This window comes from Pseudomonas sp. p21, from assembly GCF_001642705.1.
In the GTDB taxonomy this organism is placed as follows: domain Bacteria; phylum Pseudomonadota; class Gammaproteobacteria; order Pseudomonadales; family Pseudomonadaceae; genus Aquipseudomonas.
This window is the reverse complement of the sequence record NZ_LWBV01000009.1, coordinates 55991-113661: the sequence shown is the minus strand read 5'-3', so window position 1 is coordinate 113661 and position 57671 is coordinate 55991. Positions and strand designations below refer to the sequence as shown.

Genomic DNA, 57671 nt, shown 5'->3' with positions numbered 1-57671 from the left:
ACTACTCGCGCGTCCGTTCAGGTGTCCATGCCCGGGCGGCATGGTCTGGAGATTCAGGCAAGAAAACCACTCGTTTGATCTACTGATACGCCGTTTTAACCGAGGAAGATGGGCGGCAGGCGAGGTGGCCAGAGTGCTTTGCAGCGACTGCCCCTCGCACCACTTCCATTTCGAGCAGACAGGAAATGTGCATGAAGTCATTGTTCGTTGCGTTTGCCCTGATGGCCAGTTCATTCACTGCGGGAGCCGCCGACATGTCCCATGGGGCCAACAATTTCTACAAGAGTGAGCAGGTATCACTCGAACGCGTTTCCTTCAAGAACCAGTTTCAGTTGAACACGGTCGGAAACCTGTTCGTTCCCAAAAACCTGAACCGCAATACCCGTTATCCCGCCATTATCGTCGGCCACCCGATGGGGGCGGTGAAGGAACAAAGCTCGAATCTCTACGCCCAGAAACTGGCAGAGCAGGGGTTCGTCACCCTGGCTATCGACTTGTCGTTCTGGGGCGAAAGCGAGGGGCGTCCGCGCAACCTGGTATCGCCGGACATCTACGCGGAAGACTTCAGTGCGGCGGTCGACTATCTCGGTGCCCAAGCCTTCGTCGATCGCAACCGTATCGGTGTGCTGGGCATTTGCGGCAGCGGCAGTTTCGCTATCAGCGCAGCCAAGATCGACCCTCGAATGAAAGCCATTGCCACGGTCAGCATGTATGACATGGGCGCCGCCAATCGCAATGGACTCAAGCATGGTGTAACGCTCGAGCAGCGCAAACAGGCTATAGCCGAAGCGGCTGCACAGCGGGATGTGGAGTTTGCCGGCGGGGATACCAAGTACACCAGCGGCACGGTTGATCGGCTGACCGAGCATTCCAACGCCATCGAGCGGGAGTTCTACGATTTTTACCGTACACCTCGGGGTGAGTTCACTCCCAAGGGCCTGCCACCACTACTGACAACGCACCCAACCCTGACCAGCAACGTCAGGTTCATGAACTTCTACCCGTTCAATGATATCGAGACGATTTCGCCACGCCCGATGCTGTTCATCGCGGGAGAGAACGCGCACTCGCGTGAGTTCAGCGAAGAGGCGTATCGCCTTGCCGGCGAACCCAAGGCGCTGGTGATCGTGCCTGGCGCCGGTCATGTCGACCTCTATGATCGCGTCGAATTGATTCCCTTTGGCAAGCTGACCGCTTTCTTCCGCGAAAACCTCAAGTAACCCCTGCTTTCAGCCCGGCAGGCTCGGCTTGGGCATCTGCTTTTCTGTAACTTGCGCCACGAGAACCACCATGACCAGCTCAGCGATACCTCTTCAACATTCAAGCAGACAGGTCTGGGGCGCCGTCCTGGCGATGTCACTCTGTGCCTTTGCCCTGGTGGCGTCCGAATTTCTGCCGGTGAGCTTGCTTACGCCACTTGCCACTGATTTGTCGCTTACTGAAGGCCAGGCCGGTCAAGCCATTTCGATCTCGGGCTTCTTCGCCGTAGTCACCAGTTTGTTGCTGTCCACCCTGACGCAGGGGACTGATCGAAAGCCCGTCCTGATGGGCACCACGGCGTTAATGCTGGTTTCCGGCGCAATGGTGGCGTTTGCCCCTGATTACGTGACCTTGATGATGGGGCGGGCCGTGCTTGGGATCGCCATTGGTGGCTATTGGTCGATGTCCACCGCGGTGATGATGCGTATCGCGCCTGAAGCCCTCGTTCCCAAAGCCATTGCCGTGATGCAGGGCGGTACTGCGCTGGCCACGGCAATCGCGGCCCCGGTCGGCAGTTACCTGGGCGGCCTGATCGGCTGGAGAGGGGCATTCCTCTGTGTCGTACCTTTGGCTGCAATTGCGTTGATCTGGCAAGCCTTTACGCTGCCGGCAATGCCTAGCGAGCGCGGTACGGTTTCGGTGACCGGCCCCCTGCGTTTGCTGGGAGACAGCAAGGTTGCGCTTGGCATGGCTGCAGTCGCATTCCTCTTCATGGGGCAGTTCACGCTGTTTACCTACCTTCGCCCGTTCCTGGAAACCGTGACACACGTGGACGTGCCCACGCTGTCGCTGCTGCTGCTGATCATTGGTGTGGCGGGACTGGTGGGAACGATGATGGTTGGTTCGCTCGTAAGCCGGCATCTGTTCAGAGTGCTGCCAGGTATTCCCCTGCTGATGGCCGTCGTCGCATTCGCTGTGATTTCGACTGGTTCATGGATTGTCCCGACGGCGGTGCTGCTTGGTGGCTGGGGCTTGATTGCCACTTGTGCGCCAGTGGGTTGGTTCACCTGGCTAGCCAGGATGCTGCCCGAGGACGCCGAGGCCGGGGGAGGCCTGATGGTCGCGGTGATACAGCTGGCGATAACGGTAGGTGCGACTTCGGGTGGGGTGCTTTATGACGGTGTTGGGTACCAGGCGACCTTCATCGCCAGTGGAATGATGCTCTTGGTAGCGACTGCCTTGACCATGAGGGTAGGGCGGCATCGATAGAGTACAAATGTGCCCCCTAAGTGAACCAAGGCTCAGTTTTGAATGGACGCTTGTCGCTGCCAGGCCTGCGGCGACATCCCCTCGGCCTTCACGAATGTGCGACAAAAGTGGGACTGATCGCAGAAGCCGCACTCCAGTGCGATTTCGGCGAGCATCATTCCCGAGCTCCCCAGTAGCTCTTTGCTTTTGCGCAACCGTTGCTCACGCATCCACTGCTGCGGGGGCACCTGCAGGGTATCCCTGAACATTCGTGTGAAATGGCTACGCGACAGCGAGCAGGCTTGGGCGAGTTCCGTAACCGTTATGCCGGTGTCCAGGTTCTCCAGTATCAACCACTTGGCAGTCGTGACCTGCCAGGGCTTGAGGAGCCCGGTTGTTTTCAGTGCGACAGTCGCCAGCACAGTGCAGTGATCACTGTTCATACAAATCCATTTATCAATGAAGTGGGCACGCACGTTTCGAGTGGGCAGAGCAGGCCACTGCAGCCTCGGCGCGGGCTACAGACGATAAACACTCGATTTGATGGCCTGGCTCAGCCAGCCGGCGTACCCATCAGCGGGTCAATGAACAGCCCCTGGATGCAGGGGCTGGCAATGGTCAGACAGTAGCAGCAACCGGGGCCAGGGTTGGGCCGTGCTGAACGCGCTCTGGTGCTTTGTGCACCATGGTGTAGGCATAGTCGACACCCATGCCGTAGGCGCCGGAGTGTTCTTTCACCAGCTCCATGACGGCATCGTAGGTGTCGCGGTTTTTCCAGTCGCGCTGCCACTCCAGCAGCACTTGCTGCCAGGTCACCGGAATTACGCCTGCCTGGATCATGCGCTGCATGGCGTAGTCGTGGGCTTCCTTGGTGGTGCCACCGGAGGCGTCAGCAACCATGTAGATTTCATAGCCGGCATCGTTCATCGCCGACAGCGCGAAGGTGGTGTTGCACACCTCCGTCCACAGGCCGGATACGATGACCTTGTTGCGACCGTTTTTCTTCAGCGCGTCTCGCACCTTCTGGTCATCCCAGGAGTTCATGGAGGTTCGCTCCAGCAGCGGTGCGTCGGGGAAGACGGCGAGCAGCTCAGGGTAGGTGTGCCCAGAGAAGCTTTCAGTCTCGACCGTCGTGATGATGGTGGGCACATTGAAGATTCTGGCCGCCTTGGCCAGGCCTACGGTGTTGTTTTTCAGCGTCTGGCGATCAATGCTCTGAACGCCGAAGGCCATCTGTGGCTGCTGATCGATGAAGATCAGTTGGCTGTTGAACGGGGTCAGGACTTCAGTTTTTGGATTGTTCATTTTGGTTCCCTGTCAGCTGGATGATGGTCATCGCACAAGTCACGGCGCCTGCCTTCTGCAGACTGTGCTGAGGCACTGGATGACGTCCTCAGTGATGCCCGTTGCTTGAGTCCGAGCAAAGATAGCGAATCGCAGCGCGAAGTGCTGGCGCACTTATGCGCTCTCAGAAGCGCATTAATGCGCCATACGCTTGTTCATCCTGCTGCTAGGATTCGCACGCAAACGCGGATCTACCTGATCCGGTTTGCGCCAGGAGAAAGCGATGGCAGCTTCACAACTACTCAACAAACAAACCGCCTATTGGGGCGTTCCGTGGGAGAAGGCTTACGGGTATACGCAGGCACGGCGGGTAGGGAACGAGATCTACGTATCGGGCCAGTTCAATCATGACGAAGAAGGGAACCTGGTCGCGCCGGCACCCTTGGATCGTGACGGCAGGCCCTGTGATTTCTCTTCGATGGGGGACCAGATGCGCGCCTGCTACGACAATATCGCCAAGCTGCTCGCGCTGTACGGAGCGACGCTTGAAGATGTTGTGGAAGAGACGCTCTACGTACTGGACATGGACGCGGCCTTTGCCGTGGTCGGCACGGTGCGCAAGGCCGCGTACGGCACAGAGCGGCCTCAATGCGCCAGTAACATCATCGGCGTCTCGAGGCTTGCCCAGCGCCCTCAGCTGATCGAAATCACCTGCAAAGCGGTACTTGGCTCACGCGCTGAGTGACCTGCACTCCCGGTTTCGCTCTACGTGACCGGGAGTACCAATTGGCCCTCGATCAACGGCTTCTGGTTGGCAACGGCAGCTGCACAGAAGGTCATGAATGCCTTGACCCGCCACGATTTGCGGATGTCCTGGTGCGTCAGCAGCCACAGCTCATCCTGCAGCTCCGGTACCACCGGGCCGACCCGTTCAAGCCCAGGCGTGATATCACCCAACATGCAGGGTAAAAACCCCACCCCCAGGCCTGCCGCGATTGCAGCACTCGCCGCCGCAACCGAGTCGGTACGGTACGAGATGCACTCGGCAGCGACCCTGTTTTCGACATAGCTCGTTGCCTTGAGCCCGCGTAGCGCTGCGGAATAGGAAACCCAGGCCTGGCCTTCAGTGAACAGAGGAGCAGGCGTCATGTGGTTGCTGCTGCCGTAGGGAGCCCAGGCGATTGTGGCCAGTTTGCGACCCACCAGGCTTTCGGCGGGTTTCCTGGTCGCTCGAACCGCAATATCCGATTCGTCTCGTGCAAGGCTCAGTGATTCGTTGCCCACCAGCACCTCAATCGTGATGCCTTCATTGAGGGCCTTGAAGTCCGCGATGATGGGGGTGAGGAAGTAAAGAAGCAGTGAGTCGCTGGTGGTGATACGAAGCTTGCCGAGCGGCCCCTGGCCAGCACGTGAGACACGCCGCGTCACGCTGACGATGTCCAGCTCCACGCGCTCGGCGAGCGCACGTAACTCCGCGCCCTCGATGGTGAGCAAATAGCCTGATTTGCGGTGATCGAACAAGGCTACGCCAAGTGTCTTTTCAACCTGGGAGACCCTGCGTGAGACGGTGGACACGTTGATGCCGAGCTTCTTGGCCGTGGCAGCGCGATTGCCACATTCACTGAGCGTTTTGATGATCCGCAGGTCGTCCCATGAGAGCTGGTTGGCAGCCTCATTCGCGTTCCATTTCACGTCCTTGGGGGCAGCGGGGGTAGTTGGGACATTTCCAGGTAACGACTTCACGAAATCCGTTCCAAATCAGATTGCAACGATCATACGAGAAGGGGCTGCGTGAACCAAGCACGAGCATGAAGCGGAATGAGGGGCTTCGGTCGTCCCTTCATGCACACATCAGCACTTGTCGGCGTTATCCTGAATAGTGAGCCCAGCAGCCTTTGGGGAACTACCATGCGCAAGCTGACACTGTTGTTCGCGATCGCTGCATTTGCTGGTTGCCAGGCGCCGATGCCCACTGCCAACCCACAGATGGCTTGGGTCGATCTCTCGATGCCATTCCCGAATGACCGTGTGCTGTTGGCCGAACGCCTGGATAAACAACGCCTGCGCGACGGTCGCTTCTTTGAGGTCAGCCCCGGCAGCCATGAATTGGTCGTCAGGTTCGACTACGAAGTCAATGGTGGTGGTGGCATCAGCCTGATGGGGGGCAGCACGGTAAGGCAATGCTATCTGACCATCGACTACGCGCATTTCAAGGCAGGGCAGCGCTATGTACTCGAGGCCCGCTCCATGGCCATGACGCCAGAGGCGAGGCTCTATGATGCGAAGGGAGAGATTGTGGCGCAGGTCACGGAACTCTATTGCCTGATGTGATGGGGCTGCATACATCAATATCACGCTTCGCGGGCAACCCCACACCTCATGCCGGCCTGGTGGAGTGACGGCGTCCCGGATGACAACTTGTCTCGAAAAATCAGAATTTTTCGCTTTCTTGTAGGGCATTTCCCAAAGATACTGTTGCCGCCTTTTTTCCGTTGCGGGTGCCCTGGCAGGGCTCTAGTCTGGGCCTGTCGCTGCTCATCAGTGACACGGCTTTGACAGGCCGCAACGGTTTAAGCATTCGGCTTTCCTTTTATGGTGGCTGTGCGTGGGGCACGCTTGCGTGCGCCGGAACTTGCTTATTCCGCCGGTCTGTCAACCTACGTACAGCTGCCACCCTTCTGTTTGACAGCAGTCAGGTGGCGCTCTCATAAAGGTAATAAGCAATTGACTACTGACGAATCGAACGAGAAAACCACCGTAGGCAAGACCACGTTCTACCAAGGTGAAAACCAGACCCATCCGCTGTTTCGCATCGAAGCCGGCATTCCTTGCAAGAGCGCTCGGGAGCAGGCTTCGGAATTGATGGGGTACGTGAGGGAACTGACGATTGTCGGGTTGATGGACGAAAAGCCGATGATGATCTGGGCTGCGCATTACCTTAGCGCGTTGGCCAAGGCGCTGATGGACGATGCCGAGCTGGGTATGATGCGCTGAGCTCATTCCACCCGTGGCGGTCCGCGAAACGCGGCCGCCTTCACATTAGCTGCCGCCGTTCAGCTCTTAAAGAGTATTTATTCGCAACGGAAATCCGTACGATTCGAAAAGCTCCCAAACGTCCTCGCGATCGAAGAGCCGCCACCCCAGTGTCGTGAACTGCATCAGGTCATCTTCGCTGGGAAAGGAGTAGTAGGCCCCGGCAGATGGATCTTGAAACGTCCCCGGCATAGGCTCATTGTGCTCCAAGCGCCTGATTGCGTTCATGATGAGACGTGCGCCTGGTTGATAAAGTGAAAGGATGTGCCACAGCAAGGAGCGCTCCTTGTCGACTGCCACCCGGGCAGTCTCGATGATGCGACCAACATCAATGCCGGGACTGTCAATCCAATGGAGAGTACAGCCGATCTCCGGGGCCCCGTTCAGCAGCGCCCGGAAGGTCGCGAGAACACCTCGATACTGAGGCAAGAGGCCAGAGTGAAGATTGAGGACGCCGCGTGACGGAATTGCCAACGCTTCATTCTTCAGGATTTGACCAAAGCGGATTGAGATGAACAGATCCGCTCCCGCATCCTGCAGCATTTGCAGGCCCGCAGGATCCCTCAAGCTGGGCAATACCTGTACAGGAACCCCAAAGCGTTGCTGCAGGTCTGCAAAACCGAATCGAAGCCCGCTGCTGACCTGGTCGCTCGATCTGATTAACCCAGGGGGCAAGGCATTGAAGAAGTCCTGCTCGATCAATGCCAGTTGTCCGAGCATGCGTGGCACCTTGCTGCCCGATCCCACTCTCTCCGAGAGGAAAATTCCCACTGTGCTCTCGTGAATCTCGGGTAACAGGTAATTGAGAGTGAGATTGCTCTCAACGTCCCGGTTCACCAGAAAAGCGATTCGCAACTTTAGACCTCCGGCAGACCTGCCTTGAGATGCTGCAATGGCCAATTCAACACAAGCGGATCAATCCCATTACCATTGTTTTGCCATGACGTATGGACGGAAGGCTCGATCTGCTCGGTCCGTTCGGGTAGCAGACCTAGCATAGTTGCATTTATGCAAAAGGCTTGAGGAAGGCGGCAGATGTCGAGGCTACCGGCAATGGCGGAGTGGGGTGCCTCGATCAGTGTGGTTGAGGTCAACCGTATTTTGTTCTGTGGGCGAGCAGCGAAGGCTGTGATAATGGAGGGGAATCACAAGGGCCATGCCATGCTGACCATCTCTAATAACGTGCACCTGCCAGATGCCGACATCGAACTGACATACATCCGCGCGCAAGGCGCAGGTGGGCAGAATGTCAACAAGGTGTCCAGCGCCGTGCACCTGCGCTTCGACATTCCCGCCTCGTCGCTGCCCGAATTTTACAAGGAGCGGCTGTTGGCGCTGCGTGACAGTCGCATCACCGGCGACGGCGTGTTGATCATCAAGGCACAACAATACCGCACACAGGAGCAGAACCGCGCTGACGCACTGGCGCGTCTTGCCGAGTTGATCATCGCCGCCGGCAAGACCGAGAAGAAACGCCGTCCCACCAAGCCTACCCTTGGCTCGAAGACCCGCCGCCTTGAAGGCAAAGCCAGGCGCAGCACCGTCAAGGCCGGGCGGGGCAAGGTGGAGTTCTAGGCGCTCCGGTTCATTGATCAGGCTTGTACCGCGCTGACCCCACCAGTGGGCATGGATTTTTTGCGCACCGCTTGATAGAGAAGGCTGGACACCATGAAGCCTGCAATGGCCAGTACGCTCATCAGGATGAACACATAGTTGTAGCCCTGTTGACCAGGGAAGTGATCCAGGATCGCGCCATAGATGACGTAGGCAAACATGCCGGGTGCATAGCCGATCAGGCAACCGATGCCGAAGGCCGAACCGGTGATGTGCTGGGGAATGCCGACTTCGCCCATGGGCGCCCAGAACACGCCGCGCATCGAGAACACAATCAGGGCGAAGGAGAGGGTGGCCGCCATCCCCGCATAGATGAAGCCCGGGCTTTTAGGAATCAGCATGATCACGCCCATCAGCGGCAGTAGCGCCAGAAATGCCCACTTCAGGTAACGGCTGGTGCTCTTGAACTGCTTGTCAGCAATGAAACCGCCGGCAGGCCCGCCGAGGATTTTCAGGAAGTATTGGTTGATGATGCCGTAGGCGCCTACCAACGCCACGGGCAACCCGTACATTTCCTTGAGGTAGGGAATGAAATAGGTCAGGCCGCAGTAGACGATGTAGACCATGAACACGTTGAGACTGACCAACCAGATGCCGGGTACCTTGATCGCTTCCATCAGGTTCGCCAGACCGTTTTTCGGCCTGGCGACCGATTGCGCGTTACCGCCCTTGAGCAGGAGCCAGGTCAGGGTGCCGGCCAGAATGTCGATGACCGAGTAGAACAGGATCGCCGACTTCAGGCCGGTTTCCCCTGAGCCCATGGCGACGAACACGCCCAGTGCGGAAAAGGCCACCAGCGTATCGACCACGCCACGTCCGCCTTCCAGCAGGCCGAACAACCGGCCTTGCTCCTGATCGTCACCCAGATTACGGATGGCTTTGAGCAGCGATGGCCAGAACAGGCAGTCGGCACAGACGGCCAGCAGACTGAACACGATCAGCAGGCTGCTGAAGGGCGGAAAGGTTGCCAGGTACAACCCAAGGCTTCCGGTCCCGATCAGGCCGAGGGGGATCAGTTTGCGCGTGTCGTAGCGATCGGCGAGCAGGCCGCCAAGCACAAACAGTGCAGTCGCGATGATCGCGTTGGCACTCAACAGCATGCCGATTTCAGTGTGGTTCAGGCCCATGAACTCCTGCATGGGGACGTAGAAGGCGTCCTTGAGGTTCGCCAACTTGTAAATGGTACCGCCACCGAGGATGAGAATCAGGAATCTGAGCCATTTGGCCTTGTTTTGAGTTGTCATTATTGTTCTCCGAGCGTAATCGGGTCGTCAGGTTCAGGCGTTGGAAGGGGTGGCCAGGGTCAGTTCAGCCAAGGTGCGCAGTTCGCCCAGCACGCGTCGGACATAGGCCACCTGATTGTTTGCCCAGCGGTGTTCGTCGGCCAGCATGCGCTCGAGCGAGTAGCCTTTCGGGAGCGGCGTTTCGCTCATCTCCCGGTAAGCAATGAATGGATCGGCTGCTTCAAAGCGCTGACGGAAGGCCGGGGCCACGTAGTGGTTTTCCTGCTCAAGAATAAACGCGATCACCTGTGGGGTTGCTTCGCCCAGCATCAACAGTTCGAACAGCATGCGGGCGCTGGGCAGATCGTCTTCATCGCTGCCTTGCAATACGCCGTAATGGCCAAAGCCGTTTTGTTCGGGGACGATGCGCACGCCCTTGAGGTGAACCTGGCGGATGTGCGGCGCCAGGTTGTGCAGGGCCTGCAAGGGCTGTTCACAGGCATTGATCATGTTGCCGAAGTCGAACAGGGCATGCAGGCGAGGGTGGTTGAGGCGGTTGAGCAGTTGCGCGATTTCGCTGCTCTTGAGTTCTTCATGCTGCTCGAAGTCAAAGTACAGATCGTTAGCGTCGGCCTGTTGTGCGAGGTAGTGCAGGTCGGTCTCGATCACGTCCATGACCTGCGACAGCGTGCCCTCGTAACGTGAGTAGACACGGATGTTGCGTACCCCCAGGGCCTTGGCGATGGCGATCACCTGGTCGACATCCTTTTTCAGCGTGCTGCTGATTTCCAGGTGCACATCCAGCCCCAGCGCCTTGGCCTTGCTGGCAAACGCCTGGAGCTGCTCTGGCGACATCTGGCTCAGGCTGTTTTCCTCACCGTCGAGCAAGTGCAGGCTCAGACCTTGCAGCTCGTGGCGATAGGCGAAGTCCAGCAGGTCGGCGGGGGTGACACGACCGTGGGTGAGGTTGGTCAGTAGCGGATAGGCGTGGGCAAACAGGCGCAATTGCCCGAGACGCTCAAGCAACCGCTGGGCCAGTGCCTCGGTCAGCACTGGAGCCGCCTCGTGTTCGACCACCTTATGGCTGAGCAAGGCGTTGAATCGTTCCTGGATCTTATTGTTCATTAGCGTCGTTCCTGGTTCAGACACCGGGTCTACCGGCGCAGCCTTTATCGCGCCAGTCAGGAACGCTCGATAGATCCATTATCAATTAATTGATAAGGCCACTTGCCTCGCATCAAGTGGTCGGCGGGAGATAACCCAGCGTGCGCAGGGCCTCGGCCAGCTCCTCGACACGCTCCCGAGCCTGCTTTTCAGGCGTGCCGGCAAAGCCGATCAACAGGGCAGGCGGCAGGTCATGCTTGATGCGGTAGTCGCTCAAGGCATAGGTATGAATGTTGTGTTGGGCCAGTTGCCGGGCGATGTCCGTGTCACTGAGTTCGGGGGGCAGCCAGGCGATCAGGTGCATGCCAGCATCGGTCGGAGTGATCCTGAAAAAGCTGCCGATCTGCTTTTCAAGTTGTTCGATCAATGCCTGCTGGCGCGCCTTGTACAGTGCACGCATGCGGCGGATGTGCCCCAGGAAGTGGCCTTCGCGCATGAAGTCCGCCGTTGTGGCCTGAAGCAGTGTGGGCGGGCTGCGGTCCATGACCGCACGCAGGGTGCAAAAGGGCTCGACCAGAGCCTGCGGCAGGATCACGTAACCCAGCCGCAGCGACGGAAAGAGCACTTTGCTGAACGTGCCGACGTAGATCACCCGGGCCATCTGGTCCAAGGCAAACAATGCCGGGAGCAGTCGACCACTGTAGCGAAACTCGCTGTCGCAATCGTCCTCGATGATCCAGCTCTGATGCTGCGTAGCCCAGGCGATGAGTGCCTGGCGCCGCTCATAACTCAGGGTGACACCCAAAGGATGCTGACGCGAAGGCGTACAAAATACCAGGCGCGCATCAGGGCACTCGGCAAGGCCTTGCTGCACATCGATCCCCTGCTCATCAACCCGCAATGGAATTATCCGAGCCCCCTGGGCTTGCAACGCAATCCGCGCGGCGATGTGCCCAGGGTCTTCCATCCAGGCACTGTCCTGCGGATTGAGCAGCAGCATGGCCAGCAGGTTGAACGCTTGCTGCGCGCCGGAAACGATCACCACTTGCCCGGCGTCGCAGTCGATACCTCGCGCATCGAAGACGTATTCGGCAATCGCGGTGCGAAACGCCTGCAAGCCTTGTAGCTCGCCATAACCCAGAATCGCCTTGGTTGGCTTGAGCAAATGACGGTTCATCAGGCGCCGCCAGATGGCCTGCGGAAATTCTTCATAGGTGCTTTGACTAGGCAGGAAGGAGGTCGGCGTCGCCGGATCCCAGTCGGCATACGACACCCCGCGAAAATGATCGCTGCGCAGCGACAGCATCGACTGGCTCAGTTCGGACAGCCGCGGTGGCTGGCGCGGTGGCTCGTCCTCGATACTCCGGCTTTCCCACTCAGTACCGACATACGTACCTGCACCCGTGCGCGAGGCCAGGAAACCTTCGGCAATCAACTGATCGAAAGCATTGAGAATAGTGATCCGCGACAGCCCCAACTCAATGCTCAAGGTCCGGGTCGACGGCAGGCGCACGCCCCCCTGGATTCTGCCGTTGAGTATCTGTTTGCGAATCTGCAGATACAGCTGGCGGTACAGGGGTATGGCACTGGCACGGTCCAGTTCGATAGCCGACAGCAGCAAACCTGTTGGGGATTTCATGACATGCTCGTCTGGGGGGAATGGGATTTGACCTGGAAACCGTCAGGCGAAGGGGAGGTCAGGGTAGCGAGCGATACCCGATAAGTCATCCGTTCGGCGTTTTGGGGGCTTTGGTCTCCGGTCGTGCAGGCGATCACTCAGGCGGGGCCGCGATTCGGTTTCGCGGTATTTCGTACAGAGCCTAATACTTTAATTCAAGCCTATAGAGTCTCAGCCGATAAAAGGTGCAGACCACAGCGGTAAGGTTGTTACTGCTATGAAAGTTTCCAACTCTCGGGGAATCTACTATGGCCCACGCATGGCAGCTATTCGAGGCGTCGTTGCAAGCGCATAAACCGGCAATTTTGGCCGATCTGAATCCACCTGCGACGAGTAAAACTCTTCAACAGTTGCAAAGTGAGTTGGGCGTCAGCTTGCCTGAAGATTTCCTTGATGCCCTGCGTGGCCACGATGGACAGATGGGCAACAGCGAGCCGCTGCTAGGTGCTTATCAATGGCTCTCCAGTGCGCGGATCTTGGATGCCTGGGCGTTCTGGAAAAAACAGTCTGAAAGTTCAGGGTTCGATAATAGCGGGGCTGAAGCAGACCCGGGTGTACAGGACGATTGGTGGAACATTGGATGGATTCCGTTCGCTACCAATGGGAGTGGCGACTACCTTTGCCTCGATCTTAGGCCTGCTGCGGGTGGTAGATTTGGACAGGTGATTTCGGTATGGCACGACGACGGCGCGCGCCGTGTAGTCAGTGAAAGCTTCACTGACTGGTTTGCTCGGTTTTTCTGAAAGCACCTCTGCTCACCCACTACGATATCCAAGGAATAGGTATGGAACCGACCCTTACCGAGTTGAAGGAACAGCGGCTGCAGAAGTTGTTCAGCGATTGTCAGCAACAGGTCATTGCCCAGATCATTGGGCCATTCGGCCTGTCTACCGCGATGTTCGAGGATCGCAATGGCGGCAATGTCACCACCGTACATAACTTCGAAAACGCCAGCGCCGATTATGTGGCGGAAAAAGACCAGAAAACCTATGCCGCTTCCCGCGAGCGGTACGACCGCAGCAAGCTCAAGGACATCAAACAGAGTGTCAAGGATAAGCTGAAGGCACCAGGAATAGACGGTTATACCGGTAAGCAGGTTGACCCTGTACATCTAGAGGCCGACCATGTGACGGCCCTGAAGAAAATTTATGGCGATCGCAAGAACCATCTGGCTTACAACACAGGTGAGGGCCTGGATCGTCTTAGCGATGTTGCCAACAACACCGAAAACCTGGTTGCCACGCACCGGGATGTGAACAACCCCAAGCGCGCTAAAGATATCCTTGAGTTTGCTGATGAGGTAATCGATGGCAAGACTCAGGCTGACCGTCTGGAGCTCGATCCGGAGCGGATGAGGGCGGCAAAGGAACGATCTGAGGACTTCCTTGAGCGCACTGCAAACCGTGCGATCAGAGTCAAACAAACCGGTGAACTCCTCAAGACAGGTGCAAACCAAGCAGCCCAGATGGGGATGCGTCAAGCGTTGGGTATGCTGCTCAATGAGTTGGTCAATGGGCTGTTCAATGAGATCAAAGCTCTGATCAAGCATGGGGTAGAGCAAGGGAAAACTTTGTTCGAAGAAATCCGTCAACGCTTGGTCAGCGTGGCAGAGCGAGTGCTAAAGAAAATTCCCGATGCAGTCTCCCAGATGTTCCAAGGGGGCATCAGCGGCTTTATGAGCAATTTGCTGACCTTTGTGCTCAACGAGTTCCTGTCCACTGCCAAGCGCTTCGTCACCGTCATTCGAGAGGGCCTGATTGGTTTATTCAGGGCCTTCAAGATGATCCTCTTTCCGCCCGCGCACCTGACGCCCGATCAAGCGCTGCAGGAGGGTTTGAAGTTGCTTGGTACGGTGGTGGTCTCATCGGTGGGCATTCTGCTTCAGGAGACGGTGAAAACGTTCATCTCAAGCATGGCGTTTCTGCTACCTGTGGCAGATATCTTATCGTCGGCGTTAATTGGAACCTTGAGCGGCTTGTTGTCGGCGTTTCTTGCCTATCAAATCGACTGCATGTTCGATCGCTATCGTCATGGGTACGACGAGAGATTCATGGATGAACTGATTGCTGACTCTCGGCGCCGGGAGGAGTTCGCCCAAGGCCTGGTTGAGCTGTCAGAGAGCTCACTGCGCAATGTGAGCGCTTTCAACCATTCGATCATACTCTACCAGGGTATCGGGCAGACGTTAGCGGATTCGGGGCGAATGGCGGATGCGACCTTGGTCAGTCTCGAGCAAACGGTATCCGAGACACGCGAACAGGTGGCTAAAAGCGTGGCGATGATCGAGTACATCGAATCCAGCCAACGTGACATCGAAGATTTTCTGGAATTGCTTTGATATGGAAATGAACAACCGTACTGCGACGCGGCAAGACCTCCAGATTGTCGAAGCCTTTTCTTCGGTTAGTGTGCCGGAACAGATCATCCGCCAGAGCAATATCAGGGAGCTGGTGCAGGGAATGACCGATGCCCAAGCTTCGGTTCAAACAACCACCAGTAAATTGGAGCGCGCGCGCCGTGAACAAAAGGAAGGTAACTTCCTCGGTAACTGGTGGAATGATAGGGACGATGCGGTTAAGGATGCGCAACTGGACTTGAACAGGTCGATTGGCAGCCTGACACAGAAGTCCTCACAGCTTTTGATTGTTAATACAGCAATCTCCAAGATCCTGCATGATCAGCAAGGCGTTCTGTTACAGCAACAGAATATTTTGAAAAGTCAGACCGATACGCTGCAGGAGCAAAACAGCAAGATTCTCAGTCAGCAAAGGCTACTAGAGCAGCAACAACGAGAAATTAATGCTGCCAACGAAGGACTGATGCAAGCCAAAGGCATCACCCAAGAGCAGGCGAAAAAGCTTGTGGGGTGTGTGGTGAGGGTAACTGATGCTGAGCGGGCCATTCAGCAAGCTAACCAAGACTTGAATCAAAGTGTCGACCTTCGTTTAAAAGAGTCGACCCAGAATTATCTAGCGTGCTTGCGTCAAAGCTTGCAGGAGCAGGATCAGCGTTGGTCGACTGCAGAGCGGCAGGTGCACCATGCTCTCGATGCACAGAACAAACAGATGCAGCATGACCGAGCTACGTTCCATGAGCAGCTCGCGGTTCTTGAAGAAAGCCTGGAGCTGAAGCTGCAAGCCAACGAGCAAGCGTTCGAATCGAGCGTGACCTTGCAGCAGAAGATCATTCAACAAATGGAAGAGCGTTTCACGCTAGAGGTTGAAAGCATTCAGCAGGCTTTGGTGGAGTATTTCCAGCGAAGCGAGCTGACCCTCGAAAAGGCGCGTGAGAGTTTCGAGTCGCAGAATGCCCAACTGCAATATCAGCAGGCTGCCATGCGCGAGCAGTTCGGTTCCCTTGAAGCAGTTCTTGATCAGCAAGTACAAGCCGGCGTGCAGTTGCGCGAGGAAATCAAAGCGAAAAATGAGCAACTACATGACCAGCAAACTGCTTTGTGTGAGCAGCTCGGCATTGTTGGAGAAAGTCTTCAGCAGCAGGTAGAGGCCAGCATGCAGGCGCGTGAGGCATTCCATCACATGGAGGAGCGCTTTTCGCTGCAGGTCGAAAGAGTTCAGCGAGCTGTCGTGGCATCTGCCAAGCAAAGCAAGCTGGCGATCCAGAACACTCGCAAGATGGTGACAGGCACATTCGAGGCAATCCGCCAGGCGGTTAAGCAGGGGTTGCAGGCGCAAGAAGCAGATTTCAGGCTGTCTCTAAAGCATGTTGTGACGGAGCTCGAGACCGCCAGGCAAGAGCAATCGCAGCTTACCGAGCTTCACAAGGCTCTCGAGCAGAGCCAAAAAAGACAGATGATCGGTTTGGTTTCTGTCGGTTTTCTGGCTTTCGGTGCATTGGTTTGGCAGGCCACGGTGTATTGGATGCAAATATGACAGCGAGCTTAGCGCGATAGTGATGACAGGCCGGTCTAACGGTCTCGAGCCATGTTGAAGGGGTCATAAAGTGAAAGATCGCGAGCGGAGCGTGCCGGCGTGACGGATGGAAGCCCGAAGGGCCGAGACGTCGTTGCAAGGCGATGGTTCGGTTCACCCGAAGAATTCAAGATCGAAGCGGTCAAGCAAGTGACCGAAGAAGCCAAACCTGTGGCCGATGTCGCTCAGCGGCTGGTCATGTCCGTCCGAGCAAAAGAAGATCAACGTCTGTATGACCGGCACAACAAGGGCGATTCAAACAGACAGCAGGAGGTGTCACCAGCCTTTGAAACCCGTCACTCCACAAGCTCCCCAAATATCTACCTTCCAGCCATGCGTCACCCTAAACAAGAAAAAACCACCTGCTTTTTCTTCGTTTCATTTCAATGACAAAAAATTTTTTTGAACTCAGGCCACTGATTTATATGGACAAAACAAAAAGAAGAAAAATCAAGGCTTGCACTATGGGTTTGCGGTGCTACACCTCAAAAGCTGCACGGCAAATTTGAGCTTATAGATTTGGAACTCATCGATTGACCTGCAGCAGGTGGTGATGGGGACGATCCCGCTAGCCCCATAGCCTATCCATTTCCCCAGCCGTTTGAAAAGCGGGATTGGAGGTAAATGATGCGCAAGCCAATCGAGCCCGGTTCGCCCAAATCGACCAAAGCCCAACACGATCTCATTCCTGCCAAACCTGCTCCCCAGGCCGACCCCAGCCCACACAACTTGCTGCCAGGATCATCCCCGCGTGACGGCACATTCTCAAACGAAACAGTCAAAGAATGGCGCCGCGTAAGCAAGCAGCCAATTGCTGAAAAAGGAGCATCGCGACTCCCAGGCATTCACCTAGCGGTGGTCATGATACTGGACAACTCCGCCGATCTGATTGTTGGTGGCGTTGTTATTGATCCTGCCAATAAAAGGATCACAATCCCGCACGTGGTGGGTGATGATGACATCGACATTGAACTTTCCCAGGACGTTGATTTCAGTGCCACTGACGGATTCAAAAAAAATGAAGTTAGTCAGCCAAACTTTGAGCTGGAAAAGCCATGGCCGCACGAGGTGCAAGTCGACGGCATCACCCCTGAGATGCGCAGAGGGATTTCTGAGTGCGCTAAACGGCAGTCTCGGCTGAGCCAGGAAGTTGAAAGTGTCATCGCTGGAGTATTCAGAGACGAATACCTAAAGTGCGCCTCAAACAAGAAAGGCGCATGGCGCGCAGTCTGCCAGCAGTGCTCTTTGTTGGATATCAAGCCACCATCGTATAGCGCCACTGCCGAACGCCTGGATGTTCTGTTTTCTCAAGAGATTCTTCGGTACTACTAGAGGCTGTTGCCGAAGGATCGTAAGGGTTGTAACTGGGATAGTTCAGTACAGAGACAAGGCAGACGGTACCCTCAGAAGGCACCTTCTGCTGCCCACTAGTAGCCATTAATCGGAGGGTTCGTAATGAACTTTAACGATGTGTCACGTGAAGGTGTCAAGGTCGTGCTCTACAACAATGATCTTTGGGTTGTAGAGGGTGTCAACGAGACTGCCAGGCAGATGCACCTCAGGAATGTTCGCAGCAATAAGGTTTGTTCGGCTTGTATTGCCGGTGTGGCGGCAGTGGATGATCAGGCTCTCATTCAGGCCGCAGTCGCTAACATCGCAGCGAAAGAGGCATCGCGCTCGTTGATCCTGATCAATGGATTTACCCCTGAGCAAATGAAGGACGCGCAGGACAGGTGCAGCATTATCGTCAGGGAGCTCAGTGGGAAAATTTCTGCTCAGGAAGCTGCTAAGGAATGTGGGCTTAGCCGCTCCTGTTACTACGAGGCGCGCCGCAAGTACAGCCAGGAACTCAGTCCCGCCAGCTTGGGGGTGAAGAAGCAACGGCGTAAACATTGCGAGCCCCTGGGCTGACACGGCATGTCGTGTTTAGTCAGGAGATGCAAGGCCTAGCGCTGTAGTCGAGATTCGAATGTAAGAAACCTTGCTCTCCTTAAAAGATCCACGACCGAATCAATCAGTCAGCCAAGAGCCTGTCATGAGCCCATGAACAGGTCTGATTAGACGCGATGGGGCAAACAAACCATCTCAGGGTTTCTAGCCCTTGGGATTTCTTTGTCCAACATAACAGGACTCGCAGTCCATGGTTCAAACCAGTCGGACGGCGCCTAACGCCGGCTTTTATCGAACGTGCCTCATAAAAACGCCTCGATAGGGCTCTACATGAAGGCGCCCTCCATGGTCACTGAGCAGAGGTATCCGTCATGAGTTCTTATGCAGCACCAGACGGTAGCAGCCAAATTGCTAGGTACGACAATGATCTCTGGATGGTCGAGGGCATCGACGAGGCCACCAGGAAAGTACACCTAAGAAATCTGCGCACTCACAAAGTATGTGCGGTTGACGCCGCTAACGCGATCCTTGTCGATCACCAGACGCTCAATGAGGCCGCTGCTATCAAGATTGCAGAAATCGAATCAGCGCGCTCGCTCATACTGATCGATGGCTTCACTCCGAAGCAAATGGAACAAGCGCATGATCGTTTCAAAATAATCGAGCGAGAGCTCAAAAAAGAGATTTCCGCTGAGCAAGCCGCCAAGGAGTGCGGGCTCAGTCGTCCTCGTTACTATGAGGTGCGGCGCAACTACAACCCCGAGATTGGCCACATCAGTCTACTTACGAAGAAGCGTGGGCGTAAGCAAGGCACAACGACCCTCTCTCCCGAGATGGAGAAGATCATTGCTGACCAGTTCTGGCTGTATCGCGGCCAGGCTGCGTCATACCGCACTGTATGGAAGGGGGTTCAATCGGTCTGCGCTGAGCTGAAAATCACCGAGGTACCTTCCTATGAAACCATCTGCGACCGCATGAACAAGCTGACCGAATACGAGAAAGCGGTTCCTGTGCGTGGCAAAGACTTTGCTGGTGACAATTTCCAGCTCAGGGATGGTTTCCGTGGATTCAGTCGAGCGCTCGAACAAGTCCAGATGGATCACACCGTCGCGGACGTATTTCTGTCCAGCTGCGAAGAGCCGGACAAGACCATTGGCCGTCCTTGGATCACGTTGGCGATCTGCGCCAAGACCAAGGTGATCCTCGGCTTCTACATCAGCATCCGTTATCCCAGCCTTTGCAGTGTTGCTCATACGCTCAAGCACGCGGTGATGCCTAAAGACGGCTTCATGAAGAAGCTGGGTCTCGAAGACCACGATTACGAGTTCTATGGGCTCTTCGACGAGCTGCTGACCGACAATGCTCGCGAGTTCAAGTCGGGGAATCTCGTAGCTGCCTGCGGACTGGAAGGGATCAAGCTTCGCTACCGTAGCCAGAAACAGGACGGCGGTATCTGCGAGCGAGTTCTGGGCACTTTGAACATCGGCGCAGTCCAGATGCTGCCCGGAGGGACGGCTTCTAGGACTCGGAAGGACAGGGATTATGATCCCGCGCAACATCATGCGATGACGCTTGATGAGTTCATCCGGTACTTCACGCTTGCTGTTTGCGAATATCACGACACTAGAGCGACAGATGGCAGGACGCCGCGTGAGCGTTGGCTTGAGGCCATGACGGACAAAAAGGGGGCGCCCCTCATTCCCCGGCATGTCCACAACGTCAAAAACTTCGTCATCGAGGTCATGCCAGAGAAGAACCCCACCGTTACCAGGACGGGGCTCAAAGTCAATGGCTTCCGCTATTCAAAGGATGTCCTGCGGCCTTTGGTCGGCAAGCGGGTACGCGTGAAGTACGACCCGGTCAACCTGTCCTCCATCCTCGTCCGTATCGAAGGTGAGTGGATTCAAGTGCCTGCGCGTGAGCAAACCACTGGAACCCTCGCAGCTAGGGAGCTGGTGATCAAGTCGCTGGCTAAAGCAGGAAAAAGGGCTGGGAAGATGGGTGAGCGAGCCGTCAGGGCGTTTCTCGCCCGCACCAAGATGCTCAGCCAGGCGCTCGCACTTCCCACTCCGTCGATGCGCAGGCAGCGGGAGATCGGTGCTGCAGACAGATCCGATCCACTGCTCAAGCACCACGCCAAGAAAACCAAGAATGTCACGTACCAGCTCCGTGATTTCTCGGCGGACGTTGAGGAGTACGAGGGAGAATAACCATGGACTTGTCTCATTTGGCCCCGAAAGCCCAGCAGGTTGCCCTCTTAGATGACGAGACTCGTATCGCTTACTGCGACATGCCCGTTTGGATCAAGACCAGCGGCACCAAGTCTTTCCTTGATGCGGTCGCGCGGATGATCGAGCTTCAGCGCATCGGCAGTCGTTCCTGTCTTGGGCTCATCGGCGTTAGCGGCATCGGCAAGACAACGATGGTGGAGCGCGCAGAGGCTCTGTTCAACACGCCTGAAGCCACTCGTATCGTCGGGATCGACTTGGCCCCCTATGGACGGCACATCGATCTCCAGGAAATTTTTCTGAGCCAAATAGGCTTCAAGGAGAAAGTGAAGGCGATGAGTAATTCCAATGGCGTTAAGCGTACAAAAGAGAGACTGCAGCAAATGCAGGCTGCGGTTTGCATCCTTGATGAGGCTAACGCGCTGGCCGGTGTCAGGAGCATGCTTATTCAGCCTAATTATACCTTTCTGCGCGGTATGGCGAACCGTGACGTGGGGTTGAGTGTGATTGTCGTGGGGACTGAAGAGCTCAAAACCCATCTGTCTGTAGATCCACAATGCCGCTCGCGCTTCGGGCTCTGGGAGGTACCTGAGTGGAAGGCTGACAGTGAAGATTTCTCGCGCTTCTTGAAGGCTTTCGTCAAATTCATGCCGCTCAGGAGGGTCTCTGTGCTGCATACCCGGGAAATCCAGGCCTATCTGGCGAATGAATGTAATGGGAGTACGCGAGAAATCGTGAAGGTGCTAATCGCCTCTGCAAAACTTGCGATTCAGTCGGGGGAGGAGCGGATCGATAAAGGGTTGATCAGCCTGAGTCGCAGCATGCTGCTGCCCACGTTCGGTGATGACTGAATCGATGTGGCATGGATGGGTATGCAGTTCAGCCAATGAACCGCCTTTGCAGCGTGCTCTGACTCTTCTACAAGAGCGCCACAAGGCAGAAGGAAGGCTGATTGTAGTGAGAGGTGAGGCGGGCGCAGGGACAAGCGCTTTCGCTTCACGCCTCCATCAACTACTAGTCCGCGACGGCATGCGTTCGGCATTGGTGCCAAGGATGGCCATGAATGCTGATTTCGTGTTCATGACCCATGTCCTCAGATCGCTAGGCCTGCCCATCTACTCTGCCGATATCCACCCACCACGGAGGGCTAGCCTCCCTTACATTGTCGCCCTTCATCTGAGGCAGTATCAGGCGATCGTATTTGACGATGGGCACGATTTCTTCAGCAAGCACCAGCAGAAGATCCATTTGATTTATCAAGTGCTGTCCTACCTGCTAAAGCCGCCGTTCGGCTACGACATTGTGTTCTGTGGCAAGTATGACGGGTTAACGGACGTGGGGTTGCGCGCACGCGATATGGGGATCGAGGTAGTGCTCCTCGATCTGAAGGCTATGGAGTGCGATGAGGCCTACCAACACTTCGTTGCCGAGACGCTGAGAGCCCTGTCATTGTCGAAAATCCCTACCTACCTAGTCCCGCCGGATAATCCGTCGACCGCACCCGTCTCATTCCAGCAAGGAGGCATAGACCCCGAAAATGACCTCATCAGCTTGATGGGGCATACGAAAATACCGACCCTGTTTCCCCTATTTGTGACGCCACAGGGTATCGATCTCTGCGACCTTCATGAGCACACAAAGGGGCTTGTGGGAGAAACTGTCTGTGCACTCGAAAGCCTGAAGGCGCTAATGCTCCTCGACGCCATGGTGGTGGCAGGGGAAGTAAAAGCGCTGGAACAAGCTTCTTTTCCTCGTGCCAACGTTGCAGGGGTAGTCAGCACTCATAACGCACAGATCGACGCTCACTCTTCTAAACAGCAAGATTCCCAGCACGCTGAAACAGCGAGTAACCGCGCACCTAAATCGAAGCCCAAGGCGGCATCTGGGCGTGGATTCGAAACGTATCTGAAACCGATTTTTGATGAGACCTTGGGCTCCTGGTTGTCGAGAAATGCATCTTGCCCATCGATCACAATCATTCATGATGATTTTCTCCGGTGGTGTACAGCGCTAACTCAGGGTAGTGAGCAGTCCTATGACTCCTATTCGCGTCAACTACTCACGCATACAGGCAACGCACCAGGTTTCACCGGTCTGCTCGCCTCGGCAAGGTTGGTCGGGGAGGTGGCGATCGACCCGTCCGATGAAGGCAATGCGAATGAGATGCCGTGGGATCCAGCAGTGCTTCTAGGCTCCGCTGGCCATGATTACGCGCCAGGACGAGGCACGCTTGAACCCGATACGCTTTATCGATCCCAGTCTTTCCTCGGCATGTTTCCAGCGCGATTGCAACATCGAATACCCATCCAATTCGCACTTCTGGGGGATGCCACTCATCCTCGCGAGAACCGTAAGTACTGTGCTCAGTGTATCGCCGATGATGTGGCCGCACTGAGAGCGCCTGTGCTGCGACGAGCCTGGCGAAAACGTGGAGCTGCTGTGTGCACCTATCATCGGCATCCTGTTTTGCTGCAGCGCCTTGATAAAAGCAGTTTAAGTGAGCTGACCGGATCCTGGCTTGCGTACACCCAACATACTCAGCGCGAAGCCTTTGACCACGGCACCGGCTTGATTAGTCGAAGCGCGTGTGGTTTTCTGGAAATTCTTTCAGAGTGCAGGATTTGTCGAATTGTAGGCCGCATACAGGTCTGGGTTGAAAATGCGCCAGCACAACCTACATCCAGTCGGCCCTCTAAATACGCCCTGTACTTTCTACTAGGTTTCTTCCTTTATCAACCTAATCTGAATAGTGACGGCGGTATCGCAAGATGGTTCTACAGACTGGAAAAAGGTTCTAGACTAAATGCTAAGGTGTTCGATAGGCCAACAGTCTGGCAGTTGATGACAAATATAGAAACTGCACCTCCGAAGTCTCTGGCGATCGCATATTTGCTAATTGGATGTGCGTTTAATTTGTTTGGGCCAGCTGAGCATCGCTTTCTGCAGAGCACGCTTACGTTTACCGCTAGTTCCTTTCCCACTGATCGTAATGAGATAAAAACTCTAGCGCAGTGCTTCCAAGACTATCACAGTGCTGCGATGTGGGAGAGTGCGCAGAGTAATCTCTCAGCCGGAGACTTGGTTCATGTGGAGTGGCTGTTCAAGAGGAGGTAGCTGGACAGAGCTGTCCAGTAATCTGGTGGCGCTGAGAGAAATATCTGGGAGTCAGAATCTGTTACCTGATCGTTTGCGTAGGCGACGTCTGCATTGATTTAGATAGCAGGCCAAAGGGGTAAGATCTCGAGCAGATTCAAAATGCCTGCGATGACCGCCTGATGCAGAGGGCTCTTGTTGAGTCAAACCGAATGGCAGCATGCAATTTCGCAGGGCACCAGACAGGTCAACGAGGCGGCGTCGGAGCCTGACTCGTATGTCATGACCACCTGCAGTAATGCCGCCTGGGGGGATGAGGGAGCGAGAGTGCCACCGGTGTCATTTAGTGCTTAATTGACGGCTCTGGTCATGCCCGAAATAGAGCCATCCAAGGAGAAACAAGGCCTAGAATAGGCTACCTCGAAGCGGTCAAGGCAAGCACATTTTATCACTATATTGGATAGGCAGCCGCAGCTCAAGGTGCCTCGTGGCTGCTCGCTAAAATGGATATCGATGGGTTTAAGGCAAATTGACAAATGTCGATTTAGGCATGGGTTATGGACTCATGATGGCACCTGTTTTCGTAAACGAACACTAGATTCATCATTGTTCCAAAAACCGAGCTAATGAGTTAACTGCTTGAAATATAAGCAACTACAATACACCGGTTCTGCTATGCGCCGAAGGATAGAAGCGCCCGCATGCGCATGCTCGCCTGGCGAATGGGCGAGCCTTACACCCTCAGGGCTGGGAGTCAACCAGCGCCAGACGTCGCCCGCGCAGCGCTTTGCGACATTCCTACCAAAGGTCTTTGACACCCCTTTAACACCCGTAAGGCTTGGACTACACTCAAAACTGCCTCCCAATCCAGGTACGGAACCATGAGCCGACCCCATACCTATGTAGAGATTCGAGAGCTTCAGTTTTTGCTGACGAGGCTGGTGGACGAGGCAAATCGTCTCGAAGCCAGCGACTCGAATTATCAACTCGATCTCGAGTTCAGCAAGGAGCTTGATCAACTGATTGAGCGTTATGGTTACAGCGATGACGAGGCTCTGCGGCTAATCGAGATTGTGAGTGTCTACGAGTCCGAGGAAGGCTCGCAACTGCGTAAATTGATCAGTGAAAACCGTGAGGGTTGTGAGGCAATAAGTGTTCCCGGCGGGGCGAAAGTCGAGCCAGCATGATAGCGCTGGGCTCTGGACTCTGGAGCCTCGGCCATGTCAATACAACTGCATTGTTTCAAGGGATGAGGGTTACAAAATGACAAGCCTTAATGAGTATCTCTCCCTTAAGAGTAAGTTGACCAAGCTTGAAGAAAAGCCTGATCTCGCTAAAGATATTGCGTTCACGGAAGAATTTCTAAGATTGAAGGAACGCTATAATTTTAGCGCGAGCGATGTATTGCGCTTGATCAAACCTAGCCTCGCTTTCACCGGCATTTCGTCTACAGAGTGCATTCACGAAGCTCTGCAATCGATTGCTAAAGATGCGCCTGATATAAAATCTACTGCCAAGTCGATGCGCCGGTATAGAAATCCCCATACGGGCGAAGTCGTTGAAACTCGTGGGTCAAACCACAATCGGCTGAAGGCTTGGAAAGAACAGTACGGCTCAGCTGCTGTTACATCCTGGCGCGAGATTTAAGCACGAGCCCCGGTTGCCCATAAGTACTGGGCGAGTGCCCTGATGATGAAAAAGCCAGCATCACGAACTGCTTGCTGGCTTTAGATGCATCACTTTTTGCGAGGCTTGCCTGCATCGCTGCGTTTGTCGCGAACCTGGCCGTCCTGGTTGCGCGAACGGGGTTGTACACCACCGCCAGGCTTTGGAACGTTGACATTGGGGTTGAGCGGTCGACGGTCTGTCATGAGAAACTCCTGCATCGCTGTAGAGTTACGAGAAGGATCAAGCAGTCGTGAGTCAGCCTATAAAAAACACATCATGTTGTGTTTTGTTGTGTGGCTCGGCACAACATAGACCGCTTCGCTTGTTCGTGCAAGCCTTATTGGATCCATCCTGAATTTCTTCTGTGTGCCGCATAGGTACGTCAGAAGGAGATGTACGTTTGCGCAGCCGTCGATACGGCTTCTTCACAGGGCTGGCTTAGAAACACCGTTTTCTTAGTGTTTCATCGTAAATTTCAGGACGACGAGGAGGGCGCTGGGGAATAGTCGACGCTCGCTCAGCGCAATTGCTTGGCCATAAAGCTAAAGCACTCATCTAGCCTCCAGTCACAGAAAAAACTCTTTGTGGTGCACAGCAACGGCGAGTGAACATCTTTCAACCAGTTATTGTTAGCTGTCCCAAGGTGCTCCATTACCACCGTCGCACCTTGTGTCGCTCGTGTTGAGAGTCCTCCGCAGCGTTGCCGTGGAGGCTTGAAAGTGGTTAGGGCATTATGAGTACCCCGCCTACGGAGGTCAGCGTAGGAAGGGCGTGGTTCTTCATGGCACTGCTTTCCGAGCTACACCAATCTTCCGTGACCTGACGTCCTTCAAGCTTTCTTCCAATAGCGGCTGACAGTGGAACGCGGCATTCCAAGCAGCTCGATGACTTCGACTTGGCTCTTACCTTCAGCCTTGAGCGCCTGCACCCTCCGCAGATTCTCCTCAGCACTGCGCGTTCGAGGATGAGACTTCTTGGTAGGTGCTTGGGGCAAGGGGGCATCAAGCATTTCCAGACGCTTGAGCTCTGCGAACACCTGGTCGAGTAGCTCTCTTGCCGTCATCTGCTCATCTGCTGCATGTACCAAGGCCAGGAATGCAAGAGGGTGCAGGTTCAACGCATTTGCCAGCTCTCTGCTGGTTTCCAGCGTTGGGTTGGATTGGCGGCTTTCGAGCCGGCTGACCTGCGACTGGGTTACGCCGTTGGCTACGTCGTACTGCGTCAGCGCTTGCCGATCTCTAAGCATCTGGAGGACTGCCGCATAGGCTTCACGCAGGTTCATTTCATCCGCCCTGATAAAAGCGGAGGATATGCCGCGTTTGCGTGCTCCCACACAAATGTATATAGTCATCCTTGTGGGAGTCATTGGGTTTGGCCATCACTCCGACGCGAGATTTGGGGCTGTGTGAGAGGAAAGAAAGCTGCCCCATTCAATATATCGCTAATTCGTCACATCGAGGGTTACCTAGGATCACTCGCATATCAGTGTGATGGGTGGCTCAGCGATATGGGACTTGTTCAGGTTGGGTGGGAAGATTTCCACGAATGGCGGGTAATGCGTATGGTCAAGAAGACCGGATTTGGGCACCGGCTGAAGCACGGGCACCATGTCGGATCTGGCGATCAATATATGTTCAGGCTTTTTCAGGTGCACAGAGATGTCCAGCGATTTAGAGCTTTTGGCTAGTCAGCAATCCCCAGCGGAGATTGCACCCACATCACTGCCTAGCAATATAGAACGGGCGTTGGCCATGAACTTCGGCATGGCCATAACAGGTTACCTATGCTGTGTTGAATACCAGCAGTCGATTCAGTGCCTGGTGGGCATTGTGTATCGTGAAAGCCGAGGCCGATTCCGCGATGGTGCAACAATCCTCACCTCGAAGGTGTGCCGGCGTGTAGAGCATCGGGAGTTCAATCTGTTTCAAACGGTCAACGGGAGCACCTACGTTGTCTGCGACTGGGCGCTAGACGGTGGTAGTCCACGGTTTGAGGGCTCCACTCACTGAGCGTGGTATGTCCTGAAATTGAGCGATGAAGCAAGTGGCGCATAATATTGGTCGGAGGGAAAGTGGAAGCAGCGTTGATAGCAGGCCTCTTGTTTGAAGGCGGCTTCCCTGTAGAAGGGGAAGGTGCTTCAGATGAATGTATTGTACAGGCCGCACGAGCAGCTAATCAGAATCGGCCATTTTGTGTGGTACGGGATTGGCTCCTGCTCGACATCATGGTGCCTAGTGATGTTGAAGATGATCTCAAAGCTATGGGGCTACAGCCAACGGTAGTTTATGCCCACACTGTGGTGTACGACAGCAAGGCTGAAGGTTCCCGAGCAGGTGCCATTCGCTCAAGCTTTCAGCGCATGCTAGATGGCTGCAGCTTTGAGAGCATGCACACAAGATTTGTCTTGGCCGGGCCTGGAGTGCGAAAACATGTGAGTCTTCCTGCACTCCTGGCCTTGGAAAATGCCTGAAATCAAGCGATTGGCTATTAGCCCAATAGACTAACACTCAAGGCGTTAGGAAATCATGCCTAATGAAAACAGCAATGAATTTTGAGGAGCTGATTCGACGTCATGCCGAGCACGTGTTTGGCAGCAAAGCCAAGGCTAGCATTTGGTTGTCGCAGGCTAGGACTGTTTCAGTGGCGCTACCGCATTGGAAAGCGCGTGCGATTAGGCTGGGTACCGGACAGTAAAGTGTGAACTCGAGCGCATCGGACACGGGTACGGCTGTTAGTCAAATCTTTCCAGGGTGCGGTTAGCTCTAAGGATTTAAATCATTTGTAAATCCAGCCTTGAAATCGCGCTTCGGACAGTAGCAGGTATTGGGGGCGGGGAAAATTTTCTTTTACTAAGCACTTTACCACTGAGTTTAATCTGTCCATCATTCCTGGAGGGCCGGAATGAGTAATTTATATTCCGAGTGGGGCCGTTTTTGTCTGAGGTATCGACAGGTGACTGAAACCTCAGAGTTTGCTTCCGCTCGCGTTGACCTACCCCAGTCTGATGGGGTAGCAGAATTTCGAATTGCAGCCAATTTCTCTGATGGTAAGAAAATGGTTGGCACGCTATTTTTCGTACCATATTACGAAATCGACCCGTTACCCATTGCCTTCCACCAAAATGAGGCCATTGCGAGCTTAAGGGAAGGGTATTGCTTACTAGTCCCTGTTGCCGTTGGTGCGAATTGGTCAGAGAGCGTATGGCCAAAGTCGATGGTGGAACTAAATATTTTTTTTACCAATTTGACCGGCTCTCCGCGATTCCTCGAAGATTGGATTATGGGGAGGCGTCACGAGCTTAATAAGCTACTGATGGTTGTGATAGTTCAAAACAATATTTGTTATGGATACCTATTGGGCTCTCCGAGAGATGCAGGATTCAATGAGACACGTGTAGTACCTGTTTTCTTCGATCGATCTGAGGAATTTTCATTTGAAGACCGCGTGCTGATTGAACTGGAGCTCAGCGTGAAGTATCTCCAAGCGCTCATCAGGCACTCTCGCCAGTTACAACCCAGTTCTGGCAACGTAAAGGAGGATCAATGTTTGCGTTATGCGCTCGATGAGTTGGCGAGCGCGTTGGAAAAGGGCGTGGGTCGATCCCGTCCGACCTAACATCATGCCTGCCATTTTCGTGGCTCCAGGCCTATCGTTCGCATTCCCTGAAGCTGTGAACGAGAGATCTCTAAAATGCCGCTCGGAGCACAAGTGAGCTGATGAAGATTTTAATCTACTCAGATTTACACATTGAGTTCAAAGGTTTTGAACCGCCCCAGGTAGATGTGGATGTTGTTGTACTTGCTGGGGATATTTCGGTGCGCGAACAGGGAGTGTTGTGGGCTAACCAAACCTTCGAGTACCCAGTCGTCTACGTGTGTGGTAACCATGAGTTATACAAAGGCCACCTTGACCGAACGCTCATCAAAATGCGTGAAGCCGCAGCAGAGCATGTGCACGTCATGGACAACCAAATTCTCATCATCAGTAGCACACGGTTTTTGGTTACGACGGCGTGGACAGACTACACGTCTACGGGCGATTACAAGGCTGCCATGAGGGACTGTGCCGAGTGGATGAGCGACTTCAGGAGGATCAGGGTAGGAGAGGGTTACAGAAAGCTTCGACCCGTTGACCTCATAAGTCGGAACATCGCCGCTCGTGAGTTTCTCGTCAGTGAACTCGCCAAACCCTTTGAGGGAAAGACGATCGTGATCACTCATCACTGCCCAATCCAGGACGTTGCTGGCGAGGGGTATGAAGGTCATCTGGGCGCAGCATACTTCAACCAGTGGCACGACCTCGTGGCCCAAGCTGACGTATGGATTTTTGGTCACACCCATCACGCGGTAGATACAGTTGTTTCGGGGTGCCGGCTAGTGTCGAACCCGCGAGGTTATCCAGGAGAACGTACAGGCTTCTCAGCTGACCTCACCATCGAAGTCTAGGCTCATCTGGAGGACTCAGGGCTGAGGCTGTTTAGTCTTCTGGGTAGTGCCGCAGCCGGCCTACCGTTGATTTAGGTACTCCAAGGCGCGCGCTGACCGAAGCTTGTGATTCTCCCGCGGCCTTGGCATGCCGAATAGCTGCCAACTTTTCCGGATCGATCTGTTTCCCAGGTCGCCCCCGCGTGACCTTGCCTTCTCAAGGTGACTCGACGTCTGCTGGATTGAGTGCAGGAGGAAGAGGGGCAGGGCATTAACAGCGCTGCACTTCCTGGGTCATGGCCTCTACCCAAGTTGCGGATACAAGGCTTCACGCAGGGGGGCGGTGACATTTCAAGATGGCATAGCGTTTGACCGTGGGCCACGCACGTGAGTAGCGGATGACGGTGGCTGAGAGTGTGTTTGTGGAGGGCTCTCAGCACCGTCTCGCTCAGGTCAGTGCAATCGAATGAGTGCCCTACAGGCAAGCATCTCCAAATTCTTCCATTCGAAGCTGGCCGGCGACCAAATCTTCATATAATTTATCCAAATCAACATCTTTAAGGATATTGTCGGTGCTGATATTGAATTGATACTGGCTGAAGTCGCCAAGAAGACTGGGTGGCAAGTGGAAATCAGAAAAGGTCAAAGGGTTTGGCCACCTCGCGAGCTTGTCAAAGTTGAGGGCGGCGGCCTGCGCCAGTAAGCGAAGATGAAGGGATTTGCTCGATTTAAGAATGGCCTCGGAGTTCTTTATCGATTGCTGCGCGCTATCGATGTACATTTTAATAGGTATCCCCAGTGACACGAAAGACTCGGCCAGCCCCGCGAGGAAGCGCTCCGGCCCTGCCAGGCAGTTGTCGGGCAATTGCATTGTAAGCAAGTAAAACAACATTCCGTGGTTGTCTAGTTTTAATGCGTACTTTATGTTTTTGTGTTGCGGCCCATTCCTTTCAAGCCCGTATCGAATCAAGTAGTTGTCGAGATTTTTGGCCGCGGCCTTGAATACCTCCGGCGTCGCATTTAGCACGAGCCTAGAAATTAGGCCACTGCAGTAGAGAGCCAGCCTTAGATCTTGGCAATTTTGTCTGTCTGCAAGAAGTAGGGCGCAGACAGAGTACTCCGCGAGCTCTGGGTTGTAGAGATACTCAACAAGAGATTTTTCAAGAAGATTTTCTTCAACTACTTTCTCAGTGCCCAGCCGATTGACAAGCCCAAATCTTACTTCGAATTCCTCTGCCATAGCGGAGTTTTCGAGCAATGAGACCATGGAAATTGGGGTTCGAGTGATCCCCTCACCATCGGAATTATAAAATCGTATAAAAGCGATAGGCCTTTTTCCAGGCTTTCCGTCAGCGGTAAACTCTACGCCACTCGTTACTCCACATTCCCACGGCTGTTCTGTATGGGATGCCTTCTCAAGCGTTGTGTAATAAGCGGGAAATTTAAGGCGCTTATTGTGATCATAAAAGACTTTCATGTGATAGAAGTCTTTCTCGTTATTGGCAGGGCACTCGTACGCTTTTTGCATAAGAGTTAATCGATTCATTCCCCAAACAGTTGCCGTCGCGTCGAGGAAGTGGGTGTACTCGTGAGCGATCAGAGGCAGCGCTTTAGCATGACGTTCGTAGTCTGGAAAATTCAGTTGAGCGCCTTTGGTGTCAGTTGACGTGAGATTGCTAACATGATAGTGCTCTAGACTGTCAAGAGAGATTATATTTGTGCAAAAATCAAACAAGCCCAGTGTGTCAACTTTCTTTAGGCAGTTCCAGCGCGCACTTGTTTTGCGGAATTCACTAAGCGGCATACTCATCCCTGGGGGTAGCTAGAGGTGGTGATTTTTAAGGAAAGGGCAATCTTATCACTTGGCCATTGGCTAGGAGAAGCTGGTGTCTATTGGTTCCATGCCTTTAACTAGTGGCTGCTTATAAATTGGGGCTGTTCAGATTTTCAAAATCCATACCACCTATGGCCCGCGCTTGCTATTGAAAAGGTGCCTACCAGGAGCTATGGCTTGGTAGCGTCTCCTATCTCTGAGCGGAAGCAAGCTTGAGGTGCCTAGAAACGGAGAACCCCACTCGAGGTGGGATTCTCAGCTACCGATTCGCGAGCGTTTCGGCAGAGCAGGCCGCTGTTGCCTGGCCGTGGGCTATCTGATTTTTAAGAAGCGGGGGCAATCCGGAGTTCTCTGTAACCACCCTATGGGGCAGGCCTAATTATGCAGGGTAGGGTGGGTGGATGAAGGGCTCAATGGTGATTTTGATCACGACATCAGCTGCACGCTCTCGGCCCCCATAGCTTGACTCAGAAATCCGGCGTTGATGTTACGCCATCGTCGTAGATCTTCGTCACCTTATGTTTCCGAGTCCACTCTTTAGAGTCCTCTGGCAGCCAAGTTACGAAAACTTCAGCCTTGCATGAGTAACAATCCTTTTCAATTTGTTCAATGGTGCCACCTTGGCCCCACAAAGCTAGATAGACCTTTGCCTGGGTAAAATTTTTGAGGGTGCTTGATCCGCACAGCGTAATGGTATTTCCGTTGCCTATAGAAACTGTTCGCTTAGAAATTAACGTCTTAGCTAATGCGTCTGGCAATACCTGAGTAAACATCGTTCCGCTCACATTGCCGATTGTGGGCACGACAATCACGCCGGAGCCATGTTTCAAGCATAGCTCGAAAAACTTAGCTAGGCCCATCCGCGTACCTTCAGGGTTGCCTCCATAAGACGATACTAGATAACGCTCACGACTCATCGAAAATCCCTCACAAAAAGATCCAATCTATGAATTTTCGGGGCTCAACGGCATCCTCCTTTAGGAGGGCTCGAAACGCTCCACCCCGGTGATTCTATGTCAAGAAGGTTACGAAGTAATGGCCATTTGATGCCTTTCGCGCCAGCTCGACTTGCCGTGCCGAACTCCGAGCAGCCAGATCTTCATCAATGGATGGGCGGACAGATGGCTGTCCAGGTGGAAGCAAGTCGTAGAAGTATCCGCTCAAGAGGTCTGCACTATGCATCCAACGATTCCAGGCGGTCGCTATTTCGTAGTCAAAGGTCAGCTCTGGCGTTGCACAAATCCCTCGTTCAGTGAGTGCGAGCGGCAGCGACTGGTGCACGACCTGATGGATGCGCGGCGAGAGGTGAAGCGGGCCAAGTGTTCTGGCGATTCGAGCATGCTCAAATCTGCACGGTCGCGAGTGAATGTCGCCAAGGTCGGGCTCGGGGAACGGGGGGCCGTTTGGTGGGACGACGGCAGCACTGACTACAATCGTTGTCGAGTAGAACTTACGCCTTACGCTGACTGGTACAACGCCTTGGGTGCCACAAAGGAACAGTAATGTACGTCGAAAAGAGCTTCACTCCCCAACAGCTATTTGAAATGGGGTGGGAACGACCTGTTCTCATCATCGCTAAGGAAATAGGTGTCTCAGATGTGGGCTTGTCGAAGGCCTGCCGTAAAGCGGGGGTCACATTGCCCACTCGGGGCCACTGGGCCAAGCTAGAATCAAAACGTCCCAAGCGCCCAAAGCTGCCGGTCTCAACCATACCCATCACGTTCCACGTTCTTGATATCCAGAAAACAGACAAGCCAAAGCCTGAGAGCCCAGTCAAAGACCCCAGTACGCTCATCGTGCCAACGGAGTTAGTAAATCCGCAGGCCTACATCCCATTCGCCTGAGTCTGGCGAAGTGGTACGCTCCATTCGATCTAGAGAGGCGTAGCCTTCGCGTGCAGTAAATCTGCGTTGTAGCGCTCGCTCCTGTCGTACGAAATGGAGATGTACTGTAGTGGACGCCCAAAATCCCGGCTCGCCAAGCGAAGAGATTCAGAAGCCATCCTTCCCCCAAAACCTTCTCCACCGAATGATCAACCGTGTGCTTGATGCCGCAGGTGTGCGGCAGGTATCCGCATGGAGAGCTGGGCGGGAAGTTGGCCATCACGAGGGATATCAGAAAGGTTTCACCACCGGTCAGGCTGCCGGCGAGGCAGCCGGTGATAAAGTCGGGCACTCGCGAGGGGTTCGCGAAGGCCTTGCAAGCGGTCACGAAGTGGGGCGCACCGTCGGCTTTGCGGAAGGCCAAGCCGCGGGTTATGAAACCGGCCATAAAAAGGGATTTGATGAAGGGAAATTGATCATCGAGGTGCAGCCCGGGCCTTCACCGAAAATCGAAGCGCCAGGCATCCGTGAAGACCAGCTGTTCAAAGACTGGCGCTTCCCTATAACAGATGAGCTGGAAGCCCAGATACGCTCGGATGTTGCCAGCAAGCTGGAAAATCAGCCGCCTTCCGCGGATCAATGGAAAATGATCCTCTCCCGAACGCCTACGACTTCGGTGGTAGCCGGCGCAGGGAGTGGTAAATCCACGACCATGGTGCTGCGGCTTCTGGTATTGCGGCACTATCTGGGAATCGACTTTTCCAACCTCACCGTTGTGACATTCACCGTCGAGTCCAAGAAGGATTTCGCGAAGAAAGTCCGGGAGGTGTTTGCCCTTTGGGGTTATGACATCTCGTATGACGACTCAATGAAAATCGTCCGAACGTTTCACTCAAGAATCCTATCATTCGCGCGCTGCTTGCCAGGCATGGGAAGCGTTCAGCCCTTCGAGTTCCTTGAAAAGGACGGCAGCACCAAAGAGAAGGGCTCTATGTTCCAGGTCAAAATGGGAGAACCCCAGCTTGAGCTGATGAACGACTGCTACATGCGTCTGTATGACAAAAATCCTGAATTCAAAGCGCTCATCGGCAAGCTCTATCGCCACGCATTGGCGATGGAGAAAGTAAACGCCGATAGCCCCGATGCCTTGAAGGCCCAACGCCAGGCTCGCGATCTGGCGAAAGCTGACGAAGACATTTGTGACACCTTGGAGCGGTTATGGCGTGCAGCAGGGAAATGGCCAATCGAAGGCATCGAGCCTACCCGTAAGGTTATCCAGCTGCTGGGGCAGGACTTCAACGTCAACGGGTACATTCCAGAGCTTGACGCGTTTGTCATCCTGGGCGTTGATAAATCAGAACCCGCTGATTTGAAGGCAAAGGAGGGGCGGTTCCCTTTCCTAACTGTGGATGTGAAGCACAAGCGAGTCTTGTTCCAAGCACATTGCTCTCGCCCAGTCATCTACCTCAAAAGCTATGTCGAGTCGGCCAGTCCGATAGAGGCAATCCGCAGCTTGGTGAACACTTGTCCGAAGTTCGCCTACAAGCTCGAGGGTGATATCGCTCCGCAGTACATCACAGAAGCGTTCTACGGCGCTGCGTCGTACATGGAGAACCTTGGCTTGGATGTGTTCGAAGCTATACGAGCCATGCGCCTGCTCAAGGATGATGTGGATCGTGATTTCTTCCATGCCCTGGCGATCTACTGGAGCGAGTTCACGCGCATGCTGTTCAACATGACCCCGCCAGTCATGACGTTCAACACCATGTTCGCCATTTTCAGTGAGCGTAAACCCCACAACCTTAAAGCCCTGACCCCGAGCGTTTTGCGACCAATGACAACGTTGCTCGTCGACGAATTCCAAGACGTCGGTGCGAACACTATTTCGTGGATTCGAGCGACCTTCGCCGAGATCGAACGACGCAACCTGTCTGTGCCCACCCATGGCTCTCCCGCCTACGCATCGCTCATGGCTGTCGGGGATGATTGGCAAAGCATTTATGGATGGCGCGGGAGCTCGCCGCACTACCTGATCGACTTCGATAAAGTATTCGAGTCGCCCGAGCCGAATCGGGTGCTTATGCAGGAGAATCATCGATCACACCAGATGGTCATCGATGCGGCGGAGGAGATCGTCAAGCGCACCCCAGGTGGCGTCCCTAACAAGCACGGGGTTGCGAAAAACAACGCTGTCATTGGTCATCAAGTACCCGTGGAGGTGCGCGAGCTCGACTGGAAGCAGATCGTTGCTGATGTCGAACGGCACTACGATGCAGGCGACTCCATTCTCGTGCTGACACGCTCAAACTCCGTCAAGGAAGAAGCGCGTGAGGAGCTGGAGGATCTGCTTGATAGGGCCAGAATGGAGAAACGCTCCAGTCAGATTAAATTCCTCACCTACCATTCAGCGAAGGGCTTGCAGGCTAAAGCCGTTTTCCTTCTTGGCGATTGCGACCTCAAGACCTCTTCACCTTCCAAGAATGATCTGTACGCCCAGGCTGGCCTCAATCGCCCTGGTGATCCCTGCGGCTATGATACGTCCCAGGGTGAAGAGGCGCTCCGCACCGCTTACGTTGCGATCACACGGGCTATCACCTACTGCTACTGGTACTTGGATGATGACTCGAAGCCGGCGATCGAAAGGGCTAGCCGCTACATCAAGGCGACTCAGCCATACTGGAATCGGGTCAACGCGCCTAAAGCGACTTCTGCTACATCCGGCAAAGCAAGAGGGACGGGGAAGCTGCGTAGTTTTCGTGTGTACTGAATGCCTGGAAGCTTGACTAGGACAGCGGAGTAAGCGATTGGACAAACATCTGATTCGTTTTTTGGAGGGCGACGATCCATTGATGCAAAGTGCGATCGACGCGCTCAAGCGCTATCACGAAGCAATCGACGCCGCTGCGCCGGAGGGAGAGGTGGAGCGTCTGAAAAATGAGGCGGAATCGCTTTTCCAGGCAGTCTCTGACTACCTATTGCGCGTCACTGGTGGAGGAGTGGGCCCGCTCCATTGAGGGGAATTCCTTATGATTTGCAATGATGGTTACTGATCAGCGGATCAGCGGGCAACGGTGAGTTTGCTGTGGCGGCATGAGCTCCGATCCGCTCTAGTGATTTTTTTGCAGGCGTAGTAGCGTTTGGCCTCTACACATGCAGGGATAGCTATGTCTACTAATCGCTTCATCTCAATCGATGTCGAAACCGCGAACTCATGGTTTGGCTCCATTTGCCAAGTCGGGGTAGTGGAGTTCGTTGATGGACAGATCGTCAATGAGTGGGAAAGCCTGGTCGATCCTGAAGACGATTTCTTCGAGTTCAATACGCGAATTCATGGCATCACCGCTGTCATGGTCGCAGGCCAACCTACTTTCCAAGCAGTGCTCGAGACGGTACGGATGCTGGCCTCGGATAGCTTGATCACCAGCTACGGCCATTTTGATCGCGCAGCATTCAGCCAAGCGTGTGATACCCGCAAATTACCACCCATGGCTAATGATTGGCTGAACATCCAGTCTGCGGTGAGGCGCGCCTGGCCAGATCGTTATGCCACCGGGGGATATCGACTCAACGCCGTCTGCAAACACTTGGGCATTCCCCTCGCTCGCCATCACAACGCACTCGACGATGCCCGGGCTGCCGGCATTGTCTTGCTCAGAGCTTGTGAAGCGAGTGGGATCCATCCCCAAGATTGGTTGGCAAGAAATCGTCAGCCTATTCAGATCGCAGCAGCTTCGGTTGTTAACGCATCCGGCCCGCTGGCCGGAGAAGGTATCGTCTTCACCGGGGCGATGCAGATGGCTCGTCAGAAGGCCCAAGATCTCGCTGCCGCAATGGGATGCGAACCCTCGAATGGCGTGACCAAGAAGACGACCATCCTCGTTGTTGGTGACCAAGATCTGAGCCGGCTTGCTGGAAAACAAAAGAGCAGCAAACACCTCAAGGCTGAAGAGCTTATCAAGGTTGGCCAGGAGATTCGCATCATCAGTGAGTCCGACTTCCTGGCCATGGTTAGTATTGACGAAGCGGACAGGCAGCCCGCTGCCTAGTGTTGCTTCGACGATACGTCTAGCGAGGGCCGTAATGGGAAATCATCAACAGCTCGTCGATCAAGCTGTAGGCGGTGAGCTACCGAAGCTGGCGATTGATTTTTTTATTGTTTTTTCGCGATTTGAATGTGCGCTCAAGCGATCCGGTACCTATGCCTTTTCTGATAGAGGTAGGGCGAGTGCTGATTGGGACAGGTTCGCGCGCGACCTTGGCGATGACTTTCTGAGAAGGGTCGCCGCTCAAGGAGTTGCCCATGAGCTGATCAACTGCCCTCCCAAGCGACAGGTGCTGCTGCCCAACGGGAGAGGGTTGGGATGGCTGGACTCTGTCCCAGTTACAACTGTCGTGGAGCTCTTCCTTGCGATACGCCGGGTGCGAAACAACCTTGTGCATGGCGCTAAATACCGAGATGGAGCGACAGGACTCGCAGTGCAATTAGAAGGTGCCGAGCGAGATGACGTCCTCCTGGATCAATCATTGACGGTGCTGGGCTTGGCACTTGAGGCCAGCGCAAATGTTCAGCGCTACTTCGGACGTTTCTGAGCCATCCGCGATCAGCAACTGAGAGTGGCTCATCAATTGGTTTTGATGGCCCTGACCGCATCATGCTGCCAGGCTGGTTGAGCTCGATTCGATACGGTGTGACCGAGATGGGCCCGCGGCGGTCGGTGTCGCTGGGTTTTACCTTCATCGACAAGGGCGAAGGGATGTTCGAAACCTGATCGAGTTTGCCGGGCTGGTATTGGAGGCCTGCGCTTGCCATCGGTATCGTCGCCAGCTTGATGCGCCACTATATGGCTACCGCTGATTGATTGGCTGGGCTAGGATTGGCCGGCTGCAGCATCACTCCAAAACAGAGCGTGCCTGAATGCCTGGGCCGCCGAGAATGGTTAGCCAGAAGGGAATCGAGCGTTGATACTCAAAAAAATGCGCGTCTGTGGTTTTCAGTCGTTTGGCGCCGAGCCGGTCATCATCGATTTCGAAAAGCTGACTTTTTTCATCGGGCCAAACGGATCTGGTAAGACGGCGACATTGCAGGCCTTGTGCCGCCTTTTTGCGTTTGATCCTAATCAGCGCAGACTGCGCAGGTCAGACTTCTTCGTTCCCCATGATGAAGAAGATTTGCCGAAGGAGCGCAAGCTGTGGATTGAGGCTGATTTCCATTTTCCCGAGATCGCCGATCACGCCAAAGAGCACCCCACCATCCCTTGCAACTTTGGTCATATGCGCCTAGATGACATTGGCGGTGTCCCGCGCGTGCGGTATCGCCTGGATGCGACGCTAGGTCAGGATGATGAAATCGAGCAGAGCCTGCGTTATGTCTCAGAAGCCGAAGAAGACGGCACTCCCATCATCACCGCGCCGGTACCGCGGGACGAGCGCAACCAGATTCAAGTGCATTACCTCCCGGCGCGCCGCGACCCCGCAGAACACATCACCTACGGTGCGAACGCACTTTTGGGACGCCTGCTGCGAGCGGTCAACTGGACGGATCAGCGGGAAGAAATCAGCAAGTTGTCGGAAGGTATTTCCAAAAGCCTTCGCAACAACCGTTCAGTTAGCAACCTGGGTGAGGGAATCGCGAGGGCATGGGGACAGTTGCATAAAGGGGCGTTTTTCAAAGACCCAAGCTTGACGTTTGTCGCAAGCGAGATCGAATCCTTACTGCGACATCTGTCGGTGTCGTTTACCCCTGGGCATGGTGAGCAGCAGGTCGATTTTTCCAGATTGAGCGACGGTCAGAAGTCGATGCTCTACCTGACGCTGGTACTGTCCTCCCAGGCCGTTGGCAGGGCTGTACTCAACGGGGATGACGACTCATTCGACGTGGATAAACTCAGGCCAGCCGTGTTCACCATCGTGGCGCTGGAGGAGCCGGAAAACAGCCTGTCGCCTCACTACCTTGGTCGGATCGTATCGTCGCTCAAAGCATTGGTGGATGATGAAGAGTCACCAGATGCGCAGGCGCTGATTGCAACGCATGCGCCCTCGATGCTGCGGCGTGTTGAGCCGGAGAACATTCGTTATCTGAGGCTTGATGATTTCCGGCGCACGGTTGTGACCACGATCAAGATGCCGCCAGACAAAGATGGGGAGCAATACAAGTACGTGCGGGAAGCTGTTCAGGCGTTCCCTGAGGTGTATTTTGCCAGGCTGGTCATTCTTGGCGAGGGTGACAGTGAGGAAATCGTACTGCCTAGACTGCTTGCTGCCAAAGGGCTCCTTGTGGACGAGGCAGCTGTCTGCATCGCGCCTCTCGGCGGTCGGCACGTAAACCATTTCTGGCGCCTGTTGAGTGGGTTGGATATTCCCTACGTGACGCTGCTTGATCTTGATGTGGCGCGTTTCGGAGGCGGCTGGGGTCGCATCAAGTATGTGGCTGCGCAGCTCCTGGAACACCGTCATGACGATCAGTTCCTATCCCTGGCTGAGATCAAAGGTTTGCCGAAATGGAACGATGCCACAAGCAAGATCCTCAAGATGGCGAAAGATCCAAAACAAAGGCCTTACATCCATCAGCTCGAATCCTTGGACATCTTCTTCTCTGCGCCGATGGACTTGGATTTCGCTATGTTGTGCGCATTCCCCAACGCTTTTGGCGTGGAGACCGGGGACTTGGTCGCACCTAATGTGGGGACGGTCAAATCAGTGCTGGGCGACAGCTTTTTCGACAAGACCCAGTACAGCGTGCTTCAGCGCAAATATTTCGGTGCTTATCACAAACTCTTCAAGCTCGACAGCAAGCCGAAGTCGCACATCCAGGCCTTGGCGAGCCTCGACAACGAAGAGCTCATCAAGAAAATGCCGGCATCGCTCGGAAGGCTGGTTGACCGGGTGATTGAGCGAGTGAAGGAACTTCACGAATGATCAAACCCGAGGATTGGAAACCATCAGAGGGTATCTTGCTTGAGCCAAATGCGGAGCTTGCTGTGCGTGAGCAGCAGCGTTGCGTGGCGTTAACGGCGGGGCCTGGGGCAGGAAAGTCGGAGTTGCTGGCTCAGCGAGCCGACTACCTTCTAACAACGGGCGCCTGTCGTTACCCCAAGCGAATTTTGGCCATCGCGTTCAAGGTAGATGCCAGTAACAACCTGAAGGAGCGCGTATGGCGTCGGTGTGGCTCGACGTATGCGGGGCGTTTTGACAGTTACACGTTCCATGGCTTCGCGAAAAAAATAATTGATCGGTTCCGACCGGTGCTCACTGGCTCCGACGCCCTCGATTCTGGTTTCAAGGTCGTTAGCAACGGCAAGGCGCACCCAAAGCAAACCGAGTTCAAGCTACTCATCCCGCTCGCCATCAAGATTTTGGAAGCTTATCCCCCAGCTGCCAGTGCGATCCGACAGACATACAGCGACGTGTTCCTCGACGAGTTCCAGGATTGCACCGAAGAGCAGTATGCGCTGGTCAGCAAGATCTTCGTGGGGTCAGGGCGGCGTGTGACCGCGGTCGGTGATGTGAAACAGAAGATCATGGGATGGGCAGGTGCTCTGGAGGGCATCTTTGGCACGTTCGCGGGTGACTTCGAAGCATTGCACCTCAACATCTACCGAAATTTTCGTTCACAACCACAGCTGCTTCGTCTGCAAAACGAGATCGTGAAAGTACTCGATCCAGACTCCGAGATGCCTGCTGAGCTGCTTGAGGGGGAGGGAGGGGAGGTACATGTTCTTCATTATGCAGATTGCGAAGATGAGGCTGAGGACTTGGCCGCGAAGATCAGCGAATGGATCAACGTCGAAGGTATCGCGCCGGCCAGGATCGCCGTACTGTTGCGCATCCAGCCCGAAGCTTACACCTTGAGGCTTGCCGCGGCGCTCGACAAGTGGGGCATCAGCCATCGAAATGAAAACCGCATGCAAGACCTGTCAACCGAGCCTATCGCACTGGTCGTGGTCGACTACCTGCTGTGTATTTATGGCTCAAGAGAGCCTCAGGCGTGGACACGCCTCATGCGTCGTATTGTGCCACCCGAGGACGACGTCGCGGGCAGCTTGAAAACGAATTGGGGCAGGTTCATCAAGGAGGCGCGCAAATCCGCTTCAGAAGACCTAGTCGGCAACACGTACGACCAGCGTTGGGCGCTCTTGAAGGAGTTCTTCTTGATGGTGGGTACTCCTTTGCTGGTAGGGCTTTCGCATGACTACGAGACACCGGGGCGACTCAGGGAAATTGTCCTGGAGGTGAAGAAGTACATCGACGAAGCCTTGGAGAAAGAGCCTGACCTTCTGAAGGCCTTAGCACAGCTCTCTGATGATCAATCGATTCGGATCCTGACCGTGCACAAAAGCAAAGGTCTGGAGTTCGATACGGTGGTGTTACTTGGGGTCGAGAACCAAGCCTACTTTGGCAAAGATCATCACGAGGTGCGATGCACGTTTTTCGTCGGAGTATCGCGTGCCGAAAGGCGACTTGTGGTGACAACAGCGAGTCATCGAGAAAACCTTGCGGGCCTCGATCACTGGAAACCAAATCGCACGGCGCAGGCCGAGTTTCTGGGGTATGCGGGCCTCTGGAAAACCCACCCCTGAGCCGGAATTCTCTCGCTTAGTTGGCTACTGCGCAACCGTGATTTGGCCTGCGCAGGTGCCAAATGTTCGTCCCTTGATCTAAATCCAAGAGAACAACCGAGGGTGGAGGCGAGTGGCGTTACCGAGGTCGACCAGGCTGATGTCGTACTACTGATCCTGGGCGCCAATTTCGGCTACGAGACCAAGACAGGAGAGTCGGTCACCCAGCAGGAATTCAGCCGGGCAAAGGCTACGGGTAAACCCATCCTGGCCTTCCTTGAAAACGTGGCGATGGAAGAACGGCAGAAGGCATTCTCCTGAGAGGTATCGGACTACCTTGATGGCCTGTTCCGAGTAATGTTCTCCGATCAGTCAGCGCTGTATGACGGCATCATCCAAGGCCTCAACCAGCTTTCCGTAAATCGTATGGCCATTGCTGAGCAGGAGTTCGTGCAGCGTCTGCAGCAGCGCAACGGCAATGGGCGCTGGGGTGGTTACGACCACGAAGCTCGCTTGGAGGTGGTCATCCTTCCGCAACCCGAAACCCTGGGCACACTGCGCCCACATACTCAGCATGAGGCTTTCTTTATCAAGCTCTGGCAGGCCGGGTTGGGTTCAATAAAAGGCGGCTACAAGGATTTCGACTCTGCTGATCAGACCGGGATTGATACCGCAGACGTGAAGTGGCGGCATCATGAGAGTGGGCTGAGTTGGTTGACGGTATCTCTCGCCAATACCTCCAGTTCGCGAAACATCATGGACTCCTTCTACCTTTCGCCCTCCAAGGTCAGGCAAGGAGCGGAGGCTGCTTTCACTTTGTTGAGCGAAGGAAAGAGTGGATGGTTCGCACTGTAGCAGGAGCACGATCTCCTCAAGGGTGCAGAGAAAGGTGGTCTTCTGGTTCAGAAATTCAGTGCATTGCTCGACGACCCCCTGCGTATAACCGCTGCTCGATATCAAGATGCCGGATACGCCTGTTTAGAGATCGACTTCATCTACCGGAATGGCTCAGAAAAGTCTGATGATAGGCAATGGATTTGTGTAGTCATCAACCACGCGCTGCAACTGTCGTACAGTTGCCTCCGCATTTCGTTCGTGACTTCGCAGTACGGTTTTGTAAACCGTGTCGAAATGAGTTGTGGGGATCGAGAACCGGCCATCAGGTAGGGGGGTAATGTCCCCGGACACCGCCAGGATAGCGAGGTAGTGACTGCCGCCGACATTTAACTCCAATGGTACTAGGCAGACTCCCTCGAAGGGCTCTGTTTTGCCATCTACGGCGAATTCCAATCTGGCGGTAGTCTCCTTGTTCAGGAATGCCAAGAACTCCAGAGTCTCTCTGGAACCGCGCATCAGCTCCGTCATACTGACTTCCAGTAGGCCCCTGTCCCTGAATGCCAGCTTGGTTTTTAGTAGCGTCTCTGCCACCTTCAACGCCCCTGGAAAACCTGGGAGACTTGTTCCATCGTTCACCATGAAGGTGGACTTACCGCCATGGAAGTCCATCTCGACCGAAAGCCCTTCAGGGCAGCTCAACATGCCGATCGCCTGCAGATAGGTGCAGAGATTTTCCAATTTGACGGGGGCTTCTGGATCGAGCGTTGAGACAAATTTGGCTCCTGATCCGTCCGCTCTGATGTACCAATCAAATAGGCCGCAGTCGACTCGAATCTGGAACGCATTCGATGGCAGCATCGCGTGTAGAGGACTGACATACGCGGCTGCTTCCACCTCGACGCTGTCTCCTGTGCGTCCATCTCGTAACGTGAGTATGCCTATCGCATTGGGGGCAGAAGGTTCAACAACCAAGGTGCCTATTGGGGCGTGGTGAAGGCTGTTGGGATCTTCCAGCCCGAAGCGCTTTGAGATGATCTGCATATCCTGCAGCTCGATAGGGCCTCCTCTGCCGAGGGAGGCTTCAATCATCGCGTGCAGGTTTTCATGGCCTACCAGGTTGAAGCGCATCAGATGGCTCCCGTTCTCGTAGCCGACCGTTTTCAGGAAGCGTTGCTTATCATCAGTGTACCGAGCCTGTGAGTTGCCTACGGCTCGGAGAAACTCCGTTCTCAAGCTGGTTGAGCCATTGAGGGTAATCTCTTGACCGAGTCCGAAGTCGATGACCATCTTGAGCTTGTGCAAACTGTCACGCTTGCCTGCCACCAGATGGGCATTGACCCGCTCCAAGATCTGTTGGATCAACTGCTCATCCACATGCCTAAGAAAGGCTCGGGAAGGCATCGGCCCCTGAGTGAAATCCATCAACAGGTAAAACGTCGGCAACGAGCTGGTAGCCATTTTACGTAGGTTGGACAGGGTGACGCTCACCTTGAGTGAACTAGAACGGGTCGACTTCACCTGCACTGTTCCAGTGATCACGGGTTCATGCAGCGTTTGCTGTGTCAGCGTAGTCGCATCTTGGTCAACCTCAACCAGAACGTCCCAACCATTCTTGTCGGCTTGTGATTTGTTGGCGGTGATTCCGTCGCCTGCACAAAGCGCCATGAAATAGAGCTCGCCGCTCGTCCCAATATCACCCACAGCTGTCCCTCGTTATGTGTCCGGGTATGATATCAGGACGCTGTGAGCGAGGAAGTGTTCGAAGAGCCTTTGCGTGCAAAGCATGACTGTACTGCGACTTCCTCTTTACGCTTGCCGCCACTAGCTTCGCATTTCTTGTTCGTACGCGTGCTCTGTCATTCTCTGATCAGTCGTTGAACGAGTGTGTAAAGCTCGTCGGCTAGATCCTTAGCACGCGCCCCATGGTGAAGCTCGCGATGACAGTTCGGACATACGGCCACTGCGTTGCTTACTCTGTCGGAGCCTCCAGAGGCCAGGCGCTTGACGTGGTGCACCTCAAGGAAAGGTAGCCCGCTTGCCTTTACAAACGGTGCGGGTTGTTGGCAGCACTCGCATTTGCCTTGAGCTTTCTGAAGGGTAAAAGCGACAACCTGTGCATCTCGAACGAACACATGGGTAGTACTCTCCAATTTTTCGGGCACACCTTGCCCCATCGGAATTTCGCGGACACCCTCACCGTAAATGCGAGCCACCTCTTGATCCAGCTCACTAGGACTCCTGCAGAGAACTGGCTTGGCTAAAGGAGGTGAGAGCGTCGCGAACTTTTTGTTCGCCACTCTCAGAGCTGTTTCAAGTTCGTGGTCAGATAGTTTCTCAAGATCAGACACAGCTACCGCAACCCAGCCGAGGCTAGGCCCCAAATGAGGGGCGCCTGCCTTGTTTCCATGCCTCCAGCAAGCTCGGGATTGCCGCTCCTTCTTAGTACCTTTATTAACGAGAAAAATCCGGCTGTCGCCGTCAATATAGGCCTGCTGAATTTCGCTGAGCGCTTCAAAGTAGGGAGCTGTAACGGTCTCTGCTTTGTACCCGTAGCGATAGGCGTCCTGAAAACCGCGTGAAGGTAGGAAGGCCCTAGCGGGCCCGCCATCCAATCCCTGTGCTACTGGAATCCATACAGATTCATCGCTTTCTTCGTATCTAGTGATCACAGATTTCGATTCTCATACCGGGCTAGGTACATGACGACTAACAGGACGAGCGATCACCGCGAGAATGATCATAAACGCGGCGAATGGAGATGTTATTCTCGCATCTCCCCACATGGGTCGAAGTCCTTGTGATTTGGGGCGGCGGGAGTGGCAAGCACACTGGCCGACTAAGGTTTGACGCTCGTAGCAACCAGCTCAGCGATGCCATTGCGTACTGCATCTATATTGTCGTCCAAGGTGGCGAGCGCCCCATTAACGTTGCCCACAACCGTGGCAGCTCCTCGATCACCGGCCCACTTGGCAAGTTCTTCGACTGCGGCGCGTAACGCTTCCTGGTTGTGGCTGAGGCGTTCAAGGACTTCAGCGGCTGTCCGTAGCTCTTTCATGATTAGCGTATCCCGGTGAGGTTGGCAGGAGACGTTGTAACACGGTTCGCTATCGGTAACAGCATCAGTTGCCCGTTATAGAAGTGAAAGCCAAGTGGGCCCGACGGTGGCAGATCGGGCAGAGTGCGATCAGGTTGGAGTACTCGTGCTTCTGGCATGCTGTCAAACCTTGGCGGCTTCAGCCCAACGCTGATAGCCGCGTTCGGCATGCTCCGGATTTGCCAGCTTGGGTTTTGTACGCAAGGCGAACGCCTTCTGGGCCAAGACCTCCAGCCGCTCAGCCGCCTTGGGCTGCCAGCCATTCTTTTCGAAGCTTCACCCGCTTCGCTTAAGAGTCAAGCGATGGGCCGCCCGCTCTTGGTTTGTGCGTGCTGGAGGCGGGTGCAACACCGATGGCTAGACGCCCCAAGGATGGCTATGATCTGCCAATCCCAATGCCAAGGACTCTGTGATGTTGCTCGGGTTGAACCTGCTGAAAAAAACCAAGGATGAGTTCCTCAGAGAGCTTGCGGATCTGGCGAAGGCGCCCAGTACGCTCATCTTCATTGACACCAACATCCTGTCTTACCTCTTCAAACTTCATGCCGCTGCTCGGCAAGAGTTCTTTGATTGGGCATCAGTGGCGATTGATGAGAATCGCTTCTTTCTCCCGGCATGGTGCGCTGGTGAGTACCTCGCACGTGTCAAAGAGAACCAGCTCCATTCCTATACCCCCAAGGGTAAGGGTGAACAGCACGCTAAAGCCCTTGAGGCGATGCTCGATACAGCTTCGCTTTTCGTTGATGATGCAGTGTTGCGGTCTACCAGCTTCACTGGCTCCCGTGCTGAGTATCTGGCTGGATTCCGAGAGGCTATCAACGAGCTCAGTCAGTACACTCAAGTTTTCAAGCATCAGTTCGACCGTGACAAAATCCATGCTGAGATCGAAGAATTTCTAGGCCCGGTTGTCCTGGACTCGCCGATCGCTCAGCTCTGTGACCGAGCTTCGAAAGAGGGCCCTTCGCGGATTGAGCACCGTCTCCCGCCTGGTTTCAGGGACGAGGAGAAGCCGGAGAATCGCTTGGGCGACTTAATCATCTGGCTGGAAATCCTTGGCTACAGCAAAACTCGGAGCGCGGACTTTACTGACGTTCTTTTTCTGACAAACGACGAGAAGTCCGACTGGGTGTATGCCCCGGCCAAGCGTCTTGATGAAGGGCGTAGAGGGAGGCGATCAATTCCCAATACAGGGCCAGTCCTGAAGATCATTGACCCCCGACTGGTATCGGAATTTAAGCAGGAGGTAGGCCTGGAGCATGTTGAGATTTGTACGCTTTCGACCCTGGTTCAAGGCCTGTCAAAAACTGATCCGACTGTAGTCGGACAGCTCGCTGCAGCGATCCAGATCGAGTTGGTCGCAAGTGACGGTCTTGCGGCAGAGGTCGCCGTAGCCGGTTCTGAAGAGCCAATTGCCGAAGCTGTCGAAGAGCAGGCCGCTGTCGCAGAGCCGGAAGTACCAGAGGTGGCCGCTGAAGTACCGGCGCAGGTTCATCCGGAACAACCTCCGGTTCCTGTTCAACCAGCGCCTGAGGCCAATGAGGCTCCTGCTAACGCATTAAGCCTTGCCATCCAGATGGCCGGGCTGCGTGATGCTGAGTATCAGTACGATGGGCCTGATGAGCTCAACGAGATCATCAACTCGCTTCGGTCGCACAACTGGTACATCCAGAACCCCGCCATCCTCAAGCTGGCATCGATATCGCAGAAGGAGTTCCCGGCGACCTCGTGGTTTGTGCTAGGACGCAATATTTACCAAGCGGCCTGTGGTAACGCACAGAAGGCCATGGACTTCATGGCTAACCTTGATAACAGTCTACGGCGCTTCCCGGAGCTGGTATCGAAGTACGTGCTAGCCGGCATGCTTTACGAAATCTACTTCGACGCTCAAGGGGAATTGCGCCAAACGTTCAAGGCGGGATCCATCGCAAAGCCGATGTCCCTTGTTGCTAAAGATGGCTACGAGGATGTTCGTGCCTTCATTCGCGCCAAGCTGGATGAGGCTCGCGCAAACCTGTTCTTCTATCCAGGTGATAATCAGCAGCGCACGGTTGTCGTTCAATCTGTGCCAGATGAGGGGGCAGAAGCGGAGGAGCGCGATCCGATGCGGGTTCTGACCTCGGTCACCCTGAACGGGCGTGAAATCTTGGTGGCCGCAAGGCCTGAAAATCATGACTGGTATAGCCGGTTTAGATCAGCTTTCCGACTCAAGGACATCTTGGACGATATTTCGATTCGACTCACGACTCCGCTTTGGGCGTTAGATGTGAACATCCCTATGGCGCATGCTGACGCTCGATTTGCACCACCTGCAGGCAGTGTGTTGGATCCATGTGTTGTTCTGACGCCTGCTGGTGAAGATTGAATCCATACTCGCAAACGGGAAATTAGCCATGAAACTCCATGCAGCGATGTTCGATGCCTTCGACGCGCTGTTGGAGACAGTTCGCGGAATGTCATGGACTCCTTCTACCTATGACCTTCCAAGGTCTGGCAGGGAGCGGAGGCTGCGTTCAGTTTACTGAGTGAAGGGAAAAGCGGGTGGTTCCAGATTGGCCTTTATGGCGTCGGCCACAAGCTATTTGCGGAGCCTCCGGCAACCCCGACCAACAGCATCTCGACACCGTTCCGCTCAACCAAAAACCTGGAAGAGCGAAGCCTCCTAATTTCCGGCGGCGTACCGGCACTGGCTGGACGAGGTGATGTTCCGTTTTGAGCGCAAAATGTCCATGTGAAAGTCTGTTTGCAAGCTAGCCTAGGCCTTGGAGCAGATGGGACGTCAACTCGCTGAAGGAAAGGAGGGGGCGCTATTGTTGATGCGTGCCGCCTGGGTTGAGGTGGCGTCTCAGGCACACAAGATTGCCGGCCTGCTGCTAGCGCCGGCTGGTGTTCGCTGTCACTTCTTGGCTTTGAGGGGCTGGAAGTCGGTAGCGATCGTATTCCACTTTTCATTGATCCACTTGAGCACGGTTCCGCGTCCTGGCGACGTGCTTTTTAGGTTAACCTTCAGCATTTTCTCAACTCGGAGCCGAGCTTCTTTAGTAAGGTCATTTCCACTGCCGTACACGAACTCAGTACCATCGCTGGCCATGCCGAGGTTATTCAGAAAACGGATCATCTCATAACCCTCTTTTCGGCTGAGATGGTGGCCGTCATCGTGGATCAGCTTCGGATTGTCGCCAGGGCTAGTCGTCCACACATAGTCGTACTGCAAGTCTTGCCGGGTTAATGTTGTCATGGCTGGTTGCTCTCTATACCCGCGAATTGGGGCTAAATAGAGATAGTGGCGATAGGCCGCCACTTCAAGTGGCGCTCCTATTATTCGCGTGACTAAGAGCAAGCCTCGTCCTGGCACTGTCTGGAATCGTCGCAGGCAACTTGAAGAGGGGGCGGCGACTCAAATCGCCGCAATAGCGCATCCGCTCATTCGTGAGCGTTAGCGGCATAAGGCGCAAAGCCCTGCACGTCAATCGCCCGAAGCTCGAAGTATTGGCCGTTTGCTTTGAGCGCTGTCTGCACTTGGCATACGCAGTACGGTGCCCCGTGATAGGTGTTACCTACCTGGATGTCGAAGGTAGATTCTCCTGCAGCAGCGTACTGACGTGAGAGCGTCAGGTTCTCAAGGCTACCCTCTGACTCACCGTTGGCCTCGGCGATCTCAATGACTAGGTCGCGTAGCGCTGCGGGCGCGGAATCAGTGACCTCTACTGTAAACTTCCGTTGGCGGCTAGCGCCTGTTCTCAATCCTCTTGACTCACTTGCGGTGCCGATTCGGTTGAGGGTGACGTGTACAAGTGTGACTACTTCCATGATCTAACCATATGGGTGATGGCCTGCTAGCAGGCATTCGCCGAGTGGGCGAGAGTTGAGGGGGAGCGGGTAGGCTGTCGCAGGCACCTAGGTTCTCAGTACCGTAGCTGTGTATCGCCGTCAGATGCAGTGGCTGTGCCGAGCCGATTTCTGCCAGGACATTGTAATTCAGTCAGTCAACGGGGCGCGTGCCTCCCTCGCGATGTTTTGCGGGCAACCGCTCCGAAGTCGCCGTGACTTGCATGCACCGAATGAGCACTGTGCGTGACAGTAGATTCAGCTGAAGGCGTCGCTGATCAACGTCCTCATGACGGAAGCCGACGCCTGGAGGAAATGTTCCTGGTCACTGATTTCAAAACGCACAGGATTGATGTGCACGACCGACGCTCCCGTGCTTAAGGCCCGAAGAGGCAGTTCTGCTGCTGGGAATACGACGCCGGAGGTACCGATCGAAAAGAACAGATCGCAATCCTCTGCCGCTTCAAGACCAGCGCGCCACGCTGCCTCTGGAAGCATTTCTCCGAACCAGACGACGCCTGGCCTGATGTGCCCGTTGCATGAATGGCACCTCGGTGGCTCGAGGCGGCAGCCATCTTCGGACATTTGATCGCAGGCGAGTATCGATTCGTGCGCAATGCCGCAGTCGATACACCGAGGCGAATGAAGGCTGCCATGCAGGTGGATGACTCCCTGGCTCCCGGCTCGCTCATGCAGATCATCTACGTTCTGCGTCACCACCGTCAGCTTTTGAACATGCTGAGCGAGCGCTGCAATAGCAAGGTGCGCGTCATTCGGCTGCGCCTGGAGAACCTTGCACCTGCGCCACTCGTACCATCCCCAGCAGAGACTTGGATCGGCTCGATAGGCTTCGGCGGTCGCCAGCTGGGCAGGGTCGAACCGCTTCCACAAGCCTGTCAGCGCATCACGAAAGGTGGGAATACCGCTTTCTGCCGAAACGCCAGCACCGGTGAAAGCAACGACGCGCTTGGCTTTTCGCAAACGTTGAGCGATAGCATTGATTGCCATGGATGGGTGCTCCGAAATTCGGTATCCCAGCTTACCAACGTGAATCACACAGGGCGCTGCTGGATTATTGCTGTTGCCGCTGAGGTACATTCTAGAGCGTGTCGTTGAAGACTCAATGTCACCAGGCGTAGCAACTGGCGCACTTGCAATTCATGCGCTTTGCCAGCACCCTCGGCTGTGATATGCATTAGATTGCCATCATCAAAAGGTCAGCGAGGTTAATCATGGACTGCAGGGACGGTCGCATCAGTTCAGCGCTCAGCCACGAAATCAACTCGCACCGGACTCGTCTGGCTCCGTTCTTCAACGGCAACGCCAAACCTAACCCATCAGTGAGTTTTGCCAATGATGGTACTGGCTTCGGCAAGTCTTATAACGTCTTCGATCAGTTCGTCGAACACTCCGCTGTTCATAACGAAGGCGGGGGCCACCGCAACCTCTTCTTCATCACCCCGCATAAAGCACAGATCGACGTCTCCATAGTCACCCAGGAAAGGGCGGCAGCGCGGGGCGTCAGCATCTTGAGCTTCCTGGCCGAGCGGGACTTGTCTGACCTCAATTTCGTCGGCTGGGTATCCAAGGTACGCAATGAAGACCTTTACGGCGGCTGGATCAGGGCCCTGAGTACCGACTACTACCGCGAAGCGGTCAGCGAACTGAGCAGCGCCATCAGCGGGCTCAAAGCAACTGAATCCGAGCACCTTCGCTACCTGAAGTTAGGCGTGATGGATCATCTTCGGGACATTGAGTTGCGGCGTCGAATCGACGCGTCAAAGCAACGCCTGCTCTTTGCGTTGCAGGATCTGGCCAAAGCCGTGATCAGGGAGAAAGTCGGTTCTCAATTTGTGGCCACCGAAGACCGCTTCAGGGATGCTCGAACTGACCGGGAGCGTGCGAAGATCGAAGTGATTGATCATGTACTGCCGTTCGAGCGGGCCAAGGTGGGGCCAACCATCTTCATCGCTACCACTGCGCGATTCCTCAAGCGCGCGTTCATTGTGTACATCGACAAGAAGAAAGAACCGAACATCAAGAAGCTGAGCTTCGACGCCATACTGGGAGCCAAGCGCTCGCCCACGAATGCCGAGGAAGACAGTATCGCGCCTATCGGCGCCGCCTGTAGCCTGTCCCATGACGAGCAAATCGCCTACCTCAAGGACGACTTCTTCATTTCCGACGAGGCAAATTTTTTCAAGGCCCACGGAATCACCTTCAACCTGGTCGTCGATGAGGAGCACGACAGTTACGACCGAATTTTCGAAGAGAGTAAGAAGAAGCTGGTCAGCGAGCGGGTGAAGCCGCCCCACGTCATTGCCGGTCTGCACCGCCTGATGGAGATGGTTTCGGAGCAGTATGGCCCCGATAATGAGGAGCCCATCGCGTTCAACGAAACGGTTGAGCTCATGCAGGATCTTCGCCGGCATTACGAAGAGGACTGCCAAACCAGCGTCCCGCTGGATGCCATCCTGATGATGTGCTCGGGCAACGTGGGTCACATCACGATCAACAATCGCGATGTCGAACAAATCCTGGCGCTGTCTCGGAATATCTTCAGCCTCACCCCGAGGCGCTTCTACAACGAGGAGGCGCTCAAGCGAATTAGGATGCGGTCTGTGTGCGGTAAAAGTGAGATCCGTCTGTATTTCGATGATGGAACCCCCACTGACGATCCTGACCCCACACTGCACGACTTCCTGCAGGTCATGCTGTGCGCCCTGTACGCCTGCTCCAAAGTGCCCCAGAAAAGCCCGCTGCGACAGCTACTGGAGCTTGGTCAGGAGGCCAGCCAGAACGCGCCGCTACTGGAGTTCATCAAAACCTCCCGGCAGCATCATGCATACGTGGCTTCGGTGTTTGACCGAGCCAGGGACGCTGAAATCTTCGTAGATGCCTTCTTCACTTTCTACGCTCCGAAAATTGTCTTTTCGCTCATCAAAGTGGACGAGATCCCCTTTGGTGGTAATGCGGTGAAGAATCGCGTCTTCGTTGATTTCCACCTTGACCTGATCCTCGAGCTTCCCGAGGTGAAGCTGCTTCGCATCCTGCACGGCACCCAGAACAGCGCCATGTGCCTCAGCGCAACGACAGGCTTCAAGAACTCTTACTCGGGCAATTTTTCGAGAAAGATGCTGGTTCGCTATGGTGAGGCCCAACCATCGAATCTAGATGTACGCGTCGTTGAGCGCTCCCTCACGGATGTAGATGCGATGGCAGACCTTCGGGCCGCCCGGGCCAAGGCCAGGACGATGGAAGTCAGGCCTTTCTACAAAACATCGGCTGACGACATCAGCGGGCTGCGCAGCGAGCCGGCCTTCAAAAGCGCTTTCAGCTTCTGGTCAAACTCCCTGATGCCGCCTGGCTTCCGTGACAACAAGTTCCGGATGTCTGCTTACCGCCGGCAGATCGAGGCGATGCTGATGGCTGCCTGGGATGGCAAGAACACTTTCGTACTCTCGCTCAACAACCGCTTTGCGGATTTGTTCAAAAAGCTGTTCGCACAGAGCATCGAGGGCCGCATCAAAGGTCTTTCGACGCAGTACCAGGACAAAATCTTCGAGCTAAAACCCTTCGCGGGTGGAACCAAGATACGGGTCATCCTGTTTAGTGCCCAACTGGCCAGAGAGGTCAATATCGATGAATACCTGAAGGTGGATTCTGACACGCGTATTTGCCTGATCTCCTCCTACGGCAGCGCTGGCACGGGTCTCAACCTTTTCGTTGAGCGCACCGAGGATGGCTTCCACCAGGACTTCGATCGCCTCGTGCTGGTTAACACGCCGTTCTATAGCTCCATCCGGGAAAAGGATACTGGCCTCAATACCGTCAAGAACCACATTCTGCTGCTCAAGCACATCGCGTCTGGGGGGAGCGAGGCGGTTCGGTTGTCGCAGTTCGACTCCAACCTGATGCAGCCCAAGAACCGCCGCATCCTGAATCAAGAGCATGATCTGGCGGTGCTCAAAGCCATCATCCAGGCGGTCGGCCGTGTCGAGCGACGTGATACCCACCTGCACAGCGAAATTTTCCTGCCCAGTGATGTGATCAACGATCTGGTGGTGCGATACAGCCGACTGCGCCGTGAGGGCAATGATCTGCTCATCAACAGCCTTTCGCTGCTCAATCACAAGCTGATGCAGTTCTGCCTGTCTCAAGCAGAGAGTCTCTGTTTTGGTACTGAGAAAGAGCGCGAGCAGTTCACTGCCCAGGTGGCAGCCGACGCTGACGACATTGATAAATTCTTCAACGGCGTTTTTCGCAGCAAGATCCTCAGAAGCGCACGCGAAGGTGACCGGGAAGCGATGGCGTTTAACGAGATGCTCAGATCTCCCGAGAGCATCACAGCGCCAGAGAAGTACGTGCGCAGGCTTCTGGCCTCGCCACTCGTAAAAGCCTCCGGCTACTACCAGGAAATCATCAACGCCTTCTACTTGCCGCGGGCTGTGACGGATCGGGTCACCATCTGCACGACCGTCGAGAGCCACAACCACCTGAGTGACCTACTGCATGGGCAGGCTGTGTATCAGCCAGGGAAGTGGCTTGTTCCAGACTACGTCCGCAACGATGGCGATGACCGGGAATCAGGTACTGGCATCATCAACATGGCCTGCAACATGGCCAGCGAAGGGATTGATGTCCACTTGCCCAATCCGGCGCTGATACCGCTACTGAAGGGCAACGTTGGCGAGTTCATTTTCGCCCGAGTGCTCGCGGTGCTAGAGATCACTCCACTTGATCTCAACCAGCTCATCGACTGCCTGGGGCCCGCAGTGTATGAGAGCTATGACATCTTCGTTCGGGTGCAAGACACGCTCATCTGCATCGACGTCAAGCGTTGGTCGGGCAGCCTGGATAGCCACGAGCTCTCGCTCAAAACGCTTCGCAGAGCAGAAGCCAAACGCAAGGATATGAGTGAGTTGTGCGCTGGCCTGAACCTCACGCCGCGCTTCCTGTACGTCAACACGCAACCGGACGACAACGATCTAAACGCTGAACGTGAGTTCACCCATGGAGAGTCGATCCACTTTCTGAATGCCTTCAAGATCATGACCCGTTACGTGCCAGTGACCGAGGCAGGCACCGCTCACCGGGTGGATGACCGTCTGATGATCAACCCCACATTGATACAGCTGCTAAGGAACGCGAAATGACGTCTATCAACCCTCTGGAAATGGGTGCTGCTGCCAAGGCGCGCACCAACATGCTGAAACTGCCCGGCGACCTCGACGACATCATTGACCGCTTAGCAGTCATTGATGAGGGTTACGGTCACATTCAGGCGGCTGTGGTTGAGGTCTCCAGAAAGTATGGTGAAGAGTCAGAGGTCTATTACCCGCGGGTCGATGCCACCATCAAGGACTTCATCCGTAAATCGCTGGGTGTCCCAGCGTCCACCAAGGTGCACTACAGCAAATTCAGTGGCAGGAAGGGGGTGTTCGGGTTCATCTATCTAAGCACGCATGCGCCGGCGCCTGGCCATGTCCGCCAAGTGATCAGCGAGCACTCACTTTATCCCTACTCCGTGATCCAAGCACTGGTGGATCTGAAGCTCAAGCTCTCGTACCTTAATGACGTCCACCAGCGCTACGCTATAGAACCTGTCGAGTACAACGCGAATTTGTACCTGGGACTTGTGTTCAGCCGTAAGGCCAGAAACGGTAATGAGGTGTTCGAGGCTCTGGAGTACGAGTTGTATTTCTCCAAGGAGCAGGAGCTCGTTCTCTCCCTCAAGCGTGCAGTCATGGAGTGCGCTTCGTCTATGGAGTCGGCGAGCAGGCCGGTTACCGATTCCGGCATGTTGATGTTCGATTGGAGTGGTAAACGTTACCAGCGCGTGCAGTCTCTCAACGCGACCACCAACAGCGATCGCAAGTACATGGCGTTTGCCACGAACCACCCCGAGGCAAAGGCACTCGACCTTTACCAGAACAGCATCAATTACCACCAAACTGACTGCCTGAACCGCATCGAGCGACTGCTGAAGCGCGCGGGCATTGAATTCAGTCCTCTGGTGTACCAAGCCACCCATCAGGTCAGGACATTCCTGGAAGGATTGCCGACGATGTCAAATCCGCTTTGGCTGCTCGATACAGCAAAGGACACAGCGGACAGTGAAGCTTGGCTAAGCACTATCAAAACCCTCGCGGAGAAATTCGGCGCGTGCAAGGTACTGAACGGTGATGGACTGCCATTGCCCACTGAGCTTGAAGTGGGCAACACGAACTACCTGGTCGTCAGCGAGAAGGTCAAAACCTCCGGTAGGAGCAAGAACGGTTCCAGCATTTCGAAATCAGAAGGGGAGGAGACGCAGGCCTACAACACTTTCTGGCAAGCGCTCAACGATAGCAAGCGCAATCCAGGTGCGCAGTTCGATTACTACACGTCGGTGAAGCTGCATCGCTTCACGACATCCGTCGACACCATCTGCCAAGGCTTCGACGTCGACCTCAAAAAGAAGCCTTCTGATTCGGCTATCGAGAAAAGCCTGCAGGAATTGGCACTGAAGGAATCGATCTTCCGAGACAAGGCCGTGACCATCAGCGGCGCAGCTTTGCCTGACCATACGCTGCAGCTGGTGAGTTGCCGATGTGACCGAAAGGAGAACATCTACATCCAGGTGCTCGACGTGACCGTGAATGGCGACACCATCAAGATTGAACGCTCGCGCCGGTTCGATGAGACCTGCGCGGGTGAGTTCAACTACGAGTTCAAGCAGCTGAGCGCGGTGCTCAGAAAAGCAGGTACCAAGGCGTTTGATGCCCTATGGGACGGCGCATTCCTGATCCGCGACAAGGAGACGAATACGTGGCTGAACGCTTACAACACCCCCCGGGTACCCCGCATCATCGGCAACACTCTGTTCGATAACCAGAAGCGGCAGGACGAGGGTACCTCACCGTCCCGCCAGGTCAGTGCTGAAGTGGCGTCTCTGCCTTACTACCTCACGCCAACAAAGCAGAACCAGCGGCACAGCGTGTTCATCCAGGACAATGGCCTGGAGGGCGCGTGGTACTTTGTAGCGTCCAACAAAGCCACAAACGGAACCATCGCGAAGCAAAGCTTGGTGTACAACGTTGTGATTACCAACGAGGTCGGTACCCGTATTCCTGTCCTGAACCACCCACTGGGCGAGCTGTTCTTCTCCAGCTTCACCTACGACATCGTAAGGCTTCGCGAGGCGGCCAAGACTTCGATTTTCCAGAAGATCGTTGAAGTCTGCTTGCATAACTGACGCAGCATTAGGCCCATCTTTTTTGAGGATGGGCTTTGCCGCCCTGACTCCTCTCTGCCTTGCTGGATTTGGAGGAGGGCACTGATCGCATGTGTGAAGGCATCCCCGGGTCAGTGGGTGAGCCGGGGATACCTAGGCAGCATGTGAGCCGAGGGTGGTGATAACGCTCAGGTGTCGTTATCGGGAAGCTCAAGCTGTTGCGATCCCGGCTGCAGGGCCAGGTTGCCAAACGAATTGCGTGCCTCTACATACCGCAACGCAGACTTCATGTCCTTCCAACCTACGTAACTCATCAGTTCCTTGATATCCCACCCACTCGCAGATGCCCAAGTAGCGAAACCGCGGCGCATAGAGTGGCTGCTGTAGCCCTCTGCAGGGATTCCAGCTCGCTCAAGGATGCGCCTCAACAATGGGATCAAGCTGCTCGCCTTGAAGCCTTCCTCAGACAGATTGCCCCAGCGATCAATTTTCCTGAACACCGGCCCGGCACTAATCCCCGCCACCGTTATCCAGTTGATGTAGGCCTCGACTGGGCAAAGCATCTTGAGCGCCGGCGTGTGGTAGGTGGTGCCGTGGTGATCCCGGTCGGCTTTTGTGTAAGGCAGGTAGAAGGTGATGCCGACGCCAGCTTCAGCTGTTGTGTCATCAACTGTGAGTCGCGCGAGCTCGTCGCTTCGAAAGCCTCGCCAGAATCCAATAAGGAGCAGGGCGGCGTCGCGCCGACAGCGCTTCAGCAACAGGTAGTCACTTGCTTCAATGGCGTAGTTGGCCTCCCTTTCGAGCCAGTCTGTGGCCTTTTGAAGGTACCGCAACTGCAGAGGCGTGGCCTGTTTCTGTCGAGCAGGGTGCA

The 57671-nt window shown here is 54.9% G+C and carries 53 protein-coding genes (1 of these 53 cut by a window edge); 33 read left to right on the top strand and 20 right to left on the bottom strand.

The window, feature by feature from the left end; genetic code table 11:
- The first annotated feature begins 191 nt into the window (after window positions 1-191).
- Both A4C63_RS22780 and A4C63_RS22775 read left to right on the top strand, forming a co-directional pair.
- On the top strand, window positions 192-1220 hold the full coding sequence (locus tag A4C63_RS22780; RefSeq protein WP_063914704.1) for an alpha/beta hydrolase: 1029 nt from the start codon (window positions 192-194) through the stop codon (window positions 1218-1220).
- 70 nt (window positions 1221-1290) lie between these two features.
- Complete coding sequence (locus tag A4C63_RS22775; protein WP_063914703.1) at window positions 1291-2469, top strand: MFS transporter; 1179 nt, start codon at window positions 1291-1293, stop codon at window positions 2467-2469.
- A 32-nt stretch (window positions 2470-2501) separates the two neighbouring features.
- On the opposite strand, the gene A4C63_RS22770 is transcribed toward A4C63_RS22775, so the two are convergent.
- Window positions 2502-2891 carry an AraC family transcriptional regulator gene (locus A4C63_RS22770; protein WP_063914702.1) on the bottom strand — a complete coding sequence of 130 codons (390 nt, stop codon included), beginning with the start codon at window positions 2889-2891 and terminating at the stop codon, window positions 2502-2504.
- Between the two features lie 175 nt (window positions 2892-3066).
- Window positions 3067-3753 (bottom strand): hydrolase, encoded by a 687-nt coding sequence (locus tag A4C63_RS22765; RefSeq protein ID WP_063914701.1) that lies wholly within the window; start codon window positions 3751-3753, stop codon window positions 3067-3069.
- Window positions 3754-4015: 262 nt separating this feature from the next.
- Here A4C63_RS22765 and A4C63_RS22760 point away from each other — a divergent pair, with 262 nt between their 5' ends.
- Window positions 4016-4477, top strand: a complete 462-nt coding sequence (locus A4C63_RS22760) for a RidA family protein (RefSeq protein ID WP_063914700.1) — start codon at window positions 4016-4018, stop codon at window positions 4475-4477.
- Window positions 4478-4497: 20 nt separating this feature from the next.
- On the opposite strand, the gene A4C63_RS22755 is transcribed toward A4C63_RS22760, so the two are convergent.
- A complete protein-coding gene (locus A4C63_RS22755; protein ID WP_063914699.1) occupies window positions 4498-5475 on the bottom strand; it encodes a LysR family transcriptional regulator in 978 nt (325 codons plus the stop codon).
- A 165-nt stretch (window positions 5476-5640) separates the two neighbouring features.
- Between A4C63_RS22755 and A4C63_RS22750 the strand changes: the two genes are divergently transcribed.
- A complete protein-coding gene (locus tag A4C63_RS22750) occupies window positions 5641-6063 on the top strand; it encodes a hypothetical protein (RefSeq protein ID WP_063914698.1) in 423 nt (140 codons plus the stop codon).
- A 393-nt stretch (window positions 6064-6456) separates the two neighbouring features.
- Window positions 6457-6726, top strand: coding sequence for a DUF3077 domain-containing protein (locus tag A4C63_RS22745; RefSeq protein ID WP_063914697.1), 270 nt, complete (start codon window positions 6457-6459; stop codon window positions 6724-6726).
- Window positions 6727-6792: 66 nt separating this feature from the next.
- On the opposite strand, the gene A4C63_RS22740 is transcribed toward A4C63_RS22745, so the two are convergent.
- The gene (locus tag A4C63_RS22740) at window positions 6793-7485 is read right to left on the bottom strand and encodes a formyl transferase (protein ID WP_256202969.1); all 693 of its coding nucleotides are present in this window, start codon (window positions 7483-7485) and stop codon (window positions 6793-6795) included.
- A 441-nt stretch (window positions 7486-7926) separates the two neighbouring features.
- Between A4C63_RS22740 and arfB the strand changes: the two genes are divergently transcribed.
- The gene (arfB, locus tag A4C63_RS22735) at window positions 7927-8340 is read left to right on the top strand and encodes an alternative ribosome rescue aminoacyl-tRNA hydrolase ArfB (RefSeq protein ID WP_063914882.1); all 414 of its coding nucleotides are present in this window, start codon (window positions 7927-7929) and stop codon (window positions 8338-8340) included.
- Window positions 8341-8357: 17 nt separating this feature from the next.
- Here the strand turns inward: arfB and A4C63_RS22730 are convergent, their stop codons facing one another.
- The 3 genes from A4C63_RS22730 to A4C63_RS22720 form a co-directional block, all read right to left on the bottom strand.
- Window positions 8358-9623 carry an MFS transporter gene (locus A4C63_RS22730; protein WP_063914695.1) on the bottom strand — a complete coding sequence of 422 codons (1266 nt, stop codon included), beginning with the start codon at window positions 9621-9623 and terminating at the stop codon, window positions 8358-8360.
- Between the two features lie 33 nt (window positions 9624-9656).
- Window positions 9657-10727: a sugar phosphate isomerase/epimerase gene (locus A4C63_RS22725; protein ID WP_063914694.1), complete on the bottom strand. Its 1071-nt coding sequence runs from the start codon at window positions 10725-10727 to the stop codon at window positions 9657-9659.
- Between the two features lie 112 nt (window positions 10728-10839).
- Window positions 10840-12345, bottom strand: a complete 1506-nt coding sequence (locus A4C63_RS22720; protein WP_063914693.1) for a PLP-dependent aminotransferase family protein — start codon at window positions 12343-12345, stop codon at window positions 10840-10842.
- 287 nt (window positions 12346-12632) lie between these two features.
- On the opposite strand from A4C63_RS22720, the gene A4C63_RS22715 reads away from it, so the two are divergent.
- From A4C63_RS22715 to A4C63_RS26955, 11 genes are all read left to right on the top strand, one after another.
- Window positions 12633-13127 (top strand): SMI1/KNR4 family protein, encoded by a 495-nt coding sequence (locus A4C63_RS22715; protein ID WP_063914692.1) that lies wholly within the window; start codon window positions 12633-12635, stop codon window positions 13125-13127.
- A 41-nt stretch (window positions 13128-13168) separates the two neighbouring features.
- Window positions 13169-14722 carry a hypothetical protein gene (locus A4C63_RS22710; protein ID WP_063914691.1) on the top strand — a complete coding sequence of 518 codons (1554 nt, stop codon included), beginning with the start codon at window positions 13169-13171 and terminating at the stop codon, window positions 14720-14722.
- Window position 14723: 1 nt separating this feature from the next.
- Window positions 14724-16274 (top strand): hypothetical protein, encoded by a 1551-nt coding sequence (locus A4C63_RS22705; protein ID WP_063914690.1) that lies wholly within the window; start codon window positions 14724-14726, stop codon window positions 16272-16274.
- Between the two features lie 99 nt (window positions 16275-16373).
- Window positions 16374-16703, top strand: coding sequence for a hypothetical protein (locus A4C63_RS26090; RefSeq protein ID WP_082888400.1), 330 nt, complete (start codon window positions 16374-16376; stop codon window positions 16701-16703).
- Window positions 16704-16940: 237 nt separating this feature from the next.
- Window positions 16941-17645 carry a hypothetical protein gene (locus A4C63_RS22700; RefSeq protein ID WP_156510913.1) on the top strand — a complete coding sequence of 235 codons (705 nt, stop codon included), beginning with the start codon at window positions 16941-16943 and terminating at the stop codon, window positions 17643-17645.
- Between the two features lie 123 nt (window positions 17646-17768).
- Window positions 17769-18224, top strand: a complete 456-nt coding sequence (locus A4C63_RS22695) for a hypothetical protein (protein ID WP_063914688.1) — start codon at window positions 17769-17771, stop codon at window positions 18222-18224.
- A 350-nt stretch (window positions 18225-18574) separates the two neighbouring features.
- Window positions 18575-20413: a Mu transposase C-terminal domain-containing protein gene (locus A4C63_RS22690; RefSeq protein ID WP_082888399.1), complete on the top strand. Its 1839-nt coding sequence runs from the start codon at window positions 18575-18577 to the stop codon at window positions 20411-20413.
- Window positions 20414-20415: 2 nt separating this feature from the next.
- Complete coding sequence (locus tag A4C63_RS22685; RefSeq protein WP_063914686.1) at window positions 20416-21282, top strand: TniB family NTP-binding protein; 867 nt, start codon at window positions 20416-20418, stop codon at window positions 21280-21282.
- A 208-nt stretch (window positions 21283-21490) separates the two neighbouring features.
- A complete protein-coding gene (locus A4C63_RS22680) occupies window positions 21491-23545 on the top strand; it encodes a hypothetical protein (protein WP_063914685.1) in 2055 nt (684 codons plus the stop codon).
- Between the two features lie 860 nt (window positions 23546-24405).
- Window positions 24406-24711, top strand: coding sequence for a hypothetical protein (locus A4C63_RS22675; RefSeq protein WP_063914684.1), 306 nt, complete (start codon window positions 24406-24408; stop codon window positions 24709-24711).
- Window positions 24712-24787: 76 nt separating this feature from the next.
- The gene (locus A4C63_RS26955; protein WP_156510912.1) at window positions 24788-25171 is read left to right on the top strand and encodes a histone-like nucleoid-structuring protein, MvaT/MvaU family; all 384 of its coding nucleotides are present in this window, start codon (window positions 24788-24790) and stop codon (window positions 25169-25171) included.
- A gap of 89 nt (window positions 25172-25260) precedes the next feature.
- On the opposite strand, the gene A4C63_RS26865 is transcribed toward A4C63_RS26955, so the two are convergent.
- The gene (locus A4C63_RS26865; protein ID WP_256202968.1) at window positions 25261-25395 is read right to left on the bottom strand and encodes a hypothetical protein; all 135 of its coding nucleotides are present in this window, start codon (window positions 25393-25395) and stop codon (window positions 25261-25263) included.
- Between the two features lie 626 nt (window positions 25396-26021).
- Complete coding sequence (locus tag A4C63_RS22670; protein WP_063914881.1) at window positions 26022-26474, bottom strand: helix-turn-helix domain-containing protein; 453 nt, start codon at window positions 26472-26474, stop codon at window positions 26022-26024.
- A 789-nt stretch (window positions 26475-27263) separates the two neighbouring features.
- On the opposite strand from A4C63_RS22670, the gene A4C63_RS26425 reads away from it, so the two are divergent.
- The 3 genes from A4C63_RS26425 (at window position 27264) to A4C63_RS22660 (ending at window position 29637) form a co-directional block, all read left to right on the top strand.
- Window positions 27264-27662, top strand: a complete 399-nt coding sequence (locus A4C63_RS26425) for a hypothetical protein (RefSeq protein ID WP_156510911.1) — start codon at window positions 27264-27266, stop codon at window positions 27660-27662.
- 431 nt (window positions 27663-28093) lie between these two features.
- On the top strand, window positions 28094-28807 hold the full coding sequence (locus A4C63_RS22665; protein WP_156510910.1) for a hypothetical protein: 714 nt from the start codon (window positions 28094-28096) through the stop codon (window positions 28805-28807).
- 101 nt (window positions 28808-28908) lie between these two features.
- Window positions 28909-29637 carry a metallophosphoesterase family protein gene (locus A4C63_RS22660; RefSeq protein ID WP_063914682.1) on the top strand — a complete coding sequence of 243 codons (729 nt, stop codon included), beginning with the start codon at window positions 28909-28911 and terminating at the stop codon, window positions 29635-29637.
- Between the two features lie 31 nt (window positions 29638-29668).
- Here the strand turns inward: A4C63_RS22660 and A4C63_RS26610 are convergent, their stop codons facing one another.
- The 3 genes from A4C63_RS26610 to A4C63_RS26420 form a co-directional block, all read right to left on the bottom strand.
- Window positions 29669-29782: a helix-turn-helix domain-containing protein gene (locus A4C63_RS26610; RefSeq protein ID WP_256202967.1), complete on the bottom strand. Its 114-nt coding sequence runs from the start codon at window positions 29780-29782 to the stop codon at window positions 29669-29671.
- Between the two features lie 309 nt (window positions 29783-30091).
- Entirely contained in the window at window positions 30092-31420 is a 1329-nt protein-coding gene (locus tag A4C63_RS22655; protein ID WP_156510909.1) for a hypothetical protein, read from the bottom strand.
- A 497-nt stretch (window positions 31421-31917) separates the two neighbouring features.
- Window positions 31918-32367 (bottom strand): hypothetical protein, encoded by a 450-nt coding sequence (locus A4C63_RS26420; RefSeq protein WP_156510908.1) that lies wholly within the window; start codon window positions 32365-32367, stop codon window positions 31918-31920.
- A gap of 259 nt (window positions 32368-32626) precedes the next feature.
- Here A4C63_RS26420 and A4C63_RS26860 point away from each other — a divergent pair, with 259 nt between their 5' ends.
- The 10 genes from A4C63_RS26860 (at window position 32627) to A4C63_RS22600 (ending at window position 42683) form a co-directional block, all read left to right on the top strand.
- Window positions 32627-32953, top strand: a complete 327-nt coding sequence (locus tag A4C63_RS26860; protein ID WP_063914680.1) for a hypothetical protein — start codon at window positions 32627-32629, stop codon at window positions 32951-32953.
- Window positions 32953-33294, top strand: a complete 342-nt coding sequence (locus A4C63_RS22645) for a hypothetical protein (RefSeq protein WP_063914679.1) — start codon at window positions 32953-32955, stop codon at window positions 33292-33294. The genes A4C63_RS26860 and A4C63_RS22645 overlap by 1 nt, the downstream gene beginning before the upstream one ends.
- 109 nt (window positions 33295-33403) lie before the next feature.
- Window positions 33404-36040 carry a UvrD-helicase domain-containing protein gene (locus A4C63_RS22635; RefSeq protein WP_082888397.1) on the top strand — a complete coding sequence of 879 codons (2637 nt, stop codon included), beginning with the start codon at window positions 33404-33406 and terminating at the stop codon, window positions 36038-36040.
- A gap of 37 nt (window positions 36041-36077) precedes the next feature.
- Complete coding sequence (locus A4C63_RS22630) at window positions 36078-36287, top strand: hypothetical protein (RefSeq protein ID WP_063914676.1); 210 nt, start codon at window positions 36078-36080, stop codon at window positions 36285-36287.
- Window positions 36288-36437: 150 nt separating this feature from the next.
- Entirely contained in the window at window positions 36438-37319 is an 882-nt protein-coding gene (locus tag A4C63_RS22625) for an exonuclease domain-containing protein (protein ID WP_063914675.1), read from the top strand.
- A gap of 34 nt (window positions 37320-37353) precedes the next feature.
- Window positions 37354-37863, top strand: a complete 510-nt coding sequence (locus A4C63_RS22620) for a hypothetical protein (RefSeq protein WP_063914674.1) — start codon at window positions 37354-37356, stop codon at window positions 37861-37863.
- A 369-nt stretch (window positions 37864-38232) separates the two neighbouring features.
- Window positions 38233-40188: an ATP-dependent endonuclease gene (locus A4C63_RS22615; RefSeq protein WP_063914673.1), complete on the top strand. Its 1956-nt coding sequence runs from the start codon at window positions 38233-38235 to the stop codon at window positions 40186-40188.
- A complete protein-coding gene (locus A4C63_RS22610) occupies window positions 40185-41849 on the top strand; it encodes an ATP-dependent helicase (protein WP_063914672.1) in 1665 nt (554 codons plus the stop codon). The genes A4C63_RS22615 and A4C63_RS22610 overlap by 4 nt, the downstream gene beginning before the upstream one ends.
- Window positions 41850-41951: 102 nt before the next feature.
- Window positions 41952-42149, top strand: coding sequence for a DUF4062 domain-containing protein (locus A4C63_RS26855; RefSeq protein WP_063914671.1), 198 nt, complete (start codon window positions 41952-41954; stop codon window positions 42147-42149).
- A gap of 36 nt (window positions 42150-42185) precedes the next feature.
- Window positions 42186-42683 carry a hypothetical protein gene (locus A4C63_RS22600; protein WP_063914670.1) on the top strand — a complete coding sequence of 166 codons (498 nt, stop codon included), beginning with the start codon at window positions 42186-42188 and terminating at the stop codon, window positions 42681-42683.
- 153 nt (window positions 42684-42836) lie between these two features.
- Here the strand turns inward: A4C63_RS22600 and A4C63_RS22595 are convergent, their stop codons facing one another.
- From A4C63_RS22595 to A4C63_RS27140, 4 genes are all read right to left on the bottom strand, one after another.
- Window positions 42837-44366, bottom strand: a complete 1530-nt coding sequence (locus A4C63_RS22595; RefSeq protein ID WP_063914669.1) for a hypothetical protein — start codon at window positions 44364-44366, stop codon at window positions 42837-42839.
- Between the two features lie 155 nt (window positions 44367-44521).
- Entirely contained in the window at window positions 44522-45334 is an 813-nt protein-coding gene (locus tag A4C63_RS26950) for an HNH endonuclease (RefSeq protein WP_305825987.1), read from the bottom strand.
- A gap of 167 nt (window positions 45335-45501) precedes the next feature.
- Window positions 45502-45720, bottom strand: a complete 219-nt coding sequence (locus tag A4C63_RS26070; protein ID WP_082888396.1) for a hypothetical protein — start codon at window positions 45718-45720, stop codon at window positions 45502-45504.
- A gap of 64 nt (window positions 45721-45784) precedes the next feature.
- Complete coding sequence (locus A4C63_RS27140; protein ID WP_156510907.1) at window positions 45785-45886, bottom strand: HNH endonuclease; 102 nt, start codon at window positions 45884-45886, stop codon at window positions 45785-45787.
- Window positions 45887-46171: 285 nt separating this feature from the next.
- Between A4C63_RS27140 and A4C63_RS22580 the strand changes: the two genes are divergently transcribed.
- Window positions 46172-48121: a PIN-like domain-containing protein gene (locus tag A4C63_RS22580; RefSeq protein ID WP_063914666.1), complete on the top strand. Its 1950-nt coding sequence runs from the start codon at window positions 46172-46174 to the stop codon at window positions 48119-48121.
- 531 nt (window positions 48122-48652) lie between these two features.
- On the opposite strand, the gene A4C63_RS22575 is transcribed toward A4C63_RS22580, so the two are convergent.
- From A4C63_RS22575 to A4C63_RS22565, 3 genes are all read right to left on the bottom strand, one after another.
- Window positions 48653-48994, bottom strand: a complete 342-nt coding sequence (locus A4C63_RS22575; RefSeq protein WP_063914665.1) for a hypothetical protein — start codon at window positions 48992-48994, stop codon at window positions 48653-48655.
- Window positions 48995-49179: 185 nt separating this feature from the next.
- Window positions 49180-49566, bottom strand: coding sequence for a hypothetical protein (locus A4C63_RS22570; RefSeq protein WP_063914664.1), 387 nt, complete (start codon window positions 49564-49566; stop codon window positions 49180-49182).
- 276 nt (window positions 49567-49842) lie between these two features.
- On the bottom strand, window positions 49843-50592 hold the full coding sequence (locus A4C63_RS22565; RefSeq protein ID WP_063914663.1) for an NAD-dependent deacylase: 750 nt from the start codon (window positions 50590-50592) through the stop codon (window positions 49843-49845).
- Window positions 50593-50816: 224 nt separating this feature from the next.
- Here A4C63_RS22565 and A4C63_RS22560 point away from each other — a divergent pair, with 224 nt between their 5' ends.
- Entirely contained in the window at window positions 50817-54740 is a 3924-nt protein-coding gene (locus A4C63_RS22560; protein WP_063914662.1) for a hypothetical protein, read from the top strand.
- Window positions 54737-56821 (top strand): hypothetical protein, encoded by a 2085-nt coding sequence (locus A4C63_RS22555; RefSeq protein ID WP_063914661.1) that lies wholly within the window; start codon window positions 54737-54739, stop codon window positions 56819-56821. The genes A4C63_RS22560 and A4C63_RS22555 overlap by 4 nt, the downstream gene beginning before the upstream one ends.
- 167 nt (window positions 56822-56988) lie before the next feature.
- On the opposite strand, the gene A4C63_RS22550 is transcribed toward A4C63_RS22555, so the two are convergent.
- Window positions 56989-57671 carry the 3' portion of a site-specific integrase gene (locus tag A4C63_RS22550; protein ID WP_063914660.1) on the bottom strand. Its footprint extends 277 nt past the window's final position, so the window shows 683 of its 960 coding nt (coding positions 278-960); its start codon lies beyond the right edge, outside the window; its stop codon occupies window positions 56989-56991.

What these genes read in the sequence shown, in the direction of transcription:
- A4C63_RS22580 (WP_063914666.1), top strand. Translation starts at nt 46,172, where the DNA reads ATGTTGCTCGGGTTGAACCTGCTGAAAAAAACCAAGGATGAGTTCCTC.
- A4C63_RS22620 (WP_063914674.1), top strand. Translation starts at nt 37,354, where the DNA reads ATGGGAAATCATCAACAGCTCGTCGATCAAGCTGTAGGCGGTGAGCTA.
- A4C63_RS22695 (WP_063914688.1), top strand. Translation starts at nt 17,769, where the DNA reads ATGAACTTTAACGATGTGTCACGTGAAGGTGTCAAGGTCGTGCTCTAC.
- A4C63_RS22680 (WP_063914685.1), top strand. Translation starts at nt 21,491, where the DNA reads ATGAATGCTGATTTCGTGTTCATGACCCATGTCCTCAGATCGCTAGGC.
- A4C63_RS22625 (WP_063914675.1), top strand. Translation starts at nt 36,438, where the DNA reads ATGTCTACTAATCGCTTCATCTCAATCGATGTCGAAACCGCGAACTCA.
- A4C63_RS26865 (WP_256202968.1), bottom strand. Translation starts at nt 25,395, where the DNA reads ATGACAGACCGTCGACCGCTCAACCCCAATGTCAACGTTCCAAAGCCT.
- A4C63_RS22780 (WP_063914704.1), top strand. Translation starts at nt 192, where the DNA reads ATGAAGTCATTGTTCGTTGCGTTTGCCCTGATGGCCAGTTCATTCACT.
- A4C63_RS22715 (WP_063914692.1), top strand. Translation starts at nt 12,633, where the DNA reads ATGGCCCACGCATGGCAGCTATTCGAGGCGTCGTTGCAAGCGCATAAA.
- A4C63_RS22675 (WP_063914684.1), top strand. Translation starts at nt 24,406, where the DNA reads ATGAGCCGACCCCATACCTATGTAGAGATTCGAGAGCTTCAGTTTTTG.
- A4C63_RS22565 (WP_063914663.1), bottom strand. Translation starts at nt 50,592, where the DNA reads ATGGCAATCAATGCTATCGCTCAACGTTTGCGAAAAGCCAAGCGCGTC.
- A4C63_RS26420 (WP_156510908.1), bottom strand. Translation starts at nt 32,367, where the DNA reads ATGAGTCGTGAGCGTTATCTAGTATCGTCTTATGGAGGCAACCCTGAA.
- A4C63_RS22710 (WP_063914691.1), top strand. Translation starts at nt 13,169, where the DNA reads ATGGAACCGACCCTTACCGAGTTGAAGGAACAGCGGCTGCAGAAGTTG.
- A4C63_RS22740 (WP_256202969.1), bottom strand. Translation starts at nt 7,485, where the DNA reads ATGCTCGGACAACTGGCATTGATCGAGCAGGACTTCTTCAATGCCTTG.
- A4C63_RS22560 (WP_063914662.1), top strand. Translation starts at nt 50,817, where the DNA reads ATGGACTGCAGGGACGGTCGCATCAGTTCAGCGCTCAGCCACGAAATC.
- A4C63_RS22660 (WP_063914682.1), top strand. Translation starts at nt 28,909, where the DNA reads ATGAAGATTTTAATCTACTCAGATTTACACATTGAGTTCAAAGGTTTT.
- A4C63_RS22670 (WP_063914881.1), bottom strand. Translation starts at nt 26,474, where the DNA reads ATGAACCTGCGTGAAGCCTATGCGGCAGTCCTCCAGATGCTTAGAGAT.
- A4C63_RS22610 (WP_063914672.1), top strand. Translation starts at nt 40,185, where the DNA reads ATGATCAAACCCGAGGATTGGAAACCATCAGAGGGTATCTTGCTTGAG.
- A4C63_RS22720 (WP_063914693.1), bottom strand. Translation starts at nt 12,345, where the DNA reads ATGAAATCCCCAACAGGTTTGCTGCTGTCGGCTATCGAACTGGACCGT.
- A4C63_RS22760 (WP_063914700.1), top strand. Translation starts at nt 4,016, where the DNA reads ATGGCAGCTTCACAACTACTCAACAAACAAACCGCCTATTGGGGCGTT.
- A4C63_RS22705 (WP_063914690.1), top strand. Translation starts at nt 14,724, where the DNA reads ATGGAAATGAACAACCGTACTGCGACGCGGCAAGACCTCCAGATTGTC.
- A4C63_RS22775 (WP_063914703.1), top strand. Translation starts at nt 1,291, where the DNA reads ATGACCAGCTCAGCGATACCTCTTCAACATTCAAGCAGACAGGTCTGG.
- A4C63_RS22750 (WP_063914698.1), top strand. Translation starts at nt 5,641, where the DNA reads ATGCGCAAGCTGACACTGTTGTTCGCGATCGCTGCATTTGCTGGTTGC.
- A4C63_RS22690 (WP_082888399.1), top strand. Translation starts at nt 18,575, where the DNA reads ATGAGTTCTTATGCAGCACCAGACGGTAGCAGCCAAATTGCTAGGTAC.
- arfB (WP_063914882.1), top strand. Translation starts at nt 7,927, where the DNA reads ATGCTGACCATCTCTAATAACGTGCACCTGCCAGATGCCGACATCGAA.
- A4C63_RS22700 (WP_156510913.1), top strand. Translation starts at nt 16,941, where the DNA reads ATGCGCAAGCCAATCGAGCCCGGTTCGCCCAAATCGACCAAAGCCCAA.
- A4C63_RS22725 (WP_063914694.1), bottom strand. Translation starts at nt 10,727, where the DNA reads ATGAACAATAAGATCCAGGAACGATTCAACGCCTTGCTCAGCCATAAG.
- A4C63_RS22770 (WP_063914702.1), bottom strand. Translation starts at nt 2,891, where the DNA reads ATGAACAGTGATCACTGCACTGTGCTGGCGACTGTCGCACTGAAAACA.
- A4C63_RS22655 (WP_156510909.1), bottom strand. Translation starts at nt 31,420, where the DNA reads ATGCCGCTTAGTGAATTCCGCAAAACAAGTGCGCGCTGGAACTGCCTA.
- A4C63_RS22765 (WP_063914701.1), bottom strand. Translation starts at nt 3,753, where the DNA reads ATGAACAATCCAAAAACTGAAGTCCTGACCCCGTTCAACAGCCAACTG.
- A4C63_RS22730 (WP_063914695.1), bottom strand. Translation starts at nt 9,623, where the DNA reads ATGACAACTCAAAACAAGGCCAAATGGCTCAGATTCCTGATTCTCATC.
- A4C63_RS22645 (WP_063914679.1), top strand. Translation starts at nt 32,953, where the DNA reads ATGTACGTCGAAAAGAGCTTCACTCCCCAACAGCTATTTGAAATGGGG.
- A4C63_RS26860 (WP_063914680.1), top strand. Translation starts at nt 32,627, where the DNA reads ATGCATCCAACGATTCCAGGCGGTCGCTATTTCGTAGTCAAAGGTCAG.
- A4C63_RS22575 (WP_063914665.1), bottom strand. Translation starts at nt 48,994, where the DNA reads ATGACAACATTAACCCGGCAAGACTTGCAGTACGACTATGTGTGGACG.
- A4C63_RS22665 (WP_156510910.1), top strand. Translation starts at nt 28,094, where the DNA reads ATGAGTAATTTATATTCCGAGTGGGGCCGTTTTTGTCTGAGGTATCGA.
- A4C63_RS22570 (WP_063914664.1), bottom strand. Translation starts at nt 49,566, where the DNA reads ATGGAAGTAGTCACACTTGTACACGTCACCCTCAACCGAATCGGCACC.
- A4C63_RS26955 (WP_156510912.1), top strand. Translation starts at nt 24,788, where the DNA reads ATGACAAGCCTTAATGAGTATCTCTCCCTTAAGAGTAAGTTGACCAAG.
- A4C63_RS22600 (WP_063914670.1), top strand. Translation starts at nt 42,186, where the DNA reads ATGTTCTCCGATCAGTCAGCGCTGTATGACGGCATCATCCAAGGCCTC.
- A4C63_RS22685 (WP_063914686.1), top strand. Translation starts at nt 20,416, where the DNA reads ATGGACTTGTCTCATTTGGCCCCGAAAGCCCAGCAGGTTGCCCTCTTA.
- A4C63_RS26070 (WP_082888396.1), bottom strand. Translation starts at nt 45,720, where the DNA reads ATGAAAGAGCTACGGACAGCCGCTGAAGTCCTTGAACGCCTCAGCCAC.
- A4C63_RS22555 (WP_063914661.1), top strand. Translation starts at nt 54,737, where the DNA reads ATGACGTCTATCAACCCTCTGGAAATGGGTGCTGCTGCCAAGGCGCGC.